The sequence below is a fragment of the Streptomyces sp. SUK 48 genome (assembly GCF_009650765.1).
Classification (GTDB): domain Bacteria; phylum Actinomycetota; class Actinomycetes; order Streptomycetales; family Streptomycetaceae; genus Streptomyces.
In genome coordinates this window covers 2695270-2752940 of record NZ_CP045740.1, presented here as the reverse complement: position 1 = coordinate 2752940, position 57671 = coordinate 2695270, and the positions used below count along the sequence as shown (strand labels likewise).

The 57671-nt window shown below is 71.8% G+C and carries 47 protein-coding genes, 4 pseudogenes and 1 riboswitch (2 of these 52 only partly in view); of the genes and pseudogenes, 26 read left to right on the top strand and 25 right to left on the bottom strand.

What is annotated here, in order from left to right:
- From glgB to GHR20_RS11500, 4 genes and pseudogenes are all read right to left on the bottom strand, one after another.
- Positions 1–1374, bottom strand: a pseudogene (glgB, locus tag GHR20_RS11515) (1,4-alpha-glucan branching protein GlgB); it reaches 803 nt to the left of the window's first position.
- 60 nt (positions 1375–1434) lie between these two features.
- Positions 1435–2805: a maltokinase gene (locus GHR20_RS11510; protein WP_194858866.1), complete on the bottom strand. Its 1371-nt coding sequence runs from the start codon at positions 2803–2805 to the stop codon at positions 1435–1437.
- A gap of 95 nt (positions 2806–2900) precedes the next feature.
- Positions 2901–4601: a maltose alpha-D-glucosyltransferase gene (gene treS, locus GHR20_RS11505; RefSeq protein ID WP_153813114.1), complete on the bottom strand. Its 1701-nt coding sequence runs from the start codon at positions 4599–4601 to the stop codon at positions 2901–2903.
- Entirely contained in the window at positions 4598–6736 is a 2139-nt protein-coding gene (locus GHR20_RS11500; protein WP_153813113.1) for an alpha-1,4-glucan--maltose-1-phosphate maltosyltransferase, read from the bottom strand. Before GHR20_RS11500 ends, treS begins: the two co-directional genes overlap by 4 nt.
- A 321-nt stretch (positions 6737–7057) precedes the next feature.
- Here GHR20_RS11500 and glgP point away from each other — a divergent pair, with 321 nt between their 5' ends.
- Positions 7058–9676, top strand: a complete 2619-nt coding sequence (gene glgP, locus GHR20_RS11495; RefSeq protein ID WP_153813112.1) for an alpha-glucan family phosphorylase — start codon at positions 7058–7060, stop codon at positions 9674–9676.
- Positions 9677–9782: 106 nt separating this feature from the next.
- Here glgP and GHR20_RS11490 read toward each other — a convergent pair whose 3' ends face one another.
- From GHR20_RS11490 to GHR20_RS11460, 7 genes and pseudogenes are all read right to left on the bottom strand, one after another.
- The gene (locus GHR20_RS11490; RefSeq protein ID WP_111586826.1) at positions 9783–10304 is read right to left on the bottom strand and encodes a DUF1990 domain-containing protein; all 522 of its coding nucleotides are present in this window, start codon (positions 10302–10304) and stop codon (positions 9783–9785) included.
- Between the two features lie 89 nt (positions 10305–10393).
- Positions 10394–12049, bottom strand: a complete 1656-nt coding sequence (locus tag GHR20_RS11485) for a M4 family metallopeptidase (protein WP_153813111.1) — start codon at positions 12047–12049, stop codon at positions 10394–10396.
- A gap of 306 nt (positions 12050–12355) precedes the next feature.
- Positions 12356–12880 (bottom strand): annotated as a pseudogene (locus GHR20_RS11480) (ABC transporter ATP-binding protein); the annotation flags it as partial.
- A gap of 62 nt (positions 12881–12942) precedes the next feature.
- Positions 12943–13608, bottom strand: a complete 666-nt coding sequence (locus GHR20_RS11475) for a response regulator transcription factor (protein ID WP_148027472.1) — start codon at positions 13606–13608, stop codon at positions 12943–12945.
- The gene (locus GHR20_RS11470) at positions 13598–14848 is read right to left on the bottom strand and encodes a sensor histidine kinase (RefSeq protein ID WP_153813110.1); all 1251 of its coding nucleotides are present in this window, start codon (positions 14846–14848) and stop codon (positions 13598–13600) included. Before GHR20_RS11470 ends, GHR20_RS11475 begins: the two co-directional genes overlap by 11 nt.
- A 26-nt stretch (positions 14849–14874) precedes the next feature.
- On the bottom strand, positions 14875–15609 hold the full coding sequence (locus tag GHR20_RS11465) for an ABC transporter permease (protein ID WP_111586832.1): 735 nt from the start codon (positions 15607–15609) through the stop codon (positions 14875–14877).
- Complete coding sequence (locus tag GHR20_RS11460) at positions 15606–16514, bottom strand: ABC transporter ATP-binding protein (protein WP_194858865.1); 909 nt, start codon at positions 16512–16514, stop codon at positions 15606–15608. Before GHR20_RS11460 ends, GHR20_RS11465 begins: the two co-directional genes overlap by 4 nt.
- Positions 16515–16770: 256 nt before the next feature.
- Between GHR20_RS11460 and GHR20_RS11455 the strand changes: the two genes are divergently transcribed.
- From GHR20_RS11455 to GHR20_RS11445, 3 genes are read left to right on the top strand one after another with little or no spacing between them, the layout of a single operon-like run.
- The gene (locus GHR20_RS11455; protein ID WP_153813109.1) at positions 16771–18594 is read left to right on the top strand and encodes an ABC transporter ATP-binding protein; all 1824 of its coding nucleotides are present in this window, start codon (positions 16771–16773) and stop codon (positions 18592–18594) included.
- On the top strand, positions 18591–20399 hold the full coding sequence (locus GHR20_RS11450; protein ID WP_111586835.1) for an ABC transporter ATP-binding protein: 1809 nt from the start codon (positions 18591–18593) through the stop codon (positions 20397–20399). Before GHR20_RS11455 ends, GHR20_RS11450 begins: the two co-directional genes overlap by 4 nt.
- A gap of 11 nt (positions 20400–20410) precedes the next feature.
- Positions 20411–20932, top strand: a complete 522-nt coding sequence (locus GHR20_RS11445) for a GNAT family N-acetyltransferase (protein ID WP_153815935.1) — start codon at positions 20411–20413, stop codon at positions 20930–20932.
- A gap of 78 nt (positions 20933–21010) precedes the next feature.
- On the opposite strand, the gene GHR20_RS11440 is transcribed toward GHR20_RS11445, so the two are convergent.
- From GHR20_RS11440 to GHR20_RS11430, 3 genes and pseudogenes are all read right to left on the bottom strand, one after another.
- Positions 21011–21535, bottom strand: a complete 525-nt coding sequence (locus GHR20_RS11440) for a hypothetical protein (protein ID WP_153813108.1) — start codon at positions 21533–21535, stop codon at positions 21011–21013.
- Between the two features lie 88 nt (positions 21536–21623).
- Positions 21624–22859 (bottom strand): glycosyltransferase family 39 protein, encoded by a 1236-nt coding sequence (locus GHR20_RS11435; protein ID WP_111586838.1) that lies wholly within the window; start codon positions 22857–22859, stop codon positions 21624–21626.
- A gap of 38 nt (positions 22860–22897) precedes the next feature.
- Positions 22898–23617 (bottom strand): annotated as a pseudogene (locus GHR20_RS11430) (dolichyl-phosphate beta-glucosyltransferase); the annotation flags it as partial.
- 66 nt (positions 23618–23683) lie between these two features.
- Here GHR20_RS11430 and GHR20_RS11425 point away from each other — a divergent pair.
- Positions 23684–24268 carry a hypothetical protein gene (locus GHR20_RS11425; RefSeq protein ID WP_153813107.1) on the top strand — a complete coding sequence of 195 codons (585 nt, stop codon included), beginning with the start codon at positions 23684–23686 and terminating at the stop codon, positions 24266–24268.
- A gap of 17 nt (positions 24269–24285) precedes the next feature.
- Here GHR20_RS11425 and GHR20_RS11420 read toward each other — a convergent pair whose 3' ends face one another.
- Together GHR20_RS11420 and glgX are read right to left on the bottom strand one after the other, a co-directional pair.
- Positions 24286–24792 carry a SigE family RNA polymerase sigma factor gene (locus GHR20_RS11420; RefSeq protein WP_037657162.1) on the bottom strand — a complete coding sequence of 169 codons (507 nt, stop codon included), beginning with the start codon at positions 24790–24792 and terminating at the stop codon, positions 24286–24288.
- A gap of 140 nt (positions 24793–24932) precedes the next feature.
- Complete coding sequence (gene glgX / locus GHR20_RS11415) at positions 24933–27182, bottom strand: glycogen debranching protein GlgX (protein WP_153813106.1); 2250 nt, start codon at positions 27180–27182, stop codon at positions 24933–24935.
- A gap of 270 nt (positions 27183–27452) precedes the next feature.
- Between glgX and GHR20_RS11410 the strand changes: the two genes are divergently transcribed.
- The 6 genes from GHR20_RS11410 to GHR20_RS11385 all read left to right on the top strand — a co-directional run bounded on the left by GHR20_RS11410 (position 27453) and on the right by GHR20_RS11385 (position 33803).
- On the top strand, positions 27453–28676 hold the full coding sequence (locus tag GHR20_RS11410; protein WP_111586841.1) for an Ig-like domain-containing protein: 1224 nt from the start codon (positions 27453–27455) through the stop codon (positions 28674–28676).
- A 171-nt stretch (positions 28677–28847) separates the two neighbouring features.
- A complete protein-coding gene (locus GHR20_RS11405; protein WP_194858864.1) occupies positions 28848–30068 on the top strand; it encodes an Ig-like domain-containing protein in 1221 nt (406 codons plus the stop codon).
- 79 nt (positions 30069–30147) lie between these two features.
- Positions 30148–30915 (top strand): enoyl-CoA hydratase-related protein, encoded by a 768-nt coding sequence (locus GHR20_RS11400; RefSeq protein WP_111586843.1) that lies wholly within the window; start codon positions 30148–30150, stop codon positions 30913–30915.
- A gap of 220 nt (positions 30916–31135) precedes the next feature.
- Complete coding sequence (locus GHR20_RS11395; RefSeq protein WP_153815932.1) at positions 31136–31744, top strand: ATP-binding protein; 609 nt, start codon at positions 31136–31138, stop codon at positions 31742–31744.
- 68 nt (positions 31745–31812) lie between these two features.
- Positions 31813–32616, top strand: coding sequence for a polysaccharide deacetylase family protein (locus tag GHR20_RS11390; protein WP_153813105.1), 804 nt, complete (start codon positions 31813–31815; stop codon positions 32614–32616).
- Positions 32616–33803 (top strand): YncE family protein, encoded by a 1188-nt coding sequence (locus GHR20_RS11385; RefSeq protein WP_153813104.1) that lies wholly within the window; start codon positions 32616–32618, stop codon positions 33801–33803. Before GHR20_RS11390 ends, GHR20_RS11385 begins: the two co-directional genes overlap by 1 nt.
- On the opposite strand, the gene GHR20_RS11380 is transcribed toward GHR20_RS11385, so the two are convergent.
- Positions 33774–34436 (bottom strand): GNAT family N-acetyltransferase, encoded by a 663-nt coding sequence (locus GHR20_RS11380; RefSeq protein WP_194858863.1) that lies wholly within the window; start codon positions 34434–34436, stop codon positions 33774–33776. The genes GHR20_RS11385 and GHR20_RS11380 overlap by 30 nt on opposite strands.
- A 49-nt stretch (positions 34437–34485) precedes the next feature.
- On the opposite strand from GHR20_RS11380, the gene GHR20_RS11375 reads away from it, so the two are divergent.
- Both GHR20_RS11375 and GHR20_RS11370 read left to right on the top strand, forming a co-directional pair.
- Positions 34486–35397 (top strand): MerR family transcriptional regulator, encoded by a 912-nt coding sequence (locus GHR20_RS11375; RefSeq protein ID WP_153813102.1) that lies wholly within the window; start codon positions 34486–34488, stop codon positions 35395–35397.
- A gap of 60 nt (positions 35398–35457) precedes the next feature.
- Positions 35458–35670: an EF-hand domain-containing protein gene (locus GHR20_RS11370; RefSeq protein ID WP_111586848.1), complete on the top strand. Its 213-nt coding sequence runs from the start codon at positions 35458–35460 to the stop codon at positions 35668–35670.
- A 52-nt stretch (positions 35671–35722) separates the two neighbouring features.
- Here GHR20_RS11370 and GHR20_RS11365 read toward each other — a convergent pair whose 3' ends face one another.
- The 6 genes from GHR20_RS11365 to gcvT form a co-directional block, all read right to left on the bottom strand.
- Positions 35723–36277 carry a glycoside hydrolase family 25 protein gene (locus GHR20_RS11365; protein WP_111586849.1) on the bottom strand — a complete coding sequence of 185 codons (555 nt, stop codon included), beginning with the start codon at positions 36275–36277 and terminating at the stop codon, positions 35723–35725.
- A complete protein-coding gene (locus GHR20_RS11360) occupies positions 36256–36861 on the bottom strand; it encodes a GNAT family N-acetyltransferase (RefSeq protein WP_111586850.1) in 606 nt (201 codons plus the stop codon). Before GHR20_RS11360 ends, GHR20_RS11365 begins: the two co-directional genes overlap by 22 nt.
- A 53-nt stretch (positions 36862–36914) precedes the next feature.
- Complete coding sequence (locus GHR20_RS11355; protein ID WP_153813101.1) at positions 36915–38282, bottom strand: L-serine ammonia-lyase; 1368 nt, start codon at positions 38280–38282, stop codon at positions 36915–36917.
- 55 nt (positions 38283–38337) lie between these two features.
- Positions 38338–39603 carry a serine hydroxymethyltransferase gene (gene glyA, locus GHR20_RS11350; protein ID WP_111586852.1) on the bottom strand — a complete coding sequence of 422 codons (1266 nt, stop codon included), beginning with the start codon at positions 39601–39603 and terminating at the stop codon, positions 38338–38340.
- 14 nt (positions 39604–39617) lie between these two features.
- Positions 39618–39995, bottom strand: coding sequence for a glycine cleavage system protein GcvH (gene gcvH, locus GHR20_RS11345; RefSeq protein WP_111586853.1), 378 nt, complete (start codon positions 39993–39995; stop codon positions 39618–39620).
- 129 nt (positions 39996–40124) lie between these two features.
- Entirely contained in the window at positions 40125–41243 is a 1119-nt protein-coding gene (gene gcvT, locus GHR20_RS11340) for a glycine cleavage system aminomethyltransferase GcvT (protein WP_111586854.1), read from the bottom strand.
- Between the two features lie 157 nt (positions 41244–41400).
- A riboswitch (glycine riboswitch) is annotated at positions 41401–41498 on the bottom strand.
- 142 nt (positions 41499–41640) lie between these two features.
- On the opposite strand from gcvT, the gene GHR20_RS11335 reads away from it, so the two are divergent.
- The 10 genes and pseudogenes from GHR20_RS11335 (at position 41641) to GHR20_RS11290 (ending at position 53314) form a co-directional block, all read left to right on the top strand.
- The gene (locus tag GHR20_RS11335; RefSeq protein WP_181516688.1) at positions 41641–42351 is read left to right on the top strand and encodes an AAA family ATPase; all 711 of its coding nucleotides are present in this window, start codon (positions 41641–41643) and stop codon (positions 42349–42351) included.
- Between the two features lie 42 nt (positions 42352–42393).
- A complete protein-coding gene (locus tag GHR20_RS11330) occupies positions 42394–43179 on the top strand; it encodes an enhanced serine sensitivity protein SseB (RefSeq protein WP_153813100.1) in 786 nt (261 codons plus the stop codon).
- Positions 43180–43275: 96 nt separating this feature from the next.
- A complete protein-coding gene (locus GHR20_RS11325) occupies positions 43276–44088 on the top strand; it encodes an enhanced serine sensitivity protein SseB C-terminal domain-containing protein (RefSeq protein WP_153813099.1) in 813 nt (270 codons plus the stop codon).
- A gap of 297 nt (positions 44089–44385) precedes the next feature.
- Positions 44386–45384 carry an ABC transporter permease gene (locus tag GHR20_RS11320; protein WP_153813098.1) on the top strand — a complete coding sequence of 333 codons (999 nt, stop codon included), beginning with the start codon at positions 44386–44388 and terminating at the stop codon, positions 45382–45384.
- Positions 45385–45416: 32 nt separating this feature from the next.
- Positions 45417–47186 (top strand): ABC transporter substrate-binding protein, encoded by a 1770-nt coding sequence (locus tag GHR20_RS11315; RefSeq protein WP_153813097.1) that lies wholly within the window; start codon positions 45417–45419, stop codon positions 47184–47186.
- Positions 47187–47258: 72 nt separating this feature from the next.
- Positions 47259–48266 (top strand): ABC transporter permease, encoded by a 1008-nt coding sequence (locus GHR20_RS11310; RefSeq protein WP_145485692.1) that lies wholly within the window; start codon positions 47259–47261, stop codon positions 48264–48266.
- Complete coding sequence (locus GHR20_RS11305; RefSeq protein ID WP_153813096.1) at positions 48263–49348, top strand: ABC transporter ATP-binding protein; 1086 nt, start codon at positions 48263–48265, stop codon at positions 49346–49348. Before GHR20_RS11310 ends, GHR20_RS11305 begins: the two co-directional genes overlap by 4 nt.
- Entirely contained in the window at positions 49345–51096 is a 1752-nt protein-coding gene (locus tag GHR20_RS37475; RefSeq protein ID WP_243878003.1) for a dipeptide ABC transporter ATP-binding protein, read from the top strand. Before GHR20_RS11305 ends, GHR20_RS37475 begins: the two co-directional genes overlap by 4 nt.
- A 120-nt stretch (positions 51097–51216) precedes the next feature.
- Entirely contained in the window at positions 51217–52608 is a 1392-nt protein-coding gene (locus tag GHR20_RS11295; RefSeq protein ID WP_153813095.1) for a M1 family metallopeptidase, read from the top strand.
- Positions 52609–52655: 47 nt separating this feature from the next.
- Positions 52656–53314 (top strand): annotated as a pseudogene (locus tag GHR20_RS11290) (trimeric intracellular cation channel family protein).
- On the opposite strand, the gene GHR20_RS11285 reads toward GHR20_RS11290, so the two are convergent.
- On the bottom strand, positions 53223–54527 hold the full coding sequence (locus GHR20_RS11285; RefSeq protein ID WP_153813094.1) for an alpha/beta hydrolase-fold protein: 1305 nt from the start codon (positions 54525–54527) through the stop codon (positions 53223–53225). The pseudogene GHR20_RS11290 and the gene GHR20_RS11285 sit on opposite strands and share 92 nt — an antisense overlap.
- Before the next feature lie 159 nt (positions 54528–54686).
- Here GHR20_RS11285 and GHR20_RS11280 point away from each other — a divergent pair, with 159 nt between their 5' ends.
- Entirely contained in the window at positions 54687–55550 is an 864-nt protein-coding gene (locus GHR20_RS11280; protein ID WP_111586864.1) for a thioesterase family protein, read from the top strand.
- A 67-nt stretch (positions 55551–55617) separates the two neighbouring features.
- On the opposite strand, the gene GHR20_RS11275 is transcribed toward GHR20_RS11280, so the two are convergent.
- Positions 55618–55983 (bottom strand): nuclear transport factor 2 family protein, encoded by a 366-nt coding sequence (locus GHR20_RS11275; RefSeq protein WP_111586865.1) that lies wholly within the window; start codon positions 55981–55983, stop codon positions 55618–55620.
- A 124-nt stretch (positions 55984–56107) separates the two neighbouring features.
- On the opposite strand from GHR20_RS11275, the gene GHR20_RS11270 reads away from it, so the two are divergent.
- Positions 56108–56998 carry a LysR substrate-binding domain-containing protein gene (locus tag GHR20_RS11270; protein ID WP_153813093.1) on the top strand — a complete coding sequence of 297 codons (891 nt, stop codon included), beginning with the start codon at positions 56108–56110 and terminating at the stop codon, positions 56996–56998.
- A 197-nt stretch (positions 56999–57195) separates the two neighbouring features.
- Positions 57196–57671 carry the 5' portion of a toxin-antitoxin system HicB family antitoxin gene (locus tag GHR20_RS11265; protein ID WP_153813092.1) on the top strand. The gene runs 34 nt beyond the window's last position, so 476 of the gene's 510 nt are visible here — the first part of the coding sequence; it begins with the start codon at positions 57196–57198; its stop codon lies beyond the right edge, outside the window.

The window sequence follows — 57671 nt, the reverse complement described above, 5'->3', positions numbered from 1 at the left end:
TCGGCCGGGTCACCCCGTCCCAGGCGGTGGACTCCTCGGCGATGGTCACCACGCCCGGGCAGCGCCGGTAGACCGTGGCGTTCATCTCCTGGAGGAAGGCGACCGCGTCCAGGTTCTCCCGGCCGCCGTGCTCGTTCGGCCGCCAGCCGCCCGGCTCGCGCGAGTAGTCGAGGTAGAGCATGGAGGCGACCGCGTCCACCCGCAGCCCGTCCACATGGAACTCCTCGCACCAGTACAGGGCGTTGGCCACGAGGAAGTTGCGCACCTCGCGCCGGCCGAGGTCGAACTCCAGCGTGCCCCAGTCGGGATGCGCGGCCCGCAGCGGATCGGGGTGCTCGTACAGCGGCCGCCCGTCGAACTCGGCGAGCGCCCACGCGTCGCGCGGGAAATGGGCCGGCACCCAGTCCATCAGCACCCCGATCCCGGCCTGGTGCAGCCGGTCCACCAGGTACTTGAAGTCGTCCGGGGTGCCCAGCCGGGCCGTCGGCGCGTAGAAGCCGGTGACCTGGTAGCCCCAGGAGCCGCCGAAGGGGTGCTCCGCGACCGGCATCAGCTCCACATGGGTGAAGCCCATCTCCGTGACGTAGGCGGTGAGTTGGTCGGCCAGTTCGCGGTAGGTCGCGCCGGGGCGCCAGGAGGGGAGGTGGACCTCGTACACCGAGAACGGCGCCTCGTGCACCGGAGTGTCCCCGCGGTGCGCCATCCACTCCGTGTCGCCCCACTCGTGGTGCGAGGCGTGCACGACCGACGAGGTGGCCGGCGGCGCCTCGGTGCGGCGGGCCAGCGGGTCGGCGCGCTGGGAGTGCGAGCCGTCCGGGCGGGTGATCTCGAACTTGTACAGCTCGCCCTCGCCGACGCCCGGCACGAACAGCTCCCAGACCCCGAGGAACCGAGCGAGCGCATCGGGGAGCCGGTGCCGTCCCAGAAGTTGAAGCTTCCCGTGACCCGGACGCCCCGCGCGTTCGGCGCCCACACCGCGAACCGGGTGCCGCGCACCCCCTGCCGGGTCAGGATGTGCGCGCCGAGCGCCCGCCACAGCTCCTCGTGCCGGCCCTCGCCGATCAGATGCAGGTCCAGTTCGCCGAGCGTGGGCAGGAAGCGGTAGGCGTCCGCCGACTCGTGGACCGAGTCGCCGTACGCCACCCGCAGCCGGGTCTCCTCCGGTACGGCCCCCGCGGGGAGCAGTCCGGAGAAGAAACCGTCGCCGTCGTCGCGCAGTTCGGTGTGCGCCGGACCGTGGACGACGGTGACCGCGCGGGCGTGCGGGCGCAGGGCGCGGTAGGCCACCCCGCCCGCCACCGGGTGGGCGCCCAGCACGGAGTGCGGGTCGTGGTGGGTGCCGGCCAGCAGTCGTGCGCGGTCCTCGGCTCCCATGGTGGGATCGGGCTGGTGCTTCTTCGACGTCACGAGCGAGTCTCCGGGGCGAGAGTCGGGTCAGTGAGGGTCGGACACGGCGAGGCGGCGGATCGCCGACAGCGGTACGGGCAGCCAGTCGGGGCGGTGGCGGGCCTCGTACACCACCTCGTAGACGGCCTTGTCGGTCTCGAAGGCGCGCAGCAGGACCGGATCGGTGCGCGGATCGGCGCCGGACACCTCCGCGTACCCGGAGCAGTAGGCCGCCCGGCAGTCGTGCGCCCACCGCTCGGGCGCCGAACTCGCCGCGCGGGCCGCGTAGTCGAAGGAGCGGAGCATCCCCGCGATGTCCCGCACCGTCGGCTGCGGCAGCCGCCGCTCGGCGAGCGGCCGGGCCGGCTCCCCCTCGAAGTCGATCAGCGACCAGTCGCCGGACGGGGCGCGCAGGCACTGCCCGAGATGGAGGTCGCCGTGGACGCGCTGGGCGGTCCAGGTGCGGCCCCCGGCGGCCAGTTCGGCGAGCGCGGTGTACGCCGAGCGCAGCCCCGGCTGGTACGGCAGCAGCGCCGGTACGGCCTGCACCGCCGCCGCCAGCCGTTCGGTCATCCCGGCCACCAGCGGCCCGAGTTGGGCGGGGCCGAGGGTGACCGTCGGCAGGGCGCGGGCCAGCGCGGTGTGCACCTCGGCCGTGGCCCGGCCCAGCGCCCGCGCCTCCAGGGTGAAGTCCTGGCCCTTGGCCAGCTCGCGCAGCGCCAGCTCCCAGCCGTCGGCGGCCCCGCTCACGAAGGGCTGCAACACCGCGAGTGCGTACGGCTGTTCGTCCAGGTCGGCGTGCAGCCACGCGGTCGGCGCGGGTACCCGGGAGCAGCCCTCGCGGGCCAGCGCCAGCGGCAGCTCCAGGTCGGGGTTGACGCCGGGGACGACCCGGCGGAACAGCTTGAGAATAAACGTATCTCCATAGACCACCGAGGAGTTGGACTGCTCGGCGGACAGCATCCGGGCCACCAGGTGGGGCCGGATCTCCTGCCGCGGGTCCCGCTCGAAGCGCAGCCCGGCGATGCGGGCCCCGGTGCGCAGGGCCTCCAGGAGCACCTCGGCGGGCCGGCGGTCGTACAGGGCGTCGTACACCGTGCGTCCGGCGAGCGGGCCCTCGGTCACATGGCCGATCAGCGCGGGCGCCAGCCGGGGCGGCAGCGCCTCGCGCGCGCCTATCAGGAGCTGGTAGCAGTCACCGGGGTGCGTGGTCTCCGGTGGCTGATGGACGCGCAGGAGAACGTGGTACAGGTCCAACCTGCCGTTGGATGGCAGGAGTTGGGTCACGGCCACGGGGGTGAACCCGGTGACCGGTCGGCCCTTGCCCGCGAACCAGCGCTGCCGGGGCAGCCAGTCGCGGAGCAAGGGGGCCAGTGAATCGAGGGTGGTGCTCGCCGAAGGGGTGACCGCTTCCGTCACGGGCGTCACGTCCTTTCCCCGGATCTGGTCGGGGTGTCACTGTCGCGTGCCCCGGTCGGGGCGGTGGAAACGCTCCGCCGCCCCGTTCGGCGGGACTACACCGGGTCGTGGCGCAGCCGGAACCAGTAGAAGCCGTGCCCCGCGAGGGTCAGCAGGTACGGCAGTTCGCCCACCGCGGGGAAGCGCACCCCGCCGAACAGCTCGACCGGATGCCGTCCGCCGAAGCGGCTCAGGTCGAGCTCGGTGGGCTGGGCGAAGCGGGAGAAGTTGTGCACGCACAGCACCAGGTCGTCCTCGTACTCGCGCAGGAAGGCGAGTACCGCCGGGTTGGAGGAGTGGAGTTCGTCGTAGGAGCCGAGTCCGAAGGCGGGGTTCTGCTTGCGGATCTCGATCATGCGCCGGGTCCAGTGCAGCAGCGAGGACGGCGAGGACATCGACGCCTCGACGTTGGTGACCTGGTAGCCGTAGACCGGGTCCATGATCGTGGGCAGGAAGAGCCGCCCCGGATCACTGGACGAGAAGCCGGCGTTGCGGTCCGGTGTCCACTGCATGGGGGTGCGGACGGCGTCGCGGTCGCCGAGCCAGATGTTGTCGCCCATGCCGATCTCGTCGCCGTAGTAGAGGATCGGCGAGCCGGGCAGGGACAGCAGCAGGGCGGTGAACAGCTCGATCTGGTTGCGGTCGTTGTCGAGGAGGGGTGCGAGGCGGCGGCGGATGCCGATGTTGGCCCGCATCCGCGGGTCCTTGGCGTACTCCGCCCACATGTAGTCGCGTTCCTCGTCGGTGACCATCTCCAGGGTCAGCTCGTCGTGGTTGCGCAGGAAGATGCCCCACTGGCAGCCCGAGGGGATCGCGGGCGTCTTGGCGAGGATCTCGGAGACCGGGTGGCGCGATTCCCGGCGGACGGCCATGAAGATGCGCGGCATGACCGGGAAGTGGAACGCCATGTGGCACTCGTCGCCGCCGCTCGGGAAGTCCCCGAAGTAGTCGACCACGTCCTCGGGCCACTGGTTGGCCTCCGCCAGCAGCACGGTGTCCGGGTACTGGGTGTCGATCTCCTTGCGGACCCGTTTGAGGAACTGGTGGGTCGCGGGCAGGTTCTCGCAGTTGGTGCCCTCGCGCTGGTACAGGTACGGCACCGCGTCCAGGCGGAACCCGTCGATGCCGAGATCCAGCCAGAACTTCAGTGCGGAGATCATCTCCTCCTGCACCGCCGGGTTCTCGTAGTTGAGGTCCGGCTGGTGCGAGAAGAAGCGGTGCCAGTAGTACTGCTTGCGTACCGGGTCGTACGTCCAGTTGGACGCCTCGGTGTCCACGAAGATGATGCGGGCGTCCCTGTACTGCTTGTCGTCGTCGGCCCAGACGTAGTAGTCGCCGTAGGGGCCGTCGGGGTCCTTGCGGGACTCCTGGAACCACGGGTGCTGGTCGCTGGTGTGGTTCATGACGAAGTCGATGATCACGCGCATGCCGCGCTGGTGGGCGGCGTCCACGAACTCCACGAAGTCGGCGAGGTCGCCGAACTCGGGGAGCACCGCGGTGTAGTCGGAGACGTCGTAACCGCCGTCTCTGAGGGGTGACTTGAAGAACGGGGGCAGCCACAGGCAGTCCACGCCGAGCCACTGGAGATAGTCGAGCTTGGCGGTCAGGCCCTTGAGGTCGCCGACGCCGTCGCCGTTGCTGTCCTGGAAGGAGCGGACCAGGACCTCGTAGAAGACGGCTCGCTTGAACCAGTCCGGGTCCCGGTCCCGGGCGGGAGTGTCCGCGAAGGTGTCCGGGACGGGCTCATTGACGATCATGTGGTGGGTGACCCTCCGATCTGCGGGTTGGACGGTCGCAGGACGGTGAAGACGTGCGCCGGGCGCCGGCCCGGTTCGAGGCGCACATAGTTGGCCCTGCCCCAGTGGTAGGTCTCGCCGGTCAGCTCGTCGCGCACCGGCACCGTCTCGTGCCATTCCAGGCCGAGTCGCGGCATGTCCAACGAGACCGTGGCCTCCTGGGTGTGGTGGGGGTCGAGGTTGGCGACGACCAGAACCGTGTTCGATCCCGCACGCTTGGAGTAGGCGATCACCGCGTCCTGGTCGGCATGGTGGAAGTGCAGGTCGCGCAGCTGCCGCAAGGCGGGGCTGCGCCTTCTGACGGCGTTCAGCCGGGTGAGGAGCGGCGCGATCGTACGGCCCTCACGCGCGGCCGATTCCCAGTTGCGGGGCCGTAGTTGGTACTTCTCGGAGTCGCGGTACTCCTCGCCGCCGGGGCGCAGCGGGGTGTTCTCGCACAGTTCGTAGCCGCTGTAGATGCCCCAGGCGGGGGAGAGGGTGGCGGCGAGCACGGCCCGGACCTCGAAGGCGGGCCGGCCGCCGTGCTGGAGGTGGCCGGGCAGGATGTCGGGGGTGTTCGGGAAGAGGTTGGGCCGCATGTAGGCGGCCGCCTCTCCCGTCAACTCGCCCAGGTACTCGGTGAGTTCCTGCTTGGTCTCGCGCCAGGTGAAGTAGGTGTACGACTGCTGGAAGCCGATCTGCGCGAGGGTGTGCATCATGGCCGGGCGGGTGAACGCCTCCGCCAGGAAGATCACGTCCGGGTCCTTGCCGTTGATCTCGGCGATGACCCGCTCCCAGAACACCACCGGCTTGGTGTGCGGGTTGTCGACCCGGAAGATCCGCACCCCGTGGTCCATCCAGTGCCGCAGCACCCGCACCGTCTCCGCGACCAGCCCGTCCATGTCGGCGTCGAAGGCGATCGGGTAGATGTCCTGGTACTTCTTCGGCGGGTTCTCCGCGTAGGCGATCGTCCCGTCCGGCCGGTGGTGGAACCACTCCGGGTACTTGTGCACCCAGGGATGGTCCGGGGAGCACTGGAGCGCGAAGTCCAGGGCGATCTCCAGGCCCAACTCCCTTGCCTCGCCGACGAAATGGTCGAAGTCGTCGAGGGTGCCGAGGTCCGGGTGGATCGCGTCGTGCCCGCCCTCCGGGGAACCGATCGCCCAGGGCACCCCGACGTCGTCGGGACCGGCACCGAGCGTGTTGTTGGGGCCCTTGCGGAAGGTGGCGCCGATCGGGTGGACCGGCGGCAGATACACGACGTCGAAACCCATCTCCGCGATCGGCCTCAGCCTGCGGGCCGCCGTACGGAACGTACCGTGCGGCCGCTCGGCGGTCCCCTCGCTGCGGGGGAAGAACTCGTACCAGGAGCCGTACAGCGCCCGCTCCCGCTCCACCAGCAGCGGCATCGGGTCCGAGGTCGTGACCAACTCCCGCAGCGGGTAACGGTCCAGGACCTCACGCACGGGGGGCCGTAGCGCCTGTGCGAGCCGCCAGGCGGCCGGGCGTTCCTCGTCCCGCAGGGCGGCCGCCGCGTCCAGGACCGTGCGCCGGTGGGTCTTGGGGACCCCGGCGGCGGCGCGCTCGTACAGCCGGGCGCCCTCCTCCAGTACCAGTTCCGTGTCCAGACCGGCGGGGATCTTGATCCCGGCGTGGTGCCGCCAGGTGGTGAGCGGGTCGGCCCACGCCTCGACCGTATACGTCCAGCGGCCGGGCGGGCCCGCCGTGACGGTGGCGCCCCAGCGGTCGGTGCCCGGGGCGAGTTCCCGCATCGGCGTCCAGGGGCCCGGGCGGCCCCTGGCGTCGCGCAGCACCACATCGGCCGCCACCGCGTCGTGCCCCTCGCGGAACACGGTGGCCGAGACCTCGAACGACTCCCCGGTCACCGCCTTGGCGGGCCGGCGTCCGTGCTGGACCACGGGCCGTACATCGAGGACCGGGATGCGGCCGACGGCGGTTTTCTGCCTTTTCGGCGTCCCGGCGGGGGACTTGGCGCGCTTTCTGGCCTGCGGCCTCTTCGCCGCCGCCGCGGACGGGTCGCCCTGGGGTGGGGCGGCGCCCGGCGGGGGCGACGACGAGGTGCGCTCGGCTGCTGACGAGTGGTGCGTGGCGGGCATGACCGCTCCTGTCCGCGTCAACGTGGGATGACCAGGGGAGGTGGGTCCTGCGGGCGGTGCTGGGTGATGCCTGTGGGGTGGGTACCGGTGGAGCCTTCCCATCCTTTTCGGGTGGGCAATCCGGAACTTTGTTAACTACTCGCGCGTATGTCCACCCACCAGACCGGCCCACTTGTACGGGTGCCCCGGGGCCGCCGCTCCACGCCCGACACCCCCGCCGGGACGTCCCCACCGACGCTCCGGTAACCACTACCGTCGAGAGGACGACGAGACGTACGGCGCCGTACGTCTCACCCCGTAACGCGCCCGCCGAGGTGGCATGTGAAGGCGATCCGTCGTTTCACCGTCCGTCCCGTCCTCCCCGAACCCCTCCGGCCGTTGAGCGAGCTGGCGCACAATCTGCGCTGGTCATGGCATGCGGAGACGCGCGATCTGTTCCAGTCCGTGGACCCGGAGGCATGGGCCGGCGCCGGGTGCGACCCGGTGCGGCTGCTGGGCCGGGTGCGGCCCGCGCGGCTCGCCGAACTCGCCGGGGACCGGCGCTTCCGGCGCCGGCTGAACGCGGCCGCGGACGACCTGGACGACTATCTGACCGGCGACCGCTGGTATCAGGCGCAGCCCGAGGGGCTGCCCCGCGCCGTGGCTTATTTCTCCCCCGAGTTCGGCATCACGGCCGCTCTGCCGCAGTACTCGGGGGGTCTCGGCATCCTCGCCGGAGATCATCTGAAGGCGGCCAGCGATCTCGGCGTGCCCCTCGTCGGGGTCGGACTGCTGTACCGGCACGGGTACTTCCGGCAGACCCTCTCCCGCGACGGCTGGCAGCAGGAGCACTACCCGGTGCTCGACCCCAACGAGCTGCCCCTCACCCCGTTGGCGGAGGCCGACGGGACGCCCGCGCGCGTCTGTCTGGCGCTGCCCGGCGGGCGGACCCTGAACGCCCGGATCTGGCTGGCACAGGTCGGCCGGGTGCCGCTGCTGCTGCTCGACTCGGACGTGGAGGAGAACGACCTCGGCGCCCGCTCCGTCACCGACCGGCTCTACGGCGGCGGCAGCGAGCACCGGCTGCTCCAGGAGATGCTGCTCGGCATAGGAGGTGTCCGGGCGGTGCGCGCGTACGGCCGGCTCACCGGGCACCCGGAACCGGAGGTGTTCCACACCAACGAGGGGCACGCGGGCTTCCTCGGCCTGGAGCGGATCGCCGAACTGTGCGCGCGGGGGCTGGACTTCGACGCGGCCCTCGAAACGGTGCGCGGCGGCACGGTGTTCACCACCCACACCCCGGTCCCGGCCGGCATCGACCGCTTCGAACGAGACCTGATCGCCCGGCACTTCGGCCCGGACGCCGAGCTGCCCGCCATCGAGACGTCCCGCATCCTCGCGCTCGGCATGGAGACGTACCCGGGCGGCGAGCCGAACCTGTTCAACATGGCCGTGATGGGGCTCCGGCTGGCCCAGCGCGCCAACGGGGTGTCGCTGCTGCACGGACAGGTCAGCCGGGAGATGTTCGCCGGGCTGTGGCCGGGATTCGACTCCGAGGAGGTGCCGATCACCTCCGTGACCAACGGGGTGCACGCCCCCACCTGGGTGGCCCCCGAGGTGCTGCGGCTCGGCGCCCGGAAGATCGGCACCCAGCGGGCCGAGGACGCCCTCGCCGTCGGCGGCTCCGAGCGCTGGGACTCGGTGGCGGACATCCCGGACCAGGAGATCTGGGAGCTGCGCCGCACCCTGCGCGAACAACTGGTGCTGGAGGTGCGCGAGCGGCTTCGGGCGTCCTGGCGCCAACGCGGGGCGGGCAACGCCGAGTTGGGCTGGATCGACGGGGTGCTCGACCCGGACGTCCTCACCATCGGGTTCGCGCGGCGCGTGCCGTCGTACAAGCGGCTGACGCTGATGCTCCGCGACCGGGACCGGCTGCGGGAGCTGCTGCTGCATTCCGAGCGGCCGGTGCAGCTGGTGGTGGCGGGCAAGGCGCATCCGGCTGACGACGGCGGCAAGCGGCTGGTGCAGGAGCTGGTCCGGTTCGCGGACGAGGCCCGGGTGCGGCACCGGATCGTCTTCCTGCCCGACTACGGCATGGCGATGGCGCAGAAGCTCTATCCGGGCTGCGACGTCTGGCTGAACAACCCGCTGCGCCCGCTGGAGGCGTGCGGCACCTCCGGGATGAAGGCGGCGCTCAACGGCTGCCTCAACCTCTCGGTGCGGGACGGCTGGTGGGACGAGTGGTTCCGGCCGGACTTCGGCTGGGCCATCCCGACCGCGGACGGCACCGGCACGGACGCGGAGCGGCGCGACGACATCGAGGCCGCGGCCCTGTACGACCTGCTGGAGCGGCGGATCGCCCCGCGCTTCTACGAGCGCGGCCGGGGCGGGCTGCCCGACCGCTGGATCCAGATGGTCCGCCAGACCCTCACCCTGCTCGGCCCCAAGGTGCTGGCCGGGCGCATGGTCCGCGAGTACGTGGAGCGGCTCTACGCCCCGGCCGCCCGCTCCCACCGCGCGCTGACCCCGGACACCGCGGGGGAGCTGGCCGGGTGGAAGGCGCGGGTGCGCGGCGCCTGGCACGAGGTGAGCGTCGACCATGTGGAGACGACCGAGACGACGGCCACGGCGGAACTGGGGACGACGATCGGACTGCGGGTGCGCGTCGGGCTCGGCGCGCTGACCCCGGACGACGTCGAGGTCCAGGCGGTCTCCGGACGGGTGGACGCGCAGGACCGCATCACGGACGCCGCGATCGTCCCGCTGAAGCCGGCCGGCACCCCCGACCTGGAGGGCCGCCGCCTCTACGAGGGCCAGCTCTCCCTCGACCGCACCGGCCCCTTCGGCTGCACGGTCCGCATCCTCCCCGCCCACCGGCTGCTCGCCGCGGCGGCGGAGGTGGGCGTGGTGGCCCTGCCGGCGGAGGACGCGGGCCAGGGGGCGGGGGTGCTGCTGCGGTAGCCGAGGGGACGCGGGCGGTGCCGGGGCGAAGGCCGGGCGTGGCGGTGCCGGGGCGAGAGCGGGGCGTGGCGGTGCCGGGGCGAGAGCGGGGCGTGGCGGTGCCGGTTCAGTCCGCGTCGTAGGCGGCGCACATCTTCTTCAGCACCGCCCCGCACCGCCGCGCGTACGCGTGCTGGAGCCCGCGGGTCGCCGGGCCGCCCGCCCGCGCGTACCACTTGGCCGGTCTGCTGAAGGCGGCGACGGTGAGCCAGACCGTGCCGTCGCCGGTGCGGTCTATGAGGAAGACCTCCTCGCCGCATTCGGGATGGCTCTCCAGGGTGCCGTAGGCCCAGCCCGCGCGGCGGGGTTCCTCGGCGGTCCAGATGACCCGGCAGGGCGCCTTGACCATGCCGGCCAGCGTGACCGTGACATCCACGCCGGGGGCGGCGCGGTCGGCGCTGGCGTCTATGCCCACGCCGAGCGCGCGGTGCATCTCCCAGGTCAGGACCGCCTCGGCGGCCCGGCCGAAGACCTGCTGGCCCTCGCCGAGACGCGTGCGCACCAGCATCGGGCGGAACCCGGGCGGGCAGAAGGACAGGTCGTCGCGGGTCGCTCCGACCGGTTCGTACGTGAAGGGTGCCGAGGACATGGGGCACAAGAGTAGGGCGGCACCCGGAGGAGATCCGCTCCGGGTGCCGCCCTCTTCACAACCCTGCCCTCGTCACCGCCGCGCGGGGGTCAGTTGACGTTGACCGCCGACCAGGCCGCCGCCACCGCCTTGTACTCGGCGCTGGAGGAGCCGTACAGGGCGGACGCCGCGGACAGCGTGCCCGTACGCGCCGACTTGTAGTTGGTGGTCGACGTGAAGTACGTCGTCAGCGCCTTGTACCAGATCTGGAGCGCCTTGTCCCGGCCGATGCCGGTGACCGTGGAGCCGTTGGACGTCGGGGAGTTGTACGACACCCCGTTGATCGTCTTCGCGCCGCTGCCCTCGGACAGCAGGTAGAAGAAGTGGTTGGCGACGCCGGACGAGTAGTGGACGTCCAGGTTGCCGACCGAGGAGGACCAGGAGTCCGCCGAGCCGCCGTCCTTGCTGGGCTTGTCCATGTAGCGCAGCGGGGTGCCGTCGCCGTTGATGTCGATCTTCTCGCCGATGAGGTAGTCGCCCTTGTCGGACGCGTTGTTCGCGAAGAACTCCACACCGGTGCCGAAGATGTCCGAGGTGGCCTCGTTCAGACCGCCGGACTCGCCGCTGTAGTTGAGGCCCGCGGTGTTGGAGGTGACACCGTGGCTCATCTCGTGGCCGGCCACGTCCAGCGCGGTGAGCGGGTGGTTGTTGCCCTCGCCGTCGCCGTACGTCATGCAGAAGCAGCTGTCGTCCCAGAACGCGTTCACGTACTGGCTGCCGTAGTGCACCCGGGAGTACGCGCCGACACCGTTGTTCTTGATGCCGCTGCGCCCGAACGTGCTCTTGTAGAAGTCCCAGGTCTCCTGGGCGCCGTAGGCGGCGTCCGCGGCGGCCGTCTGGTCCGTGGTGGAGCTGGACGCCTTGCCGGTGCCCCAGACGTTGTCCGCGTCGGTGAACAGCGAGCCCTTGCCGGACGTCTTGTGCGCCAGGTTGTAGGTGCTGTGGCCGCCGCGGCTGGCGTCGGTGAGCTGGTACGACGAGCCCGACTGGGTGGTGGTCAGGCTCACGGAGCCCGAGTACAGGGTCTTGCCGGTGCCGGTCGCGTTCTCGATGCCCTGGTACTCGAAGAGCTTCTTGCCCGAGGCCGCGTCGGTGATGACGTGCAGCTGGTTCGGGGTGCCGTCGTCCTGGAGGCCGCCGACGACCGTCTCGTAGGCGAGGACGGGGGTGCCGGAGCCGGCCCAGATCACCTTGCGGGCGCCGTCCGCGGTGGACTTGGCCGAGCCGAGGGACTTGGCGGCGGACACGGCCTGCTTCTCGGCCTTGGCCGGGGTGAGCTTCGGCGTGAGCGAGGCGACCTTGATGGTGGCCTTGGTCGCCTTGGTGACGCCCTCGGTCTTGCCGGACTTCGCGGTGTGGACGACCAGGTCGCCACCGAGGACCGGCAGGCCCGCGTAGGTGCGCTCGTAGCGGGTGTGGACCGTGCCGTCGACGTCCTTGACGACGTCCTTGACGACCAGCTTCTCCTTGGCGCCGAGACCTATCTGCTGCGCGGTCGCCGGAGCGTCCGCCTGCGCCTGCTTGATCAGCGAGGTGTGGGCGGCGGCGGTCAGCGCGCTGGGCGCCGCGGCCAGCGGCTTGGCGGCGGCCGGGGTCTGGGCGGCCGAGGCGCTGGTGGCCAGACCGGCGGAGATGAGGGCTCCGGCGGCGACGGCGGTGGCGATGGCCAGGGTGGTGCGCTTGTGACGCGCGTAGAGGGGGCTCACGCAAGCTCCTTCGTGGGGGAGGCCGGCCAGCGTGGGGTTACTGGCCGGGTAGTTCGCTGTGAAGCTGCTGTGCTGCTTGCGGCGTGGAGAGAGAGTGACACCCAGGGCGCGTACATGTCATGACCCTGAAGTGATGTTGGCTCGAAAGTGACGTCTGGGGAAATGTTGCAGTGGTGTGAACAAGTGACGGCTGAGTGGATTGCGTCTCTCAACTACCTTGCGTTTCATGCAACTTGGGAGCCGATTTGCAGGAATGCCGCATTCCGTTCGTCTCTTGATGTCGTGCCGTGTGTGGCCTGATATAGGTCACGGCTGGGGGGCGTCTCCGTGCCAGGTCCGCCAGAGGGCCGCGTAGGTGCCGCCGGCCGCCACCAGTTCGTCGTGGGTGCCCAGTTCGGCCAGCCGGCCGTGTGCCAGCACCGCCACGCGGTCCGCGTCATGGGCGGTGTGCAGCCGGTGGGCCACGGCGATGACGGTGCGGCCGCGCAGGACGGCGGCGAGGGCGCGTTCGGTGTGGCGGGCGGTCGCCGGGTCGAGGAGGGCGGTCGCCTCGTCCAGGATCAGGGTGTGCGGGTCGGCCAGCACGACCCGGGCCAGGGCGAGTTGCTGGGCCTGGGGACCGTCGGTCGGGTACCCGCCGGCACCCAGGCGGGCACCGAGGCCGTCGGGCAGCCCACGCACCCATCGCTCGGCGCCGACGGCACGGAGCGCGGCCCACAACTCGGCGTCGGTGGAGGCCGGCTCGGCGATACGGAGGTTGTCGCGGACCGACCCGAGGAAGACGTGGTGCTCCTGGGTGACGAGGACGACCTGGCGGCGCAGCACCTCCGGCGCGAGCGGCGGGGCGGCGGGTCGGGGCTCCAGCGATTAACGGGGGCCGGGGGCGCGTGGGCTCAGCCCAAAATGCCTCGGTCGTAGGCCGCCGCCACCGCGGCCGCGCGGTCCTTGGCGCCCAGCTTGGTGTAGAGGTGGGTGAGATGGGTCTTGACCGTGGCCTCGCTGATGAAGAGTTCGCGGGCGATCTCGCGGTTGGAGGTGCCCCGGGCGACCAGGGTGAGGACCTCGCGTTCGCGGGCGGAGAGGGGCTCGTTGCCGGGGGCCGGGGTACGGACGGCCCGGACGAGGCGGGAGGCGACGGCGGGGGAGAGGACGGTACGGCCCTCGGCGGCGGCCCGGACGGCGGTGAACAGCTCGTCGCGCGGGGCGTCCTTGAGGAGGTAGCCGGTGGCGCCCGCCTCGATCGCGGGGAGCGTGTCGGAGTCGGTGTCGTACGTGGTGAGGACCAGGACCTTGGCGCGGGCCCCGCGGCGGGTCAGCTCGCGGATCGCGGCGACGCCGGAGCCGCCCGGCATGCGCAGGTCCATCAGGATCACATCGGGGTCGAGCTCGGCCGCCCGCGCGACCGCCTCGGGGCCGCTCGCGGCCTCGCCCAGCACCCGGAAGCCGGGCGCGGCGCCGGACGCGGCGCCGGACGCGGACTCGAACATGCCGCGCAGACCGTCCCGGACGACCGGGTGGTCGTCGACGATCAGCAGCGTGATGAGGGGTTCAGTGGTCATCGCGGACCAACGGTACGCGAGCCGACACCGCGGTTCCGTGCCCCGGTTCCGACTCGACGGCGAGGCCGCCCGCGATCCGCTCGGCACGCGCCCGCATCCCCGCCAGGCCGAAGCCCCCCGCGTGGCTGCGGGCGGGGACGGCGGCCGGATCGAAGCCGGTGCCGTCGTCGCGGATGTCCAGGATCACCTCGTCGCCCAGATAGGTCAGGGTGACACCGAGACGGGTCGCGCGGGCGTGCCGGGCCGCGTTGGACAGCGCCTCCTGGGCGATCCGCAGCAGCGTCGCCGAGACCTCCTCGTGCAGCGACTCGGCGGTGCCGGTGACGGTGAACTCGGCCCGCGCGCCGGTGCGTTCGCCCCAGTCGGCGACCAGCTTCTTCAGCGCCTCCGGCAGCCCGGCGGCGGCCAGTTCGACGGGGGCGAGATTGTGCACGGAGCGACGGGCCTCGCCGAGGCTGTGCCGGGCGAGGGAGGAGGCGCGCTCCAGGTGGGTGCGGGCGGTGGCCAGATCCGTCGCGCCCGCGACCACCTGGAGCTGGGCGATGATGCCGGTCAGACCCTGCGCGATGGTGTCGTGGATCTCCGCGGCGAGCCTGCGCCGCTCGTCCGCGACGCCCGCCTCCCGCGCCTGCACCAGCAACTGCGCGTGCAGGGCCGCGTTCTCGTCCAGCGCCTGCTGCAACGCCGCGTTGGTGCGCTCCAGTTCGTCGATGGTGCCGGCCTGGTCCTCGATGCGCCGCTGCTCCTGGTCGGCGAACCGGAAGAACAGACCGACCAGGCCGACGTTGGTGCAGAAGACCGCCGCGAAGATCACCCACATCAGCGGCCCGTGCGGCGGCATCCCGCCGATCTCGCTGCCGGCCATGGTCACCGCGGTCATGAGCAGCCCGAGCGGCATCAGCCGGCGCGACAGATGCAGGCTGGAGCTGTAGTAGCCGACGGCCGCGTAGATCCCGAAGAACGGGTTCAGCCAGGTCAGCGCGAACGCCATCGCCCAGCGCACGAAGTAGAGGACCGCGGTGACGCGGCTCGGCCCCGGTGTGTCCGACGTCACCCGCCGCCACGACAGCTGGAGCAGCAGCGCGGCGGCCACCAGGGCGCCGGCCGCCTCCGTCTCGCCCCGCGACATCCCGATCGCACGGGCCGAGGCGCCCGCCGTCACCAGGCCCACGGCGAGCAGCGCGTAGGGCCCCCAGCGGTCGAAGGAGGCCCTGCGCTGGGGCCCGGTCGCGTGCGTCATGCACCCAGTGTCCGGCACGGCCGCACTCACTCCCAGCGGAACCAGCGGGCCGCCCCCGCCGTGAGCAGCACCGCCCACAGCGCGAGCACCCCCAGGTGCTCCCAGCCGGGCCAGTCGCCCGCGGCCGCCTGGTTCAGGGCCTCGGCCGCCGCCCCGAAGGGGGTGAAGCCCACCACCCGGGCCAGCGTGTGCGGCATGTTCTGCACCGGCAGCCACACCCCCGCGCAGAACATCATCGGGAAGAACACCGCCGATCCGATCGCCCCCGCGATCTTCGTGGTCCGCGACAGCGCCGACAGGACGGAGCCGAGGGCGAGCGAGGCCGCCGCCGCGAGCAGCAGCGCCAGCAGATAGCCGCCCGGCTGCTCGGGCAGCCGTACGCCGAACCCCAGCCGGCCGACCGCCAGCGCGAGCAGCGCGGAGGCCAGCGCCACCCCGCCCTGCACCGTCATCTGCGCGGTCAGCAGCGCCACCGGTCGCACCGGGGTGGCCGACATCCGGCGCAGGATGCCCCGCTCCCGGTACCCGGTGAGCACCTGCGGCAGCGACTGCGCCCCGCACATCAGCAGCGCGATCAGCACGGCCACCGGCACATAGGCGTCGATCGGCCGCAGCCCGCCCATCGACCTGTCGGCCTCCCGGAACGAGGGGATCGAGCCGAGGATCGCCAGCAGCAGCGTCGGGAAGAGGAACATCCAGAACACGGCGGCCGGTTCGCGCCGGAACAGCCGGAACTCGGTGCGCAGAACGGCGGAGTTCATGCCGTGGCCTCCTGGGTCAGGTCGAGGAACGCGTCGTCGAGGGTGGCGTCCACGACGCGGAGCTGATGGGCGGTGACGCGGTGCCGGGCGAGCAGGGTGAGGACCGCGTCGACGGTCTCGTCGGTGCCGGACAGGGTGAGCCGGCCGTTCTGGTCCTCGACCGAGACGAGCGCGGGGAGCGCGGCCAGCTCACGCTCGTCCAGCGGCGCCGACGGGGTGAAGCTGATGACGGTGGCGCCCGCCGAGCGGCGGATCAGCCCGGCCGGGGTGTCCAGGGCGGCCACCCGCCCCTTGTCGATCACCGCGATCCGGTCGCACAGCCGCTGCGCCTCCTCCATGAAGTGGGTGACGAGCAGCACGGTGACCCCGCTCGCGCGGACGTCCTCGATCAGCTGCCAGGTGTCCCGGCGGGCCCGCGGGTCGAGCCCGGTGGTCAGCTCGTCGAGGACCACGATCCGGGGGCCGCCGATCAGCGCCAGCGCGATGAACAGCCGCTGCTGCTGGCCGCCGGACAGCTTCCCGAACCGGGTGCCGAGCCGGTCGGTCAGGCCCAGCCGCTCGGCCAGCGGCCGCCAGTCGGCGGGCCGCGGATAGAACGCGGAGTACAGCTCCAGCGCCTCGCGCACGGTCAACTTGACCTGGATCTCGCTCTGTTGCAGCTGCGCGCCGAGGATCTTGGCGACCTCCGCGTGGTCGGCGACCGGATCGAGCCCGGCGACCCGGATCCGGCCGCCGTCGGGGACCCGCAGGCCCTCGACGCACTCGACGGTGGTGGTCTTGCCGGCGCCGTTCGGGCCGAGAATCCCGAAGATCTCGCCCTCCTCGACGGCGAAGGAGACGCCGTCCACGACGGGCCGGCCGCCGTACGACTTGCGCAGATCGGTGACTTCGATGACGGATGGCATGCATCGAGAATCCCGTCCGGGCGGGGCCCGGCACATCGGCCGGCCCGCTCGAAGGCGCATCAGCCGATCGGTTGATGCGGGGGTACGACCCGACGCGGGACCGGGGGTACGACCTGATGCGGGACCGGGGGCACGGCCCGACGCCGGACCGGGAGTACGGCCCGACGCGCGACCGGGGGCGTAGGACCAGCGGCGGAGGGGGGCCGGGCCAAAACTCGGTGGGCGCCGCCGGTGCCGGTCCGTACGCTCGCCTGTGATGCCCACGACACGTGCAACCACCCAGGACAGATCCGCCGTACGCAGCCTGTCGCGGCTGTGGCCCTATGTGCGGCCGGTGCGCGCGCGGCTGCTCGTCGCGGCCGTCGTCGCCATCGTCGCCTCCTGTACCGGCCTGGTGATCCCGCTCGTCCTGAAGTGGATGGTGGACGGCCCGGTGGCCGACCGGGACCCGGCGGGGGTCTGGCTCGGCGCGCTGTACCTGCTGCTGCTCGGGATCGCCGAGGCCGTGCTGTTCGGCATCCGGCGCTGGCTCGTGGCCCGGCCGCTGTCACGCGTCGAGGCGGGGATGCGGGCCGACCTGTACCGGCGTCTCCAGCGGCTGCCCGTCGCCTTCCACGACCGGTGGGCATCCGGTCAGCTGCTGTCGCGGGGCACCACCGATCTGATGCTGCTGCGCATGTTCCTCGCCTTCCCGCTGACGTTCCTGCTGGTCAACGGCGTCACCATCCTGGTCGGCGTGGCCATCATGCTGGCCCAGGACTGGCTGCTCGGGCTGGTCGTGCTGGTGCCCGCGGTGCCGGTGCTGTGGACCTGCGTGGTCTTCGAGGGGCGGTACGCGCGAGTGGCGCGGCGGGCCCAGGACCAGGTGGGGGACCTGACCACCCTGGTCGAGGAGAGCGTGCTCGGCATCCGCATCGTCAAGGGCTTCGGCCGCCACCGCAGCCAGGCGCGGGCCTTCGAGGCCCTCTCCGCGGACCTGCGCGGGACCGAACTGCACAAGGCGCGGCTGCTGGCCACGATCTGGGGCGTCATCGTCACCCTGCCGGAGGTGGCGATCGGGGCGGCGCTGGTGCTGGGCGTGATCCAGGTCGCCGACGGCGACCTCTCGGCGGGGACGCTGGTGGCGTTCCTCAGCACGGCGCTCGCGCTGCGCTGGCCCGTGGAGTCCATCGGGTTCCTGCTGGCGATGAGCCAGGAGGCGGCCACGGCCACGGAGCGGTACTTCGAGGCGATGGACGAGGCACCCGAGGGGGACGGTGCCGATGCCGAGACCCGCCCGCGTGACCCGGCAGCCGATCCTGCCCCGGCACCCGGTCCCGCCCCGGCGCGCGAGGCCGTGGCCGGGCTCCGCTTCGAGAACGTCCGGTTCCGCTACCCCGACGCCGCCCCGGACTCCCCGGCCCTCCTCCAGCACATCGACCTCCACATCCGCCCCGGCGAATCCATGGCCCTCGTCGGCGCCACCGGCAGCGGCAAGACCACCCTCACCGCGCTCGTCCCGCGCCTCCACGAGATCACCTCGGGCCGGATCACCCTGAACGGCGTCGACATCACCGCCATGCCCCGCGAGGAACTGCGCGCGAAGGTCGCCGTCGCCTTCGAGGAACCCACCCTCTTCTCCACCACCGTCGGCGAGAACGTCCTCATGGGCGCCCCGGACGGCGCCGGCGAGGACGACCTCGACCGCGCCCTCGCCATCGCCCAGGCCGAGTTCGCGCACGCGCTCCCGGAGGGCACCGGCACCCGCGTCGGCGAGCAGGGCCTCAGCCTCTCCGGCGGCCAGCGGCAGCGGCTCGCCCTTGCCCGGGCCGTCGTCGGGCGCCCGGAGTTCCTGGTCCTCGACGACCCGCTGTCCGCGCTGGACGTGCACACCGAGGCCGCCGTGGAGGCCGCGCTGCGCCGGGTGCTCGCGGACACCACCGCGCTGATCGTGGCCCACCGCCCCTCCACCGTGCTGCTCGCCGACCGGGTGGCGCTGCTCTCCGGCGGCCGGATCGCGGCCGTCGGCACGCACCAGGAACTGCTGCGCGGCAACGCCGAGTACGCACACCTCATGTCCGGCGAGGAGGACTCCCGTTGACCGCCACGAGCCCCGACAACCCGTTCGACCAGGACCTCCTGCCCTCCCCGCCCGGCGCCACCGCCGCCCTGCTGCGCTCGCTGCTCGCCCCGATGCGGGCCCGCGTCGCCCTGACCACCGCCCTGCTGCTGCTCCAGCAGGCCGCCGCCCAGGTCGGCCCGCTGCTGGTGGCGTACGCCATCGACCGTGCCGTACCCGCCTTCCGGGACCACCGGTACGGACCGCTGATCGCGGTGGGCGCCGGCTATCTGCTGTGCGCGCTGCTCTCCGGCGGGCTCCAGGTCGCGTTCGTACGGCAGTCCGCGCGGGTCAGCCAGGACGTCCTGCTCGATCTGCGCGGGCGGATCTTCCGGCACGCGCAGGCGCTGAGCGTCGACTTCCACGAGCGCTACACCTCCGGGCGGCTGATCTCCCGCTCCACCACCGATGTGGAGTCGCTGCGGGAGCTGCTGGAGGAGGGGCTCCAGGAACTGGTGACGGTCGTCCTGTCCTTCGTCTACATCGCGGCCGTGCTGCTGTGGCTGGACCTCGGGCTCGGCGCGGTCGCGGTGGGCTCGTTCGTCCCGCTGTACTTCCTGGTCCGGCTCTACCAGCGGCGCGCGGGACGGGTGTTCCGGGCGCGGTCCACGGCGATCGCGGCGGTGATCGTGAAGTTCGTGGAGACCATGAACGGCATCCGCCCGGTGCGCGCCTTCCGCCGGGAGGCGGCCAACGACGCCGCGTTCGCCGAGCTGAACCGCGCCCACGAGCGGACCAACGGGGACTCGCTCCTGGAGATGGCCCGCTATGTGGTGGGCTCCCGGCTGGTCGCCAACACGGCGGTCGCGGGCATCGTGCTCTGGGGCGCCTACCGGGTGGCGGACGGCTCTCTCGAACTGGGTGTGCTGGCCGCGGCCGTGCTGTATCTGCGCCGCCTGTACGACCCGATCGACCGGCTCGGGATGTTCCTGAACTCCTACCAGTCGGCCGCCGCGTCCCTGGAGAAGATCGCCGGGCTGCTCGCCCAGACGCCGTCCGTGCCCGAGCCGCTCACCCCGGGCGAACTGCCGCCCTCCCGTGCCGACTTCCCCGGCCGCGAGGTGCGGTTCGACCAGGTCCGCTTCGCCTACCGCACCGGTGGCGAGGTGCTGCCCCGCTTCGACCTGACCCTGCCCGCCGGGCAGACGGTCGCGGTGGTCGGCTCCACCGGCGCGGGCAAGTCCACCCTGGCCAAGCTGCTCGCCCGCTTCTACGACCCCACCGAGGGGCGGGTGCTGCTCGACGGGGTGGACCTGCGCGACCTGCCCACGGCCGAACTGCGGCGCGGGGTGGTGATGGTGACCCAGGAGGCGTTCCTGTTCTCCGGGACCGTCGCGGACAACATCGCGATCGGCCGCCCGGACGCCACCAGGGCGGAGATCGAGCGGGCCGCGAAGGTGATCGGCGCGCACGAGTTCATCAGCGCGCTGCCCGACGGCTACGACACCGACGTACGCAAGCGCGGCGGCCGTATCTCCGCGGGCCAGCGCCAACTGGTCGCCTTCGCGCGGGCGTTGCTCGCCGACCCGGCCGTCCTCATCCTGGACGAGGCCACCAGCTCCCTGGACATCCCCGGCGAACGGGCCGTCCAGCGCGCCATGTCCACCGTCCTGCGCGGCCGCACCGCCGTGGTCATCGCCCACCGCCTGTCCACCGTGGAGATCGCCGACCGCGTCCTGGTGATGGCCGACGGCCGCGTCGTCGAGGACGGCCGCCCCGCCGAACTCATCGCGGGCACGGGCAAGTTCGCCGACCTTCACAAGGCATGGCAGGACAGCCTGGCCTGACCGGAGCACCCATGACCTGGCCGCACGCCACCTCCGTCGACACGCCCCGGCTGCGCCTCGAACCGCTGCGGGTCGCACACGCGGCGGAGGCCGTCGCGTTCCTCGACGACGTACGACTGCACACCTGGACCGGCGGCACGCCCGCGCCCCTGGCGGAGCTGGCGGCCCGGTACCGGCGCCAGTGCGCCGGGCACTCCCCGGACGGCCGGTACGGCTGGCTGAACCGGATGCTGCGCCGGCGCGCGGACGGCCGGCTCGTCGGCACCGTGCAGGCCACCCTCTCCCGTCCGGACGAGGGTGGCACCGAGGCCGAACTCGCCTGGGTGATCGGCGTCGACCACCAGGGCGCGGGTTACGGGCGCGAGGGCGCGCGGGCCATGGCCGGCCGGCTGGGTGCCCACGGGGTGGACCGGCTCATCGCGCACATCCACCCCGGGCACGAGGCGTCGACGGGCGTCGCCCGGGCGCTCGGGCTGCGTCCGACGGACCGGACCCTCGACGGCGAGATCCGCTGGAGCGACCGGCCCGCCTGACCGGCCCGCCCGGCCATCCGACTCGACTGGTCCGCCTGACCTACCCGTCCGGCCCGTCCGGCCGGTCCCGGTGGCAGCTCAGCCGCCGGCGGGCGCGCCCGCCGAGAGGGAGCCCACCGAGTAGGTCTCGTAGATCTCCAGCAGGTCCTCGTCCTCCGGCACGTCCGTCCGGTCGTACGTCTCCCGGCAGACCAGGGCGGTCAGCCGGGCCAGTTCACGCAGGCCCGGGAAGGACGAGTCCGTCACGAAGCGGGTCCGGTGGTCCGCCGCCCGGCCGGGCAGGCGGGACAGGAACTGCTCCGCCGTGTCGTCGGCCGCGGCCTGCCGGAAGCCGTCCGGGGCGGTACCGGTCCGCTCCTCGCCCCGCACGCAGTGCATGCCCAGGGTCGGCACGGACCGGCACGCCCCCACCAGCCGTCGCCGGGCGTCCGCCGGCAGCTCCAGCCAGGAGGTGAGCCCGGCCGTCCCGCCCAGCGCGGCGGCCGCCACCCGCTCCGCCGCCTCGGCCCGCTCCCCGCTCACGGCCAGGGTCGTCAACTGACCCGGTGCGGAAGGGGTCCAATCGGTGACGCAGATGATCTCGTCGGTTGCTGCCTGACGCACGCCTCGTCCTTGCCTCGTTGAGTTCGAGGCATAGTTGTACACCGTCGGAGTGACCCCGGCGGACCGCCGGGGCGCGCGGCGCCCTTGGCTACGGCACCCCCAGTTCGAACAGCGCGTATCCCGCGTACGAACCGGAGGCCAGCGCGGCGAGGCCGAGGACCGTGCACAGCACCGGCAGCGACAGCCGGCGCAGGGCCGCGGCCGGCGGGAGGAACAGCGGGAAGCAGGGGAGCAGATAGCGCGAGACGTTGGCGAAGATCTGCTGGCTGCCCAGGACCAGGGCCAGGGTGAGGACCGTGTACACCACCAGCACCGCCGGCGGCCGCAGCCGGATCAGCAGCGGCAGCAGCGCGAAGGCGAGCAGGACGACGCCGACGCCGATCATGTCCGCGTAGGGGTAGGCGAAGAGATAGTCGCCGAACCGGCCCACCGGCACCGAGCGCAGCACGTCCAGGGTCTGGCTGCCGTAGTCGAAGCGGTGCGCCCAGGCGCCCGACTGGAGCTTGAAGTAGCCGCCCAGATCGCCCATCCGGTCGCCGACCCACAGCAGATAGCCGAGCAGTCCGAGCGGGGCCAGCGCCAGCGCGACCAGTGGCCGCCCCACCCCGTCCTCGCCCCGGCGCACCGCCAGCAGCGCGGCCACCGCCAGCGCGGCGATCAGCGCGGCGGCCGTGGGCCGGTTGAGCCCCGCCGCGAAGGTGAGCACCCCGGCGGCGAGCCAGCGCCGGGTCAGCACGGCGTAGCAGGCCCAGACCGCCAGCGCCACGTAGAGGGAGTCGGAGTAGACCGCCCACTCCACGCCCGAGCCCGGCCACACCGCCCACAGCCCGGCCGCGGCCAGCCCCGCGCGGCGGCCGCCGAAGCGTTCCGCCACCGCGTAGACGCCGAGCGCGGCGGCGAAGGACGCGAGGATCGACACCAGCAGCCCGGCGCCGTACGAGCCGAGGCCGGTCACCGCGGAGGTCATCCGGATCAGCGCCGGGTACAGCGGGAAGAACGCCGCCGAGTTGCCCTCCAGCGTGATCATCCCGGTGGCGCCCGGGACCGGGACCAGCTTCGGGTCGTACCCGTGCAGCGCGATCTGCTGGTACCACCAGCCGTCCCAGGTCGCCAGCACGTCCCAGGCGTGCGCCCCGCCGCCGAAGCGGGGGTCCTTGCCCCGGTAGTCACCGGCGGCGGACAGCAGATACATGAAGGAGCAGAATCCGGCCAGCTTCAGCGCGCCGAACACGGCGAGCACCGGGCCGTGCCGGCGGGCGGCCGCGCGCAGGCGGGAGTCGGGCGCGAGAGCCGGGGCGAGGGGCCGCGGCAGGGTCGCGGTCACGCGGCCGTACGGGGACGGCGGACGCGCGGGCCCGCGGCGGCCAGGCTGCGCCGCATCCGGGCGATCCCGCGCAGGTCGGCCAGCGCGGTGGCGAGGATGTCGACGCTGCTGTCGGGGTCGTCCACCCAGTCCACCGGCACCTCGTGGATGCGGAGCCCGGCCCGTTCGGCGAGCACCAGCAGCTCGGTGTCGAAGAACCACTCCTCGTCCCGCACCAGCGGCAGCAGCCGCTCGGCGGCCTCGCGGCGCACCGCCTTGAACCCGCACTGCGCGTCCGAGAAGCCGACGGCGAGCGTCCAGTGCAGCAGCGTGTTGTAGCAGCGCGAGATCACCTCGCGCTTGGGTCCGCGCACCACCCGCGAACCGGACGCGAGCCGGGTGCCGATGGCCAGGTCGGAGTGGCCGGATATCAGCGGTGCGACGAGCGGCAGCAGCGCCGCGAGCCCGGTGGACAGGTCGACGTCCAGGTACGCCAGCACCGGCGCCCGCGAACCCGACCAGGCCGCCCGCAGCGCCCGGCCGCGGCCCTTCACCGGCAGCCGCAGCGAGGTCACCTCGGCCATCTCACCGGCCAGCCGGGCGGCGATCTGCGGGGTGCCGTCGGTGCTCGCGTTGTCGGCGATCGTGATCCGGAAGGGGTAGGGGAACGTGTCCCGCAGATGCGTGTGCAGCCGCCGGACGTTCGGCTCCAGGTCCTTCTCCTCGTTGTACACCGGGACGACCAGGTCCAGTACGGGCTCGTCGTGGTGGGTGGGCAGCGGGGCGCGCCGGGGCGCGGGGGCCTTGGCCGGCGTGGCGGGCCGGCCCGGTCGGATGCTGATCACGTGGTTCCCCGTTCGCTGTTCGCGGTGGCGGTCGTGGTGGTCGTGGTGGGCGGCGGGTACGACGTGGTCGGCGTCGTACTGGGTGTGTCGGGCGGATACGAGGTGGTCGGCGTCGTACTGGGTGCGTCGGGCGGATACGAGGTGGTGGCGGTCGTACCGGGCGCGCCGGGCGGCGCCGAACTCGACGAGCTGGGCCGCGAGTTCGGGATCGACGTGGGAGGGAGGGTCGGTGAGGTGGTCGGTGTCTCGCTCGGCGGGACCGACGGCGAGGGCGCCGGGCTCGTCGCGGGCCGGGGCGCCGGCGCGCCGGGCCGTACCTGGGTGTCCCCGTGCGGCCACAGGAACAGCCCGAGGCCGAGCCCCGCGACCACCGCCGCGGAACCGGCCGCCCGGTACGCCGCGCGCGCCCGGCGCCGGGTGCGCACCCCCGCCCGCAGCCGCTCCCGGTGCCGCGGCTCGAACGGCGCGGGCTCCAGCGTCCCGTGCATCAGCCGCGCGAGCCGCTGTTCGAACCCGTCGGCCCCCTCGGCCCCCTCTGCGCCTTCGGTCTCACCGGCCCCGTCGAGGCCGGTCTCGTCCACGTGATTCCCGAGCTTCATCACTCACCCCACCGGCTCGACGACGTCCGACAGCAGCTGCCGCAGCCGGGCCACCCCGCGCGCGGCATGGGACCGTGCGGTGCCGACCGGGCAGCCGAGGGTCTCGGCCACCTGCCGGTCGGGCAGGTCCTGGTAGTAGCGCAGGACCACGGCGGCCCGCTGGCGCGGTGTCAGCCGCGCGAGCGCCGCCTCCAGCCGGGAGCGTTCGGCCACGGTCGCCGACAGATCGCCGCCGGCCGCCACCTCGGGCAGCTCCTCCACGGGCCGTTCGCCCCACCAGCGCCGCCGCGCCGACCGGGCCGCCGCCCGCGCCAGCACCGTGCGCACATACGCCTCCGGCGCCTCGTCGGCCACCTTCGGCCAGGCGAACCACAGCTTGACCAAGGACTCCTGCAACAGGTCCTCGGCCCGATGCCGATCGCCCCCGGTGAGCAGACGGGCCAGGTGGACGAGGACCGACCAGCGGGCCGCCACGAACGCGTCGTACTCACCGGCCCGAGCCTGCTCCATTCCCACGGTCCCCGTTCTCGCCGGCGCTCTTCACAAGGGGAAAGGCCCTGGACCCCCTCGGACGCTGCACCCGCGCCACGTGATCCGCGTCACGCACAGCCGTCGCACAGGCGCGCCCGGCGCCCGCCCGGCGCCCGGGCTCAGCCGGTCCCCGGACCCCCGAGGACCCGCAGCAGCAGCACCGACCGCCCCGGCACGGTCAGTTCCGTGCCCGCCGGGTGCGCCGTGCCGGGCGGCGCCGACTGGTCCTCCCGGGAGGTGTCCACCACCACCTCGTAACCCTCCGCCCACGGCGGGCCCGGCAGCACGAAGCCGGCCGGCTCCGCGCCCGCGTGCAGCACCGCGAGGAAGCTGTCGTCCACCACCTGCGCGCCCCGCTCGTCGCGCCCCGGGATGTCCCGCCCGGACAGATACATGCCGAGCGTGGCCGCGGGCGCGTACCAGTCGCCCTCGGTCATCTCCGCGCCCCGCGCCGTGAACCAGGCCAGGTCCCGCAGCCCGTCCGCGGCCTGCGCCCGCCCGGAGAAGAAGGCGCGCCGGCGCAGCACCGGATGCCGGTGGCGCAGCGCGATCAGCCGCGAGGTGAGGGCGAACAGCGCCCGCCAGCCCGGCTCGTCCAGGAGCGACCAGTCGAGCCAGCCGGTCGCGTTGTCCTGGCAGTACGCGTTGTTGTTGCCGCCCTGGGTGCGCCCGAACTCGTCACCGGCCACCAGCATGGGCACCCCGGTGGACAGCAGCAGCGTGGTGAGCAGATTGCGCAGCTGGCGGCGGCGCAGGGCCCGCACCTCCGGGTCCGCCGTCTCGCCCTCCGCGCCGCAGTTCCAGGACCGGTTGTCGTCGCTGCCGTCCCGGTTCTCCTCGCCGTTGGCCTCGTTGTGCTTGCGCTCGTACGACACCAGGTCGCGCAGCGTGAAACCGTCGTGCGCGGTGACGAAGTTGACCGAGGCGTACGGGCGGCGCCCGCCCCAGGCGTACAGGTCGCTGGAGCCGGACAGCCGGTAGCCCATCTCGCGCACATCGGGCAGCGCGTGCCGCCAGAAGTCCCGTACGGCGCCCCGGTAGCGGTCGTTCCACTCGGCCCACAGCGGCGGGAAGGCGCCCACCTGGTAGCCGCCGGAGCCGATGTCCCAGGGCTCGGCGATCAGCTTGACCCGGCGCAGCACCGGGTCCTGGGCGATCACCGCGAGGAAGGGCGAGAGCATGTCCACGTCGTGCATCGAGCGGGCGAGCGCCGCCGCGAGGTCGAAGCGGAAGCCGTCCACGCCCATCTCGGTCACCCAGTAGCGCAGCGAGTCGGTGATCAGCCGCAGCACCTGGGGCCGCACCACGTGCAGGGTGTTGCCGCAGCCGGTGTAGTCGGCGTAGCGGCGGGCGTCGTCCTGGAGCCGGTAGTAGGCGCGGTTGTCGATGCCCTTCAGGGACAGCGTCGGCCCCAGCTCCCCGGCCTCCGCGGTGTGGTTGTAGACCACGTCCAGGATGACCTCGATGCCGGCCGCGTGCAGCGCGCGCACCATCCGCTTGAACTCGCCGACCTGCTGTCCGGCCGTACCGGAGGCGGCGTAGGCGGCGTGCGGGGCGAAGTAGCCGACGGAGTTGTAGCCCCAGTAGTCGGACAGGCCCCGGCGCAGCAGGTGGTCCTCGTGCGCGAACTGGTGGACGGGCAGCAGCTCCACGGCCGTCACGCCCAGCCGCGCCAGGTGCTCGATCGCGGCCGGGTGGGCGAGCCCGGCGTAGGTGCCGCGCAGCTGTTCGGGGATGCCGGGGTGCAGCTTGGTGAAGCCGCGTACGTGCAGCTCGTAGATGACCGAGTCCGCCCAGGGCGTCTTGGGGCGGCGGTCGTCGGACCAGTCGTCGTCGTCATGGACCACGACACCCTTCGGGACGTACGGCGCCGAGTCCCGTTCGTCGCGCACCGTGTCGGCGACACGCTGCTCCGGCCAGTCCCGCACATGGCCGTACACCTCGGCCGGGAGGGTGAACTCGCCGTCCACCGCGCGCGCGTACGGATCGAGGAGCAGCTTCGCGGGGTTCCAGCGGGCGCCGGTCCACGGGTCCCAGCGGCCGTCCACCCGGTAGCCGTACCGCTGTCCGGGCAGTACGCCGGGTACGAAGCCGTGCCAGATCTCGTGCGTCAGCTCGGTCAGCGGGACCCCGGTCTCCCGGCCGTCCGCGTCGAACAGGCACAGCCGCACGGCGTGCGCCCCGGCCGCCCACAGCGCGAAGTTGGTGCCCGCCACCCCGTCGGGCCCGACCCGGAACCGGGCCCCCAGCGGTGTCGGCGTCCCCGGCCACACCGGCGGCCCGGGCACCGGGGCGCGCCGGGCGCCGTTCGTCGAGGGCGCCGCGGCCCGCCCTTCGGCCGGTGCCCGCTGCTCGGCTGCGCTCGTCACCTGTCGGCCCCTCTTCCAGTGGCTCGGCCCGGGAGCGGCGCAGCCCGCCGAACGGGTGCCGCCGGGCGGCCCCGAAGGCACCCGGACGGACCCGGTACGGCATGGCGCCCCGGGCCGCCGGCGGACCCGGCCACCCGGTGCGGCCGCGCCCCTCGGCTCCGGTACGGGCGCGGCGATCGGCTCCCCGACGTGTCGTCCTTCCCACTGTTCTGCCCACCGCATGGCTCGCACTCACGTTTCCCCGGAGCGTGCCCGGTCGTTGAGCAGCGCGTGAGGCACGTACATGGGCGCGCACGGCGCGCGGGGGCCGCACTGGCGGCCGTACTGACATGGGCCGGACTGCTGGCCGGATGCTCCGCGGGCGGCTCGGGCCCGCTGGGCCTGGGCGGCAGACCCGGCGGAACTTCGGCACCCCGGGACGCCATCCGGGTGTCCCCGGACGACGGCAGCACGGCCGTCCCGCAGAACCGGCGGCTGCGGGTGCGGGTGCCCGACGGCCGGCTGGAGAAGGTGAAGGTGGTCGAGGAACAGGACGCGAGGGCCACCCCGGTCCCCGGGCATCTCAGCGCCGACGGGCTGACCTGGCGGCCGGACGACGACAAGCTGGCGCTCGCCGCCAAGTACACCGTGGACGCGGTGGCACTGGACTCCGGCGGGCGCCGCTCGGCCCGGCACGCGTCCTTCACCACCTACGTCCCCGGCAAACGGTTCATCGCCTACGCCACCCCGGAGAACCGCTCCCTGGTCGGCACCGGCGAGATCGTCTCCCTGGCCTTCAGCACGGACATCGTGAACAAGGCCGCCGTCGAACGCGCGGTGCGGGTCACGGCGCGGCCCGCGGTGGAGATCCGCGCCCACTGGTTCGGCAAGAACCGGCTCGACTTCCGCCCGGAGAGGTACTGGAAGCCCGGCACCAAGGTCACCGTCGACCTCGGGCTGCGCGACGTCGAGGCCGCCAAGGGGGTCTACGGGCTCCAGTCCAAGTCGTTCTCCTTCACCATCGGGCGCAGCCAGACCTCCCTGGTCGACGCGGCGGCGCACACCATGGAGGTGCGGCGCGACGGCCGGCTGCTGGCCACCGTCCCGATCACCGCGGGCGCCCCGGCGAACCCCACCTACAACGGCAAGATGGTGGTGATGGAGATGCTGGAGGAGACCCGGATGAACAGTCAGACGGTCGGCTTCGGCGGCGAGTACGACATTCCCGACGTCCCGCACGCCATGCGGCTCACCGACTCCGGCACCTTCCTGCACGGCAACTACTGGGACCCGACCGCCCCCGGCGTGGCCAACGTCAGTCATGGCTGTGTGGGCCTCAGGGACGTCCAGGGCGGCAGCTCGGACACCCCCGCCGGATGGTTCTTCGACCGCAGCCTCGTCGGTGACGTGGTGGAGATCGTCAACAGCCAGGACAAGACGGTCGACCCCGGCAACGGGTTCGGTGGGTGGAACCTGACGTGGGCGGCATGGAAGGCGGGCTCCGCGGTGAAATAACCACGTGGGAGGCCACAGGGCGGCGCGCGGGGGGCCGGTGCGGGTGCCAGGCGGAAGTTGCGACGGAACGGTGACATTCGCCTGACACCCCGCTCAAAACCGGGCAGTTAATATTCGCGCACCAACTGTGGTGGGGAGCGGGCCGAACAGGCCCTGCGAGGGGAGAACGACGTGAACGTGCGGCCGATATCGGGGGCATCGGTGGCGAGGCGGCGGCGCGCGGCAGGGGGCCTCATAGCCGGCTCCCTGGTGCTGTCGCTCGCGGCGTGCGGCGGCGGGGGCGGGGGTGGCAAGGACGACGGCAAGGGCGCCGCGACCCAGCAGGGCCGGCCCTCCACGGCGGCCGTCAGCATCGCCCCGGAGCAGGGCGCCACGGGCGTCGCCACCGACGGCGCCCTCAAAGTCAGCGCGGCCCGGGGGAAGTTGACCGAGGTCACCGTCACGGACGCCAAGGGCGCGAAGGTCGACGGCAGCATCACCGGCGACGGCGGCTCCTGGACGCCGTCCGCCCATCTGGCCGCCGCCACCAAGTACACCGTGCACGCCGTCGCCAAGGACACCGACGGCAAGAGCACCGCCAAGGACTCCAGCTTCACCACCGTCACCCCGAAGAGCACCTTCATCGGCACCTTCACGCCCGAGGACGGCTCCACCGTCGGCGTCGGCATGCCGTTCTCCGTGAACTTCTCCCGGGGCATCACCCACCCGGACGCCGTCGAGAAGTCCATCAAGATCAAGACGGACCCGCCGGTCGACGTCGAGGGCCACTGGTTCGGCAACGACCGCCTCGACTTCCGCCCCGAGAACTACTGGAAGGCCGGCACCAAGGTCACCGTCGACCTCGATCTCGACGGCGTCGAGGGCCGCGACGGCGTCTACGGCAAGCAGCACAGGACGGTGTCCTTCACCATCGGCCGCAGCCAGGTCTCCGTCGTGGACGCGAGCGGGCACACGATGAAGGTCACCCGCGACGGCAAGGTGATCAAGACCCTCCCGGTGACCACCGGCAAGCCCGGTTACGACACCTGGAACGGCCGGATGGTCATCAGCGAGAAGCTGTCCGTGACCCGGATGAACGGAGACACGGTCGGCTACGGCGGCGAGTACGACATCAAGGACGTCCCGCACGCCATGCGCCTGACCGGCTCCGGCACCTTCGTGCACGGCAACTACTGGGGCGGCGGCGCCTTCGGCAACTTCAACGCCAGCCACGGCTGCATCGGCCTGCGCGACGTGAAGGGCGGGTACGACTCCTCGACGCCGGCCGCCTGGTTCTTCGACCACTCGATCCTGGGCGACGTGGTCGTCGTCAAGAACTCCCACGAGAAGACGGTGGTCCCGGACAACGGGCTCAACGGCTGGAACATGTCCTGGGCGGACTGGAAGAAGTAGGCCCCCGCGGTGTGCGGGCCCGGTGCTGTGACCTACGGCACCGGGCCCGCCGCCGTTAGTCGCCGTTAACCTGAGCCGTATGACCGTCACTCTTGATGTCGCCGAAGGCGTCGGCACGCTGCGTCTGGACCGCCCCCCGATGAACGCGCTGGACGTCGCCACCCAGGACCGGCTGAGGGAACTCGCCGAGGAGGCCACGCGCCGCGACGACGTGCGCGCCGTGGTCATCTACGGCGGGGAGCGGGTGTTCGCGGCGGGCGCGGACATCAAGGAGATGCAGAACATGGACCACACCGCGATGGTCCTGCGCTCCCGCGGCCTCCAGGACGCCTTCACCGCCGTGGCCCGCATCCCCAAGCCCGTCGTCGCCGCCGTCACCGGCTACGCCCTGGGCGGCGGCTGCGAACTCGCCCTGTGCGCCGACTACCGCATCGCCGCCGACAACGCCAAGCTCGGCCAGCCCGAGATCCTGCTCGGCCTGATCCCGGGCGCCGGCGGCACCCAGCGCCTGCCCCGTCTGGTCGGCCCCTCCAAGGCCAAGGACCTCATCTTCACCGGCCGGATGGTCAAGGCCGACGAGGCCCTCGCGATCGGCCTGGTGGACCGGGTCGTCCCGGCCGCCGAGGTCTACGAGCAGGCGCACACCTGGGCCGCGAGGCTCGCCCAGGGCCCGGCCGTCGCGCTGCGCGCCGCCAAGGAGGCCGTCGACGTCGGCCTGGAGACCGACATCGACACCGGGCTCGCCGTCGAACGCAACTGGTTCGCGGGCCTGTTCGCCACCGAGGACCGCGAGCGCGGCATGCGCAGCTTCGTGGAGGAGGGGCCCGGAAAGGCCAAGTTCCTCTAGAAGGAACGGGGTTGGCGGTGGAGCTCCCGGAATTCCTTTAAAACGCAACTGAACTCCCTTGAGTCCACCAGCAGTTGACGAGTCGTCTCATACAGGTCCCTCGATGGGGCGGATTATGGGAGCCTTAAGGCACCCTTAAGTCTGTCTGGTCGAGGGAGCCCCGCGATTGCCCGGAATCGAGTCGTCCTCGCAGGTCAGCCGGGGCGTACCGGCCAGTGACATGCCGTCGGCATATGCCGGTCGCGCAGTGCCCGACGGGGGCGTACGGGGGGCGTATTCCTCCGGAACGGCCCCTGAGGCGGTGTGCGACGGCCATCATGGGGGCATGGCGGGGCTGGAGGGCATCGAACAGCCGCGGGGACACAGCCGCGCTTCCGCGGCACGCTGGTCACCCACGGTCGAGGACGAACAGGCGCTCAAGGCGCTCGAACTGTTCGGCAATCCGACGGAGCGCGAGGTGCAGCTGCCCTCCCGCCCGGAATCCGCCGCCACCGCCCGCCGCCTCGCCCAGGTGGTGGTCCTGCGCACCTGGCGGCTCACCCCCAAGCTGACCGAGGATACGGTCCTGCTGGTGTCCGAACTGGTCGGCAACGCGGTACGGCACACCGGCGCCCGGGTCTTCGGCCTGCGCATGCGCTGCCGCCCCGGCTGGATGCGCGTCGAGGTGCGCGACCCCTCCCGGGGGCTGCCCTGCCTGATGCCGGTCCAGGAACTGGACATCAGCGGCCGGGGCCTGTTCCTGGTCGACAAGCTGTCCGACCGCTGGGGCGTCGACCTGCTGCCGCGCGGCAAGACGACCTGGTTCGAGATGCGGGTCAACGAGCGGTAGCGACGGCCGTGGCACGCCCCCGACACCAACTCGGACAAAACGCGCTTTTCTTACCTTTCATCCCTTAAATGGCGCGGGTGACCACCACCAACCGCCGGGACGCGCTGCGCGCGGGCGCCGGACTCGTCGCGGGCGGCGCCCTCGCCGCCGGCTGCGGCACGGGCCCGAAGACCACCACGGCCACCCGGACCGCCCCCGAGTCCGCCGTGACATCCTCCGCGAAGCCCTCACCCACCGCCCCCGCGGCCCCCGGCCCCCGCGCCTATCCAGGACAGCCCGCCCAGATCACCCACGGCCCGCGCACCCGCCCCCAGCTCGCGCTCACCTTCCACGGCCAGGGCGACCCGGCCCTCGCCCAGGCCCTGCTCACCACCGCCGAACGGCACGGCGCCCACCTCACCGTGCTCGCCGTCGGCAGCTGGCTGGACGAGCACCCGGGCCTCGCCCGCCGCATCCTCGACGGCGGCCACGACCTCGGCAACCACACCCAGCGGCACATCTCCGTCAACGACCTGCCCGAGGCCGACGCCCGCAAGGAGATCACCGACTGCGCCGACCGGCTCCGCCGCCTCACCGGCTCCATCGGCACCTGGTTCCGCCCGTCCCGCGCCCCCACCGCCTCCGCGCTCGTCGCCACGCTGGCCCGCCGGGCGGGCTACCCGCACGTGCTGTCGTACGACGTCGACTCGCTCGACTACACGAGCCCCGGCGCCGCCGCCGTCACCCGCAAGGTCCTCTCGGAGGTGCGCGAGGGCTCGGTGGTGAGCTTGCATTTCGGTTACGAGGACACGGTCGCCGCCCTCCCCGACGTCCTCACGGAACTCGACCGCCGCAAACTGCGCGCCGTCACCACCACGGAGCTGCTGAGCTGATGCGAACCTCGAAAGCCGCCCGCCGGCTGGCCGCCGGTGCCGCCCTCGCCGCCCTGGCCCTGGTGTCCGCGTGCAGCGGCCAGGGCGCGGACCGCGCGCACGAGCCCGTCGGCAGCAGGCCGCCGGCCCAGCCGCAGGTGGACCAGGCGCGGGTGAACGTGCTGCCCGGCATGCCCCCGGTCCAGGACCCGGCGGACGTCTACGCGGCGGACCGGCCCGGCCTGCTCTCCCCGGTGGTCAGAAACTTCCCCTCCCGGGTGTACGTGCCCAACACCAACTCCGACACCGTCACCGTCATCGACCCGAAGACCTACAAGGTCATCGACACCATCCCGGTCGGCCGCCAGCCCCAGCACGTGGTGCCCTCCTGGGACCTGAAGACCCTGTGGGTCAACAACGACCTCGGCAACAGCCTCACTCCCATCGACCCGCGCACCGGCAAGGCGGGCAAGCCGGTCGCCGTGCACGACCCGTACAACCTGTACTTCACGCCCGACGGCAAGTACGCGATCGTCATGGCCTCCATGGACCGCCGGCTGGTCTTCCGCGACGCGCACACCATGAAGACCGTCAAGGAGGTGCCGGTCAGCTGCTATGGCGTCAACCACGCGGACTTCTCCCGCGACGGCCGCTACTTCATCGTCTCCTGCGAGTTCAGCGGCGAGCTCCTCAAGGTCGACACCGCGCGGATGACGGTGGTCGGCCGGCAGAAGCTGCCCGTGCACGGCTCCATGCCGCAGGACGTCAAGGTCTCCCCGGACGGCAAGCGGTTCTACATCGCCGACATGATGGCCAACGGCGTGTGGGTCCTGGACGGCGACACCTTCGGCAAGCCGGGCTTCCTCTACACCGGCAAGGGCGCGCACGGTCTCTACGTCAGCCGCGACTCCCGCGAGATGTACGTCTCCAACCGGGGCGAGGGCACCATCTCCGTCTTCGACTTCGCCCGGAACAAGCTCACCAAGAAGTGGCAGCTGCCCGGCGGCGGCAGCCCCGACATGGGCGGTGTCTCCGCGGACGGCAAGGTCCTGTGGCTGTCCGGCCGCTACGACGCCGAGGTGTACGCCATCGACACCCGCACCGGCAGGCAGCTGGCCCGCATCCGGGTCGGCAGCGGCCCGCACGGCCTCGCGGTCTATCCCCAGCCGGGCCGCTACTCACTGGGGCACACGGGCGTCTTCCGCTGAGCCGGGAGGACGGAGCAGCAGCTCCGCGCCCACGGGGTGGTATCCGGCCGCCCGGAACGCCCGCAGACTCCGGGCGTTCCCCGGCGCCACCTGCGCCCACAGCGGCTCCCCGGCCAGCCGCCGGGCCGCGCCCGCGAGCCGCCGCCCCAGACCCCGCTCCCGGGCCGCCGCGTCCACCTCCACCGAGACCTCCAGCCGCCCGGCCGTCCCCCGGCCCGTCACCAGCACCCCGCCGTCGGCCTGCCAGGCCCGCACGTCGTCGCGGCGCTCGCGCGCGTACCGGATCCGTGGATGGCCGGCGTCCCGGATCTCCGTCAGCGCGAGCCCGGGAGCGCCGGGGAGCGGACCGGCCACCAGCACCGCGTCCACCGTCTCCGCCCGCCGCCCGGTGCGCGTGAGCAGCGCGGCCAGGAAGCACGGGTGCAGGGCGGCCGCCAGCGGATCGCAGTCCAGGCCGCGCAGCGTGTCGTACACCCAGGCGGGGTCCTCGTCCGTGACGACGACGGAGTGTCCGGTGAACGCCAGTACGCCCGCGTGCCGGGGCCCGGGCTGCGGCAGGACCGTCGTACGGCCGTCCGCCGGCGGGAACACGCCCCGCGCCACCTGGTCGAGAATCTCCCGCACGGTCTCCACGACGCCTCCCCTTGAGTCTCCACCCGCTGGAAGGCCCAGACTCCCGGACATGAACGACGACGGCACCGGATTTCTCACCATCGGCGAGCTGGCACGGGCCACCGGACTGACCGTGCGCACCATCCGCTACTGGTCGGACGAGGGCGTGCTCACCCCGGTGACCCGCTCCCCGGGCGGCTACCGGCTGTACGACGCCCCGAGCGTCGCCCGCCTGGAGCTGATCCGGACCCTGCGCGAGCTGGGACTCGGCCTGGACGACGTGCGCCATGTGCTGGCGGGGGAGCGGACCGTGGCACAGGTCGCGGCGACGCACGTGGCCGCGCTGGACGCGCGGATCAGGTCGCTGAAGGTGACCCGTGCGGTGCTGTCGTCGGTCGCCAGACGTGACGCGAGCGCGAGGGAGACGACCTTGATGAACAGACTGGCCCGGCTGTCGGCGGCCGAACGGCAGCGGATCGTGGCGGAGTTCGTGGCGGAGGCCCTCCAGGGGCTCGACGGCGTGGACCCCGAGGTGCGGGAGCGGCTGCGCGCCACCACGGTCGACCTGGCGGAGGACCCCACACCGGAAGAGGTGGACGCGTGGGTGGAGTTGGCGGAGCTGCTCCAGGACCCGGAGTTCCGCGCGCGGATGCGCCGGGCGATGGAGCTCAACGCGGCGGACGGCGCACCCGGGGAGGCGCGCGGCCGCTCGCTCTGGTTCGCCAAGCGGCTGGTGGAACTGGTGGCCCCGGCCCGGGAGCGGGGCATCGCCCCAAAGTCGCCGCAGGCGGAACCGGTCCTGCACGAGCTCTTCGGGGACGCCGCGTACGAGGACGTCCTGGAGCGCATGGCGGCCGGCTTCGACGACCGGGTCGCCCGCTACCGCGAACTCGTCGCCCTGGTCAACCGCGCTCCCGCGCCGCCGCACACCGAGGACTTCGCCTGGGTGGTCGCCGCACTGCGTGCCCGCACGGACAGCTAATCTGACCAGCGTCAGTACGCCTGCATGGGCACAAGAAACACGAACAAAAGGGGCGGATCGGTGGCGGACATCGAGGAAGCACGCAAGGAATTCCAGCGGATCGACGGGGACGGTGACGGTTTCATCACCGCTGCCGAATTCAAGTCCGCCCTGGCCCAGGGAGGCGACTGGAACGTCACCGACACGGTCGCCGAAGCCATCATCAAGTCCCGTGACCTCAACGGTGACCAGGTCCTGTCCTTCGACGAGTTCTGGACCTACCTGAACAAGTGACGCGGGCCGGCAGGGGTGTCCCTTCCTCCGGGAGCGGGCACCCCTGGGTGCGTCAGCCGCCCGCCCACTCCTTGAGCGCCGCCTTGGAGGAGAAGTCGGCCAGGTCCTTGTCGAGGGGCTGGCTCGCGTACTGGTGGAAGCGCCACTTGGCCTTGATGCGGGGCTTGCCCGCGGTGACGTAGTCGGCGATCCACAGGCCGTCGCCCGCGTAAGAGGTGCGGTCGATGTTCAGCCAGAAATCCCGGTTGGTGTAGAGCACGACCTTGTTGTGCGGCCGCAGTTTTTTCAGTGTGCGGATGAAGCTGTCCTTCTCCGCGTTGCTGGCGTGCGTGCCGTCGCCCGTGGTTTCCCAGTCGACGGCCAGGATGTCGCCGGTGCGTTCCGGGGCGTGCTGGAGGAAGTAGTCGGCCTGGGCGGAGAGGCTGCCCGGCCACAGGAAGTGATAGAAACCCACGACCAGTCCGGCGTCACGGCCGGTCTTGGTCTGCGCGGTGAGGCGGGGGTTCACGTACGAACGGCCCTCGGTCGCCTTCATGAAGACGAAAGAGAGCCCGTCCGTGTCATATGACGTGGACTGGAACGAACTTACGTCGATGCCGTGGAGCATGCAGAGTTTGTGCCCCCCGCACGGCCCCCCGGAAACGTTCCCCCGGTCGCGGGGCGATTCAGCCGCCAGATCAGATCGATTCCGCAGCCGGACGGCGCCGCCGGCGGTGGCGCCTGCTCGCGCCGGAGCTCGGTGAATCCGAGCCGGCGCGGAACGGCGCGACTGGGGGCGTTCGCCAGGTCGTGCGCGATCTCCAGATACCCCACGTCCGCCAGCGCGAACATCGCCTCGGCCAGCGCCGCCGTCGCCCTCGTCGCGATGCCCCGCCCCACCGCGCAGGGGTGCAGCCAGTACCCCAGCCGGCACCCCCGGGGCTCGGCGCGATACGCCTGGCACATGCCGATCAGCCCGCCGTCCTCGGCGACGACGTAGTTGTAGAGTTCGCCGCTCTCCCACTTCGACTCGGAACTCACCAGCAGTTCCCGGGTGCTGTGCTCGTCATGACCATCGGCCCACGGCATCCACGGCCGCAGATGATCCCGGGATTCCTCTATCAGCGTGAACAGTTGAACGAAATCACGCTGCCCCCGTAAACGCCGGAGGACGAATTCCCCGCACTCGATGAGCTGACTCGGTCGGTCCATGGAACCATGATTGTTCCGCGGACCGATCAAGTAAATGTGCGATCACGTAAAGCTCAGCACTCGATGATGTTCACCGCGAGCCCGCCCCGGGCCGTCTCCTTGTACTTCACGGACATGTCCGCGCCGGTCTCCTTCATGGTCTTGATGACCTTGTCGAGGGAGACCATGTGCGAACCGTCGCCGCGCATCGCCATCTTGGCCGCCGTGACCGCCTTCACCGCGGCCATGCCGTTGCGCTCGATGCACGGGATCTGGACAAGACCGCCGACCGGGTCGCAGGTCAGGCCGAGGTTGTGCTCCATGCCGATCTCGGCGGCGTTCTCCACCTGTTCGGGGGTGCCGCCCAGGACCTCGGCGAGCGCGCCCGCCGCCATGGAGCAGGCGGAGCCCACCTCGCCCTGGCAGCCGACCTCGGCGCCGGAGATGGAGGCGTTCTCCTTGAAGAGCATGCCGATCGCGCCCGCGGACAGCAGGAAGCGGACCACGCCGTCCTCGTCTGCGCCCGGCACGAAGTTGATGTAGTAGTGCAGCACCGCGGGGATGATGCCGGCCGCGCCGTTCGTCGGGGCGGTCACCACCCGGCCGCCGGCCGCGTTCTCCTCGTTCACCGCCATCGCGTAGAGCGTGATCCACTCCATCGCCCGGGCCAGCGGCTCGCCCTCGGCCCGCAGCTGGCGCGCCGAGACGGCCGCCCGGCGGCGGACCTTGAGCCCGCCCGGCAGGATGCCCTCACGGGTCAGGCCGCGCTGCACGCACGCCCGCATCACCCGCCAGATCTCCAGCAGGCCCTCGCGGATCTCCGCCTCGGTGCGCCAGGCCCGCTCGTTCTCCAGCATCAGGGAGGAGATCGACAGGCCGGTCTCCTTGGTCAGGCGCAGCAGCTCGTCGCCGGTGCGGAAGGGGTACTTCAGGACCGTGTCGTCCAGCACGATCCGGTCCGCGCCGACCGCGTCCTCGTCCACGACGAAGCCGCCGCCGACCGAGTAGTACGTCTTGCTGAGCAGTTCCGCGCCGGAGGCGTCGTACGCCCATATCGTCATGCCGTTGGCGTGGTACGGCAGGGCCTTGCGGCGGTGCAGGACCAGGTCGTCGTCGAAGGAGAAGGCGATCTCGTGCTCGCCGAGCAGCGCGAGCCGCCCCGAGCTCTTGATCGACTCCACCCGGTCGTCGGCGGACTCCACGTCGACCGTGCGCGGGGAGGCGCCCTCCAGGCCGAGCAGCACCGCCTTGGGGGTGCCGTGGCCGTGTCCGGTCGCGCCGAGCGAGCCGTACAGCTCGCAGCGCAGCGAGGCGACCGAGGCCAGCAGTTCCTCGTTGCGCAGCCGGTGCGCGAACATGCGCGCCGCGCGCATCGGGCCGACCGTGTGGGAGCTGGACGGGCCGATGCCGATCGAGAACAGGTCGAAGACCGAGATGGCCACGGTCACTCCTTGGGGCAGTGGTGGGGTACTCGACGGCGAGTACCCCACCGGGGAATTACTTGGACAGGCCCGGGTACAGCGGGTGCTTGTCGGCCAGGGCGGTGACCCGGGCCTTGAGCGATTCCGCGTCGTACGACGGCTTCAGCGTCTCGGCGATCACGTCCGCGACCTCGGCGAAGTCCTCGGCCGTGAAGCCGCGGGTCGCGAGGGCGGGCGTGCCGATCCGCAGGCCCGACGTGATCATCGGGGGACGCGGGTCGTTCGGGACCGCGTTGCGGTTGACCGTGATGCCGACCTCGTGCAGCCGGTCCTCGGCCTGCTGGCCGTCCAGCTCGGAGGCGCGCAGGTCGACCAGGATCAGGTGCACGTCCGTACCACCGGACAGCACGTCGACCCCGGCTTCACGGACGTCCGCGGCCGTCAGACGCTCGGCGAGGATGCGGGCACCGTCCACCGTACGACGCTGGCGCTCCTTGAAGCCCTCGGAGGCCGCGACCTTGAAGGACACCGCCTTCGCCGCGATCACGTGCTCCAGGGGACCGCCCTGGAAGCCCGGGAAGACGGACGAGTTCAGCTTCTTCGCGAATTCCTTCTTCGCGAGGATGATGCCGCCGCGCGGGCCGCCCAGGGTCTTGTGCGTCGTGGAGGTGACCACGTCCGCGTGCTCGACCGGGTTCGGGTGCAGACCGGCGGCGACCAGGCCGGCGAAGTGCGCCATGTCGACCCACAGGTACGCCTCGACCTCGTCGGCGATCCGGCGGAACGCGGCGAAGTCCAGCTGACGCGGGTACGCCGACCAGCCCGCGATGATGACCTTGGGGCGGTGCTCCTTGGCGAGCCGCTCGACCTCGGCCATGTCGACCAGGCCGTTCTCCTCGTCCACGTGGTACGCGACCACGTTGAACTGCTTGCCGGAGAAGTTCAGCCGCATGCCGTGGGTCAGGTGGCCGCCGTGCGCCAGGTCCAGGCCGAGGATGGTGTCCCCGGGCTGGGCCAGCGCGAACAGGGCCGCCTGGTTGGCGGAGGCGCCGGAGTGGGGCTGGACGTTGGCGTACTCGGCGCCGAACAGCTCCTTGATCCGGTCGATGGCGATCTGCTCGGCCACGTCGACGTGCTCGCAGCCGCCGTAGTAGCGGCGGCCCGGGTAGCCCTCGGCGTACTTGTTGGTGAGGACCGAGCCCTGGGCCTCCATCACCGCGAGCGGCGCGAAGTTCTCGGACGCGATCATCTCGAGCGTGGACTGCTGGCGGAGCAGCTCGGCGTCGACCGCGGCGGCGATCTCCGGGTCCAGCTCGTGCAGGGGCGTGTTCAGGTCAGTCATACGGCAACGACTCCTCAGCCGGCGATGTGGGCGTCGTACTCGGCGGCGGAGAGCAGGTCGCCCGGCTCGCCCGTGACGCGTACCTTGAACAGCCAGCCGCCCTCGAAGGGCTCGGAGTTCACCAGCGACGGATCGTCGACGACGTTCTCGTTGATCGCGGTGACCTCGCCGGTGACCGGGGAGTACAGGTCGGAGACCGACTTGGTGGACTCCAGCTCACCGCAGGTCTCGCCCGCCTCGACGGTGGAGCCGACCTCGGGGAGCTGGGCGTAGACCACATCGCCGAGCGCGTTGGCCGCGAACTCGGTGATGCCGACCGTCGAGACGCCGTCGCCGGCGGCCGACAGCCACTCGTGCTCCTTGCTGTAGCGCAGCTGCTGGGGGTTGCTCATGGCCTGAATTCTCCTGTACGCGCGGGAGTGCTGATGACGGGGGGACGCTGGTGACCGCCGGTGGGCGGGCGAATGTGCGCAGGGTCACGTGCCCGCCCCTGGGGGGCGGGGCGCGACCGGGCTCGCTGTCTACTTCTGGCGCTTGTAGAACGGCAGCGCGACGACCTCGTAGGGCTCGTGCGTGCCCCGGATGTCCACGCCGACACCCTCGGTGCCGGGCGCGGCGTGCGCCGCGTCGACGTAGGCCATGGCGATCGGCTTGCCCAGGGTGGGGGAGGGGGCGCCGGAGGTGACCTCGCCGATCACCGTGCCGCCCGCGACCACCTGGTACCCGGCGCGCGGCACCCGGCGGCCCTCGGCGATCAGGCCGACCAGGACGCGCGGCGGGTTCTGCTCGGCGCGCTCGGCGGCCTCGGTGAGCGCGGCGCGCCCCACGAAGTCGCCCTCCTTCTCGAACTTGACCACGCGGCCGAGCCCGGCGTCGAAGGGGGTCAGCGAGGTGGTCAGCTCGTGCCCGTACAGCGGCATGCCCGCCTCCAGGCGCAGCGTGTCGCGGCAGGACAGGCCGCAGGGCACCAGGCCGGCGCCCTCGCCGGCCTCGGTCAGCGCCTGCCACAGCGCGACGGCGTGCCCGGGCTTCACGAACAGCTCGAAGCCGTCCTCGCCGGTGTAGCCGGTGCGGGCGATCAGCGCGGGGACACCGGCGACGGTGCCGGGCAGGCCCGCGTAGTACTTCAGACCGTCCAGGTCGGCGTCGGTGAGGGACTTCAGGATGCCGGAGGAGGCCGGCCCCTGGATCGCGAGCAGGGCGTAGGCGTCCCGGTCGTCGCGCACCTCGACGTCGAGACCGGCGGAGCGCTCCGTCAGCGCGTCCAGGACCACCTGCGCGTTGGAGGCGTTGGCGACGACCATGTACTCGGTCTCCGCGAGCCGGTAGACGATCAGGTCGTCCAGGATGCCGCCGTCGGCCCGCACGATCATCGTGTAGCGGGCGCGGCCGACGCCGACGGAGGCGATGTTGCCGACCAGGGCCAGGTTCAGGAAGGCGGCGGCCTCGGGGCCGGTGACGGTGATCTCGCCCATGTGGGAGAGGTCGAACAGGCCCGCCTTGGTCCGCACCGCCAGGTGCTCGTCGCGCTCGGAGCCGTAGCGGAGCGGCATGTCCCAGCCCGCGAAGTCGGTCATCGTCGCACCGAGCGAGCGGTGCACGGCGTCCAGCGCGGTGTGTCGGAGTTCGGTACTGCTCATCGGACGGTCGTCTCCCAGGGCAACAGGGATGGGGCGAGGAACGTTCCTCCCCATCTGTCATCGGAACCTGAGAGGTTCGCCGTAACCGCCACGGGGGCGACCACGGTTTGCACCTTGGGTGGGGCCGCCGTCACGGCGGCCCGCTTTTCAGATGTGCCTCGCCCGCGCGGTAACGGGGCCTGAGAGATTCAAGGGAGGGACTTGCTCCTTCGGCGCCCCAGCGAAGCCTGCTGGGGACTCTCCCGCGCGGATTCAAACGGCCGGTATGCAGTTGGCGGCCACATCATTGCACGTCGCACCCCCGCCCGTCAGGGGCCGGATCCGTAACCGACCTGTGGCGGTACGCGCACCCGCCCGTGGCACACCGGGCATTACCTTCTCTTTACTTCCAGCGGGCATGGATATTGCCGACGACAAGGGGAGGACGATCACGGTGGACAGGACCATGGCGCACGCGACGGGCATCCCGGCGCCGAGAAGCCCCGCCGCCCGGGAGCGGGTGGCCGCCCGCCCCGCGCCCCGCGTGCTGGACCTGCGCGCGGGGGCCGCCCCCGCCGCCCTCCGCTTCGGCCCCCGCGACCTCGTGGTCCTCACCGGGCTGCCCGGCAGCGGCAAGTCCACGCTGATGCGCCGCGCGGTCACCGCCCGCCGCGTCGACTCCCAGGACACCCGGGCCCGCTTCGCCGCCCGGCTGCCCCGCCTCCTGCCGTACGCCGTCTACCGCCCCCTGGTGCGCGCCGCGCACTACCGCTCGCTGCACCGCGCCCTGCGCACCGGAGCGGCCCTGGTGGTGCACGACTGCGGCACCCGGCCCTGGGTGCGCGCCTGGCTGGCCCGCGCCGCCCGGCGCTCCGGCGCCACCCTGCACCTGCTCCTGCTGGACGTGCCCGAGGAGACGGCCCGCGCCGGCCAGCGCGAGCGCGGCCGCGCCGTCTCCCGCCGCGCCTTCGGCCGCCACCGGCGCACGACGGCCCGGCTGCTGGAGGCGGTCGGGCGCGGCGAGGTGCCCGCGGGCTGCGGCTCCGCGGTGCTGCTGGACCGGGCCGCGGCGGACGCCGTACAGCGGATCGTGTTCACGGGGTACGGCTCTGTCACCGCTACCCGTTAGCCTTCATGGTCACAGCAGCGGTTCCCAGCAGGCGGTAGGCAGATGGACTTCCCGGCGGACTTTCCCGCGGACTTCCCGGCACAGGCGCACCCCCACCCGCACGGCGGTTGGCCCGGCAACGAGCTGGAGGAGGTGCTCTCGGCCTCCCTCGGCGTGCCCGCGGCGGGCGGCCGGATCATCGAGGTCCTCGGCCGCAGCTTCCTCTGGGTGCCGCTGCCGGCCGGCGGCGGTCCGGGCAGCGGCCCGCTGGACCTGCCCACCCTGGACATCGAGGGCCAGGCGTTCGTCCCGGTGTTCAGCTCCGAGGAGCAGTTCCGCCAGGCCGTCGGCTCCCACATGGCGTTCACCATCGCCCCGGCCGTGGAGTTCGCCCGCGGTCTGCCCCCGCAGGCGGGCATCGCGGTGAACCCCGGCGGCATGGTCGGCATCCCGCTGCCGCCGGAGGCCGTCGCCGAACTGTGCCGGGCCGGCCTCACCGCGCTGGACGGCCCCGCCACCGGCGGCCGCGTCCGCCTGTTCGAGCCCGACTGGCAGGACGACCCGGTCGACTTCCTCTCCGCCGCCTGTGCCGAGTTCGCCGCGACCGGCGTGGTCCTCACCGCCCGCCGCTGCCTGGCCGCGATCGAGAGCGCCGACCCGGTGATGTTCGTCGGCGTGGAACTCTCCCAGTGGGAGGGCGACTTCCGCGCCCTGCCCCTGGAGGCCCTCGGCCGCGCCCTCGGCCGGATACCGACCGCCTGGCCGGTCAACCTGATCCTGCTGGACGTGACGGACGACCCGGTGGCCGAATGGCTGAAGTCAAGCGTGCGACCCTTCTACGTTCGCTAGCCGGGGCCCGGGCGAACGGACAACGGGCCCCGTGCCCATCGGCGCATAAGCTGTCCTCGCACGCGAGGTCACGAGGGAGAAGAAGGGCATGACAAGGTGAGCGCCACCCACAGCGGAAGCGTCGAACACACGCTCCGCCATGTCACGCCCGGACGCTACGACGCCTACGAGGCCCTGCTGCGCGCCCTCGCCACCCCCTCCGCCGGCCAGATCTGGATGCTGCTGTGGCACGGCCAGGCCGGCTCCCCGGACGCCCAGTACGGAGACATGGAGGTCGGCGGCTGCCGCTACGCGCCCTGCGTCACCTCCGCCCAGGAGCTGTCCGCCAGCGGCTGGAACCGCTCGTACGAGGTGGTCGACGGCCTGGACGTCGCCCGCACCCTCTACCCCGACCACTACGGCCTCTGGCTCAACCCGCACGCCCCCGGCGGCGGCGTCGGCATCCCCTGGCTCGACCTGCGCCGCATCGCCACCGGCCTGGACCGGCAGCCCGCGGGCCCCCTGCGGCTGACCGAACCCGCCATCGAGATCCCGCAGTTCTACGCACAGCTCGCCCAGCACGCCCACCGCACCCCCGCCCTGCGCTCGCTGCGCCGCGCCTGGGTGCAGCCCGCGCTCGGGGCGCCGTACCTCGCCATCGGCCTGGACCTGTACGAGACCTCGCCCGCCGCGGTCGACTCGGTGCGCGCCATGATGCAGCGCTCCGTCGGCGCCGTCCCCGAGGGCCTGCCCGTCTCCACGGTCGCGCTGACCGACGACCACGACCCGGTCGTGATGTGGATGCGCGCCCAGGCCCGGCCGTTCTACGACCGCGAGGCCCACGCCGCCGCCCCGGCCGGCCGTCCGGCACCCCGACTCCAGGCCCCGGCGCCGGGCTACGGCTATCCGCCGGTGCACGGCGGTTACTGAGCTTCCGCCGCTTCCGGCGCCCTTCCCACCCTAATTCCCGAACCGCGGCATTACGGCGTTGTGTCCCAACTGACCCACGTCCGGGGGTCGTTACCCACTGTCCGGATAACGGAATCCTCCGCGGTGCATCACGGTTGCGCATACTTTCACCGTCAGCTCTGGCGAGTGATCGCAAGGACGCTGAAGACTCCCCACTCAGACCACGAGCCTTCCAAACTCGTGTTCGCTTGCAAGTCGACAAAGCCGCAAACCGCGGCAGCGCAGGCCGGTCACCACCGGCGAGAGGGGTCGCACATCGTGACCGCACCGATCGAGACCACCGGGGCGGCAGCCGAGGCGCAGCCTGAGGCTGTGCTCGCGGGAGCCGACAAGGGGCGGATCGAGGGTCGTTCCCTGGGCGAGATCGCCTGGACCCGCTTCAAGCGGGACAGAGTCGCCGTGGCCGGCGGCGTCATCGTGATCCTGTTGATCCTGCTGGCCGTCCTCTCGCGCCCCATCCAGGCCGTGTTCGGCCTCGACCCCAACGCCTTCCACCAGGACCTGATCGACCCCAACACCTCCCTGCCCAAGAGCGGCTGGGGCGGCATGGGCGCGGACCACCCGCTCGGTGTGGATCCGAAGTTCGGCCGGGACATCGCCACCCGCATCCTGGAGGGCTCCTGGGTCTCGCTGGTCGTCGCCTTCGGCGCGACGATCCTGTCCAACGTGATCGGCGCGATCATGGGCGTGGTGGCCGGCTACTACGGCGGCCGCGTCGACTCGATCATCAGCCGGCTGATGGACACCTTCCTCGCCTTCCCGTTGCTGCTGTTCGCCATCGCGATCTCCGCAACGCTCCAGGGCGGCGCCTTCGGCCTGAACGGACTCCCGCTCCACCTCGCCGTGCTCATCTTCGTGATCGGCTTCTTCAACTGGCCGTATCTGGGCCGGATCGTGCGCGGCCAGACGCTGGCCCTGCGCGAGCGCGAGTTCGTCGACGCGGCCCGCGGCATGGGCGCCAAGGGTCCGTACATCCTCTTCCGTGAGCTGATGCCGAACCTGGTCGGCCCGATCATCGTCTACTCGACGCTGCTCATCCCGACCAACATCCTCTTCGAGGCGTCGCTGAGCTTCCTCGGCGTCGGCATCCAGCCCCCGCAGGCGTCCTGGGGCGGCATGCTCCGCGAGGCGGTCACCTACTACCAGGTCGATCCCCAGTACATGATCGTGCCCGGTCTCGCCATCTTCATCACCGTCCTCGCGTTCAACCTGCTCGGCGACGGTCTCCGCGACGCTCTCGACCCGCGCAGCCGCTAGGCAGCCAGAGAGCTCATCAAGTTTTCCGTTCAATGGAGGGGAAGCAGACCATCATGCGAAGGTCAGCGCTGGCCGCGGTCGCGGCCATCGGCTCCGCAAGCCTGCTCGTCGCAGGCTGCAGCAAGGCCGATGACAACAAGGACACACCGAAGGCGGCCGGCGCCAACGTGGCGACCAAGAGTGTCGTCAACGCGTCCGACAAGAAGGGTGGCACCGTCACCTACGAGATGTCGGACGTGCCGGATTCGTTCGACCCGGGCAACACGTACTACGCGTACATGTACAACTTCAGCCGCCTCTACGCGCGTCCGCTGATGACGTTCGAGCCGGCCCCCGGTTCCAAGGGCAACACCCTGGTCCCGGACCTCGCCGCGAGCAAGGGCGTCTCCAGCGACGGCGGCAAGACCTGGACGTACAAGCTGCGTGCGGGTCTGAAGTACCAGGACGGTTCCCCGATCACCTCGAAGGACGTCAAGTACGCCGTCGAGCGGTCGAACTTCGCCCGTGACGTGCTCTCGCTGGGCCCGAACTACTTCCAGCAGTACATGAAGGACGGCGACAAGTACAAGGGTCCCTATAAGGACAAGAGCGCCAAGGGCCTGGCCTCGATCGAGACCCCGGACGCCACCACGATCGTCTTCCACCTGAACCGGGCCTTCCAGGAGTTCGACTACCTGGTCGCCACGCCCGAGACGGCCCCGGTGCCGCAGGCCAAGGACGACGGTGTCGACTACGTCAAGCACATCGTGTCCTCGGGCTCGTACGAGATCCAGAGCTACCAGGAGGGCAAGCAGGTCGTTCTGGTCCCGAACAAGAACTGGGACGCGAAGACCGACCCGCTGCGCAAGCAGCTGGCCAGCAAGATCGTGGTCAACCTGAAGATCAACGCCGACACGATCGACAAGGACCTCCAGTCCGGCGACGCCACCGTCGACCTCGCGGGCACCGGCGTCCAGGCCTCCACCCAGGCGGACGTCCTCAAGTCCGCCGACGCCAAGGCCAGCACCGACAACACCTACGGTGGCCGGCTGGTCTACGCGGCGATCAACACCAAGGTGAAGCCGTTCGACAACGTCGCCTGCCGCAAGGCCGTCGAGTACGCCATCGACAAGGTCTCCGTGCAGACCGCCATGGGCGGCCCGATCCGCGGTGACATCGCCTCCACCGTCCTGCCGCCGGACATCACCGGCTACCAGAAGGCGGACGCTTACACGACCCCGGGCAACAAGGGCGACGTCGCGAAGGCCAAGGACCAGCTCAAGTCCTGCGGCCAGAAGACGATCAACACCAACATCACGGCCCGCTCCGACCGTCCGGGCGAGGTGGACGCGGCCACCGCGATCATCAACTCGCTGAAGAAGGTCGGCATCAACGCCACCCTCAAGCAGTACCCGCAGGGCAAGTACTTCACCGACTACGCGGGTGTGCCGAGCTTCGACAAGAAGCAGAACGTCGGCCTGATGATGATGCAGTGGGGTGCCGACTGGCCCTCCGGCTACGGCTTCCTCCAGCAGATCCTGAACAGCAAGGCGATCAGCCAGTCGGGCAACACCAACCTGTCGCAGTACACGAACAAGAAGGTCGACGACCTGCTCGCGCAGTCGATTGCGGAGCCGGACATGGCCAAGCGCAACGCCCTGTACGCGCAGATCGACCAGCAGGCGATGAACGACGCCGTCCTGGTCCCGCTGACCTACTTCAAGGTCCTGCTGTACCGCTCGCCGTACGCCACCAACGTGGTCTCCACTGCCGCCTTCAGCGGTCAGTACGACTACCTCAACCTCGGCACCACGAAGAAGTAGCAGCCCCGGAAGGCAGGTGAAGGCATTGGTGCCCGCGGGCTTTGCGGCCCGCGGGCACCAGCGCCGGTCCCCGTGATCTCGTACATCCTCCGCCGGACGTTCGCGGCAGTGATCCTGCTGCTGGTCGTCACCGCGGTCACCTTCGCCATCTTCTTCCTGCTGCCACGGCTCGTGGGCCAGTCAGCGGACCAACTGGCGCAGCAGTACATCGGAAAGAGCCCCTCCAAGGCGGACATCCTCGCGGTCAAGCACAACCTTGGGCTGGATCAGCCGCTCTACATCCAGTACTGGCACTTCATCAAGGGGATCGTGGCCGGAGCCGACTACAACCTCGGCCCCACCACCGTGCACTGCGATGTTCCCTGCTTCGGCTACTCCTTCAAGGACCACGTCGAGGTCTGGCCGCAGCTCACCTCGCGCATTCCGATCACCCTCTCGCTGGCCGTGGGTGCCGCCGTGCTGTGGCTGCTCTCCGGTGTCGCCGTCGGTGTCGTCTCCGCGCTCAAGCCGCGCTCGCTGTTCGACCGCACCTTCATGGGCGTCGCCCTCGCCGGCGTCTCGCTGCCCATGTTCTTCACGGGCAACCTGGCGATCCTGCTCTTCACCTACAAGTGGCCGATCTTCGGCCGCACCTACGTCCCGTTCACCGAGAACCCGGCGCAGTGGGCCAACACCCTCTTCCCCGCGTGGTGTTCGCTCGCGCTGCTGTACTCCGCGATCTACGCCCGGCTCACCCGCTCGGGCATGCTGGAGACGATGAACGAGGACTTCATCCGTACCGCCCGCTCCAAGGGCCTGCCCGAACGCACGGTCGTCGTCCGGCACGGTCTGCGGGCCGCCCTCACCCCGATCATCACCGTCTTCGGCATGGACCTCGGTCTGCTGCTCGGCGGTGCGGTGATCACCGAGTACGTGTTCTCGCTGCCCGGCGTCGGCCAGTACGCGGTACAGGGCATCACCGACAACGACCTGCCGAAGATCCTCGGCGTGACCCTGCTCGCCGCCGTCTTCGTCGTCATCGCAAATCTCCTGGTGGACGTGCTCTACGCCGCCGCCGACCCGCGGGTGAGGCTCTCGTGACCGAACTCTCCAAGACCGAACCGGGCGAGGAGTCCACCACCAAGGCGCCCTCGGCCTTCCTGGAGGTCCGCGACCTCAAGGTGCACTTCCCGACCGACGACGGCATCGTCAAGTCCGTCGACGGGCTCTCCTTCTCGGTGGAGAAGGGCAAGACCCTCGCCATCGTCGGCGAGTCCGGCTCGGGCAAGTCCGTCACCTCGCTCGCCGTCATGGGCCTGCACCGGCTCGGCGCGCGCGGCAAGAACGTGCGGATGTCCGGCGAGATCTGGCTGAACGGCAAGGAGCTGGTCGGCGCCTCCCCGGACGAGGTGCGCAGGCTCCGCGGCCGCGACATGGCGATGATCTTCCAGGACCCGCTGTCCGCGATGCACCCCTACTACAAGGTCGGCGACCAGATCGTCGAGGCGTACCGGGTGCACCACAAGGTCGGCAAGAAGGAAGCGCGCAAGCGCGCCATCGAGATGCTCGACCGCGTCGGCATCCCCGAGCCGGCCAAGCGCGTCGACGGCTACCCGCACGAGTTCTCCGGCGGTATGCGCCAGCGCGCCATGATCGCCATGGCGCTGGTCAACAACCCCGAACTGCTCATCGCGGACGAGCCGACCACCGCCCTCGACGTGACCGTCCAGGCGCAGATCCTCGACCTGATCCGCGACCTCCAGAAGGAGTTCGGCTCCGCGGTCATCATGATCACGCACGACCTCGGCGTGGTCGCCGAGATCGCCGACGACGTCCTCGTGATGTACGGCGGCCGGTGCGTGGAGCGCGGCGCCGCCGCCGAGGTCTTCGAGAAGCCGCAGCACCCCTACACCTGGGGCCTGCTCGGCTCGATGCCCCGCATCGACCGCGAGACCTCCGAACGGCTCATCCCGGTCAAGGGCCAGCCGCCGAGCCTCATCAACGTCCCCTCGGGCTGTGCCTTCCACCCGCGCTGCCCGTACGCGGACATCCCCGCGGAGAACGTCAGCCGCACGGTGCGCCCCGAGCTGGAGCTGGTCGGCGCCGGACACTGGTCCGCCTGCCACCTGCCGGCCGAGGACCGCGAGCGGATCTGGACCGAAGAGATTGCGCCGAAGCTGTGAGTGAGACGAAGAAGACGGACACCGCCGCGCAGGCCGCGGTCCCCGGGCAGGCGTCGGCTCCGGACGAGCGCGAGGTGCTGCTCAAGGTCGAGAACCTGACCAAGCACTTCCCGATCAAGAAGGGCATCCTGCGCCGCCAGGTCGGCGCGGTGAAGGCCGTCGACGGCATCGACTTCGAGGTGCGCAAGGGCGAGACCCTGGGCGTCGTCGGCGAGTCGGGCTGCGGCAAGTCGACCATGGGCCGGGTCATCACCCGCCTCCAGGACCCGACCGGCGGCACGATCGCCTTCGAGGGCCAGGACATCACCCGGCTGTCCACCGGCGACATGCGCCCGCTGCGCCGCGACATCCAGATGATCTTCCAGGACCCGTACGGCTCCCTGAACCCCCGGCACACCATCGGCTCGATCGTCTCGGCGCCGTTCCGGCTCCAGGGCGTCGAGCCCGAGGGCGGGGTGAAGAAGGAGGTCCAGCGGCTGCTCGAACTGGTCGGCCTGAGCCCCGAGCACTACAACCGCTACCCGCACGAGTTCTCCGGCGGCCAGCGCCAGCGCATCGGCATCGCCCGCGCGCTCGCCCTGAAGCCGAAGCTGGTCGTGGCCGACGAGCCGGTGTCCGCGCTGGACGTGTCGATCCAGGCCCAGGTCGTCAACCTCATGGACGACCTCCAGCAGGAACTGGGCCTGACCTACGTCATCATCGCGCACGACCTCTCCGTCGTCCGGCACGTCTCGGACCGGATCGCGGTGATGTACCTCGGCAAGATCGTCGAACTGGCCGACCGCAACGCCCTGTACGAGGCGCCGATGCACCCGTACACCAAGGCGCTGATGTCGGCGGTGCCGGTGCCGGACACCAAGCGCCGGGGCCAGAAGAGCGAGCGCATCCTGCTGCGCGGCGACGTGCCCTCGCCGATCGCACCGCCGTCGGGCTGCCGCTTCCACACCCGGTGCTGGAAGGCGACGGAGATCTGCCGGACGACCGAGCCGCAGCTCGTCGAGCTGAAGCCGGGCCAGCGGGTCGCGTGCCACCACCCGGAGAACTTCGCCGACCAGGCACCGCAGGACACGGTCCTGCTGTCGGCGGCGAAGGAGGCGTCGGAGCTGGTACCGGACGCGGTCCTGGCGGGCGGAACGCCGGACGGGCCGGAGCCCGGGCCGGCGACCGGCACGGAGCCGGCGGCGCCGGACGTGGCCGAGGCCAAGTCCGTTGCCGAGAAGGCGACTTCGCCGAAGCCGGGTTCCCCGGCGGAGGCCGGGGACGCGCCTGTGGCGAAGGCCGGGACCGAGTCCGAGGCCACGGCCGAGGCCGCCCCGGGGCCGGTCGCCGAGGTGACCAAGTCCGAGTCTGCCACCGGCCTTTCGTCGGCACCGGACGCGAAGCCGGAGCCTGCGGCGAAGGCCGAGGGTGCGGCGGAGTCCGTGACCGTCGCGAAGCCCGAGACGCCGGCGAAGGCCGCGACCGACGCCGCCCAGGAACCGGTCGCCGAGGAAGCCGAGTCCAAGCCCGTTATCGGGATTTCGTTGGCGCCGGACGCGAAGCCGGAGCCTGCTGCGGAGGCCGAGACCGAGACGGTGGCGAAGGCCGCGACCGACGCCGCCCCGGAGCCGGTCACCGAGGAGACCAACTCCGTTCCTGGTGACGGGACTTCGGCGGAGCCGGGCTCGAAGGCGGAGCCCGCGGCGGAAGCCGCCGCCGAGGCCGAGCCCGGTGCTGCCCCCGACGCCCCGAAGGCGAAGGGAAAGTAGCCGAAAAAGGACTGCCGCCGAAGATCGGTTTACGCAAGGGGCATGTACATGCCTGATCGGGAGAGTGCAGAGTCGCCCGTGTCCGACACCTGATCGGTTCACGCTCGAAAGGGACGACTCATGGCACTCTCCCGTTCGGCACGTGCGGGGGTCCTGGCCACCGCCGCGGCCTCCTTCCTGCTCGTCGCCGCCGCCCCCGCCCCCACCCCGGGCGCCCCCGGCATCGGCGACCCCTACTTCCCCGGCCTGGGCAACGGCGGCTTCGACGCGCTGCACTACGACCTCGACGTCGCCTACGCCCCCGACACCGGCCGCCTGGACGGCCGTACGACCCTCACCGCCCGCGCCACCCAGAACCTCTCCTCCTTCGACCTGGACCTCCAGCAGCTGGAGATCACCCGGATAGAAGTGAACGGAAGGAAGGCCCGGTTCAGCCGCGACGGTGCCGAGGTCACCGTCACCCCACGCGGCCCGCTCGCCAAGAACCGGCGCTTCACCGTGCGGGTCACCTACGGCGGTGTGCCCCAGCCACTGGGCGGCCCCATCATCTTCGGTTCCAAGTACGGCTGGATGAAGACACCCGACGGCGTCTTCGTCGCCTGCGAGCCCAACGCGGCCTCCACCTGGTTCCCGTCCAGCGACCACCCGTCCGACAAGGCCACCTACGACATCCGGATCAAGGCGCCCAAGGGCCTGACCGCCGTCTCCAACGGGCTGCTGGTGTCGACGCGCGACCGGGGCGCCTCGACGTACACGCACTGGCGGGAGTCCAAGCCGATGGCGACCTACCTCGCCACCGCCACCATCGGGAAGTTCGACGTCCGCACCGGCCGCACCCCCGGCGGCATCCCGGTCTACGTCGCCGTCGACCCGGTGCTGAAGAACTCGAACAAGGTCGATGTGTACGGGGTCACCGCGGAGGCCACCGACTACTGGTCGAAGATCTTCGGGCCGTACCCGTTCGAGGAGACCGGCGCGATCGTGGACGACATGCCCGAGGCCGGCTTCTCGCTGGAGGTGCAGTCCAAGCCGGCGTACTCCGCCGTGCGCAGCGAGACGACCATCGTGCACGAACTGGCCCACCAGTGGTTCGGCGACTCGGTGAGCGTGGCCGAGTGGAAGGACATCTGGCTCAACGAGGGCTTCGCCACCTACGCCCAGTGGCTGTGGGCCGAGCACCGGGGCACCCGCAGCGCCCACGACTCGTTCCTGGCCGACTACGACTCCGTCCCGGCCGACTCCTCCTTCTGGCAGACGAAGGTCGCCGACCCCCAGCGGGACACGATGTTCGCCGACGCCGTCTACGACCGCGGCGCCATGACCCTCCAGATGCTGCGCGAGCGGATCGGCGACAAGGCGTTCTTCAAGCTGCTCCCCGCCTGGACCCGGCTGCACCGGTACGGCAACGCCGACACCGCCGACTTCATCCGCCTCGCCGAGCGGATCAGTGGACAGCAGCTCGGTGACCTGTTCCACACCTGGCTGTTCACCACAGGTAAACCCGCCCTGTGAGCCTGGCTTTGTAAGGTTCAGTCCGCTCGACAGGTGAGAATGTCAGGGTGCAGCTGCAACAGTTCTTCAGCCCCTCCGTCCAGCACACGCTCGACGTGATCGGCATCTTCGTCTTCGCGATCTCCGGCGCGCTGCTGGCGGTCCGGAAGAACTTCGACGTGTTCGGCATCGCCGTGCTCGCCGAGGTGACCGCGCTGGGCGGGGGCTCTTCCGTGACGTGGTGATCGGGGCCGTACCCCCGGCCGCCTTCACGGACCTCGGGTACTTCCTCACCCCGCTGCTCGCCACGCTCGTCGTCTTCTTCCTGCATCCGCACGTGGAGCGGATCCAGACGGCGGTGCTCGTCTTCGACGCGGCCGGCCTCGGCCTGTTCTGTGTCAGCGGTACGACGAAGGCGTACGGCTACGGCCTCGGCCTGACCGCGTCGGCGACGCTCGGCCTGGCCACCGCGGTCGGCGGCGGTGTGCTGCGCGACCTGGTGGCCAACGAGGTGCCCTCGCTGCTGCGCTGGGACCGCGATCTGTACGCGGTCCCGGCGATGGTCGGCGCGGGCATGGTGGTGCTGTGCATCCGCTACGACGCGCTGACCCCCCTCACCAGTGGGATCGCGGCCGTCACCGCTTTTCTGCTGCGCCTGCTCGCGATGCGGTTCCACTGGCGAGCTCCGCGTGCGTGGAACCGCCGTTCGACGGTGACCGAGGAGTAGTACCGGTGGCCCCGGCGGCGGCCGTCCCGGCGGGGGCGCCGGTGCCGGTCCCGGGGACGCCGGACACGGAGTGGTCCCGGCCCTTGGCGTGGCTCTGGCCCATCTGGAGGGTGAGCCAGCGGAACACGTCGGGCACCTGCGGCCGCCACAGCGCCATCGTGTGACCGCCCGCGCTCTTCGGCAGGAAGACCACGTGCACGGTGGTCGGCGCCTTGGCGGCGGACTCCAGCGCCATGCCCGCCTCGTAGCCGTCACCGGACTCGCCGGAGAGGTAGAGCGCGATGGGCGGCGGCACGGCGGCCTTCTTCAGCAGCAGGTACGGGTTGTTCTCGGCGCGCAGGGTGGGGTTCTGCGCGGCCAGCGAGTTGCGCTCGCCGATCGGGTCGTTGTAGCCCGACATGCTCACCGCGGCCTTGTAGCGGTCCGGGTGCGCCACGGCCAGCTTGACCGCGCACTGGGCGCCCGCCGAGTACCCGGCGATGGCCCAGCCCTGCGGGGCCGGCTGGGCGCGGAAGTTGTCCATGACCATCTTGGGCACGTCGATGCTCAGCCAGGTGTCGGCGTTGACCTGCCCCGGGATGTTGGCGCAGCCGGTGTCCACACCGGCCAGCAGGTTGGTGCGCGGGGCGACCATGATGAAGGGGGCGACCTGGCCGCTCTTCATCAGCGGCAGCAGCTGCTCGTGCGCCTTCATCGAACCGAACCAGGCGCGCGCCGAGCCGGGGTAGCCGGGGAGCACCTCGACCACCGGGAACTTCTTGTGCCGGTACGCCGGGTCGTTGTACTGCGGCGGCAGCCAGACGTAGACCTCGGCGTCGACGCCCGAGACCCGGCCCTTGAGCTGGGTGACGCGGACGCCGCCGGCGGAGTGCATGCCGGGGCCGGTGGCCTGCGTGAAGTTCTGCTTGACCTTGGGCAGGCGCTTGACCGCTATGCCGCCGGTGCCGTCGCGGCCGAGGTCGGCGGCCTGCTCGACGTGGCTGCCGGTGCCGAAGAGGTCGGCCCAGTTGTCGTACAGGTTGTTCTGGTTGTTCACCAGCACGAAGACCAGGGTGACGGCCGTGCCCTGGGCGAACAGCAGCATCAGCATGCGGGCGACGGTGCGCAGGTGCTTGGGGCCGCGCATCTTCGACCACAGCAGAAGCGGCAGTATGAGGGCGATCACGGCCAGCACGATGGTCGTGTAGAGGAACGGAGTCCCGGTGAGGCTCATGTCCCGATAGAGGGAAAACAAGGCCCCGGGGTTACGGACGTGTCCTGACACTTACCGAGAAATTGCCGAAACCTCACCTCCCGTAATCCTACCGTGACGTCGAGGGAGGGGAAAGCCGCAAAGCTACCGCTTAGTAATTGCCTGTTGTACCGTTCAGCCATGGCAGAAGCAGCTTCCGTGCCCTCCCCGTCGCGGGCCGTGACCGGCGAGAGCGAGTTCGACCGCGACACCGCCGTCGTCCGCCGCGCGCCCGGGGTCTACGACCTCGACCTCTCGGCCGGCTGGACCATCCTCGGCGCCGTCAACGGCGGCTATCTGCTGGCCGTGCTCGGCCGGGCCCTCGGGGACGCCCTCCCGCACCCGGACCCCTTCACCATCTCCGCCCACTACCTGACCGCCTCGCGGCCGGGCCGGGCCGTGATCCGCACCGAGACCGTCCGCACCGGCCGCACCCTCTCCACCGGCCAGGCGTCGCTCTTCCAGTACGACGACGAGGGCAACGAGGTCGAACGCATCCGCGTCCTCGCCTCCTACGGCGACCTCGCCGCCCTCCCCGACGACGTCCGCACGACCGCGAAGCCGCCCGCGATCCCGCCCTTCGAGCAGTGCTTCGGCCCGGCCGACGGCCCCGACCCGCTCAAGGGCACCTCGGCCATCACCGAGCGCCTGCTGCTCAAGCTGGACCCCGCCACGCTCGGCTGGGCGCTCGGGCAGCCCTCCGGCAAGGGCGAGATGCGCGCCTGGTTCGGCCTCGCCGACGGCCGCGACGCCGACCCGCTCTCGCTGCTGCTGGCCGTGGACGCGCTGCCGCCGACCGCCTTCGAGATGGGCCTCAAGGGCTGGGTGCCCACCGTCGAGCTGACGGCCCACATCCGGCACCGCCCCGCCCCGGGTCCGCTGCGCGTGGCCATCACGACCCGCAACCTCGCCGGCGGCTTCCTGGAGGAGGACGCGGAGGTCTGGGACAGCGCGGACCGGCTGGTGGCCCAGTCCCGCCAGCTGGCCCGGGTCAGACTGGCCTGACCCGGGCGCTCGCGGGGCGCCGGGGGCGACGGGCGGACGCGGGGTCCGGGTGGACGCGGGTCCGGGATCAACGGGCGGGCGTCACGAACTCCGGCTGGTCGAGCAGGCGCAGCCAGCTGCCGTCGGGCTGGCGCCGGGCGACCTGGGCGCGGGCCCCGGCGCCGTCCTTCGGCGGGGTCGCGGTGAGCGCGATGCCGTCGCTGACCAGCGTGGGCAGCGGCGGCTCCGGCGCGAACCGGGGCCGGTTCGCCAGCACCTTCTCCCACAGCGCGCGGATCGCCTCCCGGCCCACGGTCCGCTCGCCCGGCGGGTACGCCAGGACCGCGTCCTGCTCGTAGAGCGCGGCGACCCCGGCCGCGTCCCCCGCGTTGGACCGCTCGACGAACAGGCGGGTGATGTCCTCGGGGCGCATGGCCTTCTCGTACTCCGGCACGCCTTCCTCCTCATCCGTGATGGCTGTCGGCCTCCTCCGTGCTGTCCGCCGACGCCTCCCAGCCTGGTCGCGGGCCGATCAGAAGTCCAACAGATGGAAATTCTGGAAACTAGGATCCAGAGTCATGGAACTGAGGCAGCTGGAGTACTTCGTCGCGGTCGCCGAGGAGCGGAACTTCACCCGGGCCGCCGAGCGGGTGCACATCAGCCAGTCCGGCGTCAGCGCCCAGATCCGCCGGCTGGAGCGGGAGCTGGGGGCCGAGCTGTTCGACCGCTCGGCGCGCGCGGTCACGCTCACGGTCGCGGGCAAGGCCGCGCTCGCCCATGCCCGGACCGCGCTCGCCGCGGCCGGGGCGGTCGGGCAGGCGGTGGGCGAGGTGAGCGATCTGATCCGGGGCCGGCTCACCGTCGGGATGGTCGTCGGCTGCACCGTGACCCCGCTGTTCGACGCCCTCGCCGCGTTCCACCGGGACCATCCCGGGGTGGAACTCTCCCTCGTGGAGGACAACTCCGACCGGCTCGTCGAGGGGGTGCGCGCGGGCACCGTCGAGCTGGCGCTGGTCGGCGTCGCGGCCGCCGCGCCGGCGGGCCTGGAGACGCTGACCCTCGTCAGCGAGCGGCTCGTCGCCGCCGTACCGCCCGGCCACCCCCTGGCCGCGCGGCCCCGGGTCGCCCTGTCCGAGCTGGCCGCCCACCCGATCGTGTGCATGCCGCCCGGCACCGGAGTGCGCACCGTGTTCGACCGGGCGTGCGCCGCGCGGGACCTCCGCCCCGTGATCGCCCTCCAGGCCACCGCCGCCGACGCCATCGCCGATCTCGCCGCCCGCGATCTCGCCGTCGCCGTCCTCAGCGAGTCCATGGCCGCCCGCCACGCCGACCGGCTCGCCGCCCGCCTGATCGAGGACGTCGAGACCCCCGCGCTCCTCGCGCTGATCTGGCGGGGCGGCCCGGGCCCGGCGGTGCGCGCGCTGCTCGCGCACGGCCGCCGGGCGTTCGCCGGGCCGGCGCGCGGGTAGTGCCAGGTGGCACCACATGGCACCACATGGCACCAGCTGGCATCACCTGGTGCCGTCCGGCGCCACATTGGTGCCCGCTGGTCCTGTCGGGCATGTGTGCAGGTCAGGGCCCTTGCGGTGACGATCCGCGCGGAATTTCGTGCGCATGGCGCTACTTGCCCTTGCATGTGGTGCCACAGTGATGCCATGATGGCGTCATGGACCTCACCCCCTATGTCGACAGCCTCCGTCGCGAACTCTCCGTCGCCGCGGAGGCGGGCGGGCAGGACGCCCGGGAACTGGCCGAGCGGCTGACCGCTCCGCTGGATTCGGCGGCCCGGCTGACGATGCTCAACGTGCTGTCGGCGGCGATGGACGAGATCACCCGGGATCTGGCGCCCGGCTCGGTCGACGTGCGGCTGCGGGGGCTGGACCCCGACTTCGTGGTGACACTGCCGGAGACCGCCGGGCCCGTCGAGGCCGCCGCCGGGCCCCTCGCGCCGCCGCCGGCGCCCGCCGACCTCGACGAGGGCGGCACCGCCCGGGTCAATCTGCGGCTGCCGGCCCAGCTCAAGGCGCGGGCCGAGGAGGCCGCGAGCCGGGAGGGGCTGTCGGTCAACGCCTGGCTCGTGCGGGCCGTGTCCGCCGCGGTCGACGGCAGAGCCCGGCCGCGCCCCGCGGAGAAGACCCAGTC

Excerpts from the sequence above, each read along its gene's own strand:
- treS (WP_153813114.1), bottom strand. The coding sequence starts at position 4,601 with ATGATCGTCAATGAGCCCGTCCCGGACACCTTCGCGGACACTCCCGCC.
- GHR20_RS11500 (WP_153813113.1), bottom strand. The coding sequence starts at position 6,736 with ATGCCCGCCACGCACCACTCGTCAGCAGCCGAGCGCACCTCGTCGTCG.
- GHR20_RS11490 (WP_111586826.1), bottom strand. The coding sequence starts at position 10,304 with ATGTCCTCGGCACCCTTCACGTACGAACCGGTCGGAGCGACCCGCGAC.
- GHR20_RS11475 (WP_148027472.1), bottom strand. The coding sequence starts at position 13,608 with ATGACCACTGAACCCCTCATCACGCTGCTGATCGTCGACGACCACCCG.
- GHR20_RS11470 (WP_153813110.1), bottom strand. The coding sequence starts at position 14,848 with ATGACGCACGCGACCGGGCCCCAGCGCAGGGCCTCCTTCGACCGCTGG.
- GHR20_RS11465 (WP_111586832.1), bottom strand. The coding sequence starts at position 15,609 with ATGAACTCCGCCGTTCTGCGCACCGAGTTCCGGCTGTTCCGGCGCGAA.
- GHR20_RS11460 (WP_194858865.1), bottom strand. The coding sequence starts at position 16,514 with ATGCCATCCGTCATCGAAGTCACCGATCTGCGCAAGTCGTACGGCGGC.
- GHR20_RS11455 (WP_153813109.1), top strand. The coding sequence starts at position 16,771 with ATGCCCACGACACGTGCAACCACCCAGGACAGATCCGCCGTACGCAGC.
- GHR20_RS11445 (WP_153815935.1), top strand. The coding sequence starts at position 20,411 with ATGACCTGGCCGCACGCCACCTCCGTCGACACGCCCCGGCTGCGCCTC.
- GHR20_RS11420 (WP_037657162.1), bottom strand. The coding sequence starts at position 24,792 with ATGGAGCAGGCTCGGGCCGGTGAGTACGACGCGTTCGTGGCGGCCCGC.
- GHR20_RS11400 (WP_111586843.1), top strand. The coding sequence starts at position 30,148 with ATGACCGTCACTCTTGATGTCGCCGAAGGCGTCGGCACGCTGCGTCTG.
- GHR20_RS11395 (WP_153815932.1), top strand. The coding sequence starts at position 31,136 with ATGCCGTCGGCATATGCCGGTCGCGCAGTGCCCGACGGGGGCGTACGG.
- GHR20_RS11390 (WP_153813105.1), top strand. The coding sequence starts at position 31,813 with ATGGCGCGGGTGACCACCACCAACCGCCGGGACGCGCTGCGCGCGGGC.
- GHR20_RS11385 (WP_153813104.1), top strand. The coding sequence starts at position 32,616 with ATGCGAACCTCGAAAGCCGCCCGCCGGCTGGCCGCCGGTGCCGCCCTC.
- GHR20_RS11375 (WP_153813102.1), top strand. The coding sequence starts at position 34,486 with ATGAACGACGACGGCACCGGATTTCTCACCATCGGCGAGCTGGCACGG.
- GHR20_RS11365 (WP_111586849.1), bottom strand. The coding sequence starts at position 36,277 with ATGCTCCACGGCATCGACGTAAGTTCGTTCCAGTCCACGTCATATGAC.
- GHR20_RS11360 (WP_111586850.1), bottom strand. The coding sequence starts at position 36,861 with ATGGACCGACCGAGTCAGCTCATCGAGTGCGGGGAATTCGTCCTCCGG.
- glyA (WP_111586852.1), bottom strand. The coding sequence starts at position 39,603 with ATGACTGACCTGAACACGCCCCTGCACGAGCTGGACCCGGAGATCGCC.
- gcvH (WP_111586853.1), bottom strand. The coding sequence starts at position 39,995 with ATGAGCAACCCCCAGCAGCTGCGCTACAGCAAGGAGCACGAGTGGCTG.
- gcvT (WP_111586854.1), bottom strand. The coding sequence starts at position 41,243 with ATGAGCAGTACCGAACTCCGACACACCGCGCTGGACGCCGTGCACCGC.
- GHR20_RS11335 (WP_181516688.1), top strand. The coding sequence starts at position 41,641 with ATGGATATTGCCGACGACAAGGGGAGGACGATCACGGTGGACAGGACC.
- GHR20_RS11330 (WP_153813100.1), top strand. The coding sequence starts at position 42,394 with ATGGACTTCCCGGCGGACTTTCCCGCGGACTTCCCGGCACAGGCGCAC.
- GHR20_RS11315 (WP_153813097.1), top strand. The coding sequence starts at position 45,417 with ATGGAGGGGAAGCAGACCATCATGCGAAGGTCAGCGCTGGCCGCGGTC.
- GHR20_RS11295 (WP_153813095.1), top strand. The coding sequence starts at position 51,217 with ATGGCACTCTCCCGTTCGGCACGTGCGGGGGTCCTGGCCACCGCCGCG.
- GHR20_RS11285 (WP_153813094.1), bottom strand. The coding sequence starts at position 54,527 with ATGAGCCTCACCGGGACTCCGTTCCTCTACACGACCATCGTGCTGGCC.
- GHR20_RS11280 (WP_111586864.1), top strand. The coding sequence starts at position 54,687 with ATGGCAGAAGCAGCTTCCGTGCCCTCCCCGTCGCGGGCCGTGACCGGC.
- GHR20_RS11270 (WP_153813093.1), top strand. The coding sequence starts at position 56,108 with ATGGAACTGAGGCAGCTGGAGTACTTCGTCGCGGTCGCCGAGGAGCGG.